Origin of the sequence: Streptomyces sp. cmx-18-6 (assembly GCF_046548915.1) — a bacterium.
Classification (GTDB): Bacteria; Actinomycetota; Actinomycetes; order Streptomycetales; family Streptomycetaceae; genus Streptomyces.
On record NZ_JAEBEP010000004.1, the window covers coordinates 455,008 to 511,719 of the forward strand.

General features: G+C 71.5%; 52 protein-coding genes and 1 tRNA gene (2 of these 53 cut by a window edge). 19 read left to right on the forward strand and 34 right to left on the reverse strand.

Annotated elements, in window-relative coordinates:
• Nucleotides 1-844 carry the 5' portion of an acetyl-CoA C-acetyltransferase gene (locus ACLJPL_RS12705; RefSeq protein WP_411080878.1) on the reverse strand. The gene continues 362 nt to the left of window position 1, outside the view, so only the first 844 of its 1,206 coding nucleotides appear in the window; it begins with the start codon at nt 842-844; its stop codon lies beyond the left edge, outside the window.
• A 145-nt stretch (nt 845-989) separates the two neighbouring features.
• Between ACLJPL_RS12705 and mce the strand changes: the two genes are divergently transcribed.
• The 7 genes from mce (at nt 990) to ACLJPL_RS12740 (ending at nt 10,961) form a co-directional block, all read left to right on the forward strand.
• Nucleotides 990-1,418 (forward strand): methylmalonyl-CoA epimerase, encoded by a 429-nt coding sequence (gene mce / locus ACLJPL_RS12710; protein ID WP_411080879.1) that lies wholly within the window; start codon nt 990-992, stop codon nt 1,416-1,418.
• Nucleotides 1,419-1,662: 244 nt separating this feature from the next.
• Nucleotides 1,663-5,556 carry a polarized growth protein Scy gene (gene scy / locus ACLJPL_RS12715; protein WP_411080880.1) on the forward strand — a complete coding sequence of 1,298 codons (3,894 nt, stop codon included), beginning with the start codon at nt 1,663-1,665 and terminating at the stop codon, nt 5,554-5,556.
• 322 nt (nt 5,557-5,878) lie between these two features.
• Complete coding sequence (locus ACLJPL_RS12720) at nt 5,879-6,817, forward strand: cellulose-binding protein (protein ID WP_094214008.1); 939 nt, start codon at nt 5,879-5,881, stop codon at nt 6,815-6,817.
• A 79-nt stretch (nt 6,818-6,896) separates the two neighbouring features.
• Nucleotides 6,897-7,925, forward strand: a complete 1,029-nt coding sequence (locus ACLJPL_RS12725) for an ABC transporter ATP-binding protein (RefSeq protein ID WP_411080881.1) — start codon at nt 6,897-6,899, stop codon at nt 7,923-7,925.
• A 5-nt stretch (nt 7,926-7,930) separates the two neighbouring features.
• A complete protein-coding gene (locus ACLJPL_RS12730; RefSeq protein WP_411080882.1) occupies nt 7,931-8,710 on the forward strand; it encodes an ABC transporter permease in 780 nt (259 codons plus the stop codon).
• Nucleotides 8,711-8,907: 197 nt separating this feature from the next.
• Nucleotides 8,908-10,104: an ABC transporter ATP-binding protein gene (locus tag ACLJPL_RS12735; RefSeq protein ID WP_411080883.1), complete on the forward strand. Its 1,197-nt coding sequence runs from the start codon at nt 8,908-8,910 to the stop codon at nt 10,102-10,104.
• A complete protein-coding gene (locus ACLJPL_RS12740) occupies nt 10,101-10,961 on the forward strand; it encodes an ABC transporter permease subunit (protein WP_411080884.1) in 861 nt (286 codons plus the stop codon). Before ACLJPL_RS12735 ends, ACLJPL_RS12740 begins: the two co-directional genes overlap by 4 nt.
• Before the next feature lie 43 nt (nt 10,962-11,004).
• Here ACLJPL_RS12740 and ACLJPL_RS12745 read toward each other — a convergent pair whose 3' ends face one another.
• Nucleotides 11,005-11,334 (reverse strand): ATP/GTP-binding protein, encoded by a 330-nt coding sequence (locus ACLJPL_RS12745; RefSeq protein ID WP_411080885.1) that lies wholly within the window; start codon nt 11,332-11,334, stop codon nt 11,005-11,007.
• 258 nt (nt 11,335-11,592) lie between these two features.
• Between ACLJPL_RS12745 and ACLJPL_RS12750 the strand changes: the two genes are divergently transcribed.
• Nucleotides 11,593-12,624, forward strand: coding sequence for an LLM class flavin-dependent oxidoreductase (locus tag ACLJPL_RS12750; RefSeq protein ID WP_411080886.1), 1,032 nt, complete (start codon nt 11,593-11,595; stop codon nt 12,622-12,624).
• Between the two features lie 113 nt (nt 12,625-12,737).
• On the opposite strand, the gene ACLJPL_RS12755 is transcribed toward ACLJPL_RS12750, so the two are convergent.
• Nucleotides 12,738-13,130, reverse strand: a complete 393-nt coding sequence (locus tag ACLJPL_RS12755) for an SCO5389 family protein (protein WP_003966234.1) — start codon at nt 13,128-13,130, stop codon at nt 12,738-12,740.
• A gap of 271 nt (nt 13,131-13,401) precedes the next feature.
• Here ACLJPL_RS12755 and nucS point away from each other — a divergent pair, with 271 nt between their 5' ends.
• Nucleotides 13,402-14,073, forward strand: coding sequence for an endonuclease NucS (nucS, locus tag ACLJPL_RS12760; protein ID WP_411080887.1), 672 nt, complete (start codon nt 13,402-13,404; stop codon nt 14,071-14,073).
• A gap of 119 nt (nt 14,074-14,192) precedes the next feature.
• Here nucS and ACLJPL_RS12765 read toward each other — a convergent pair whose 3' ends face one another.
• The 4 genes from ACLJPL_RS12765 to ACLJPL_RS12780 form a co-directional block, all read right to left on the reverse strand.
• Nucleotides 14,193-16,751 carry an ATP-binding protein gene (locus ACLJPL_RS12765; RefSeq protein WP_411080888.1) on the reverse strand — a complete coding sequence of 853 codons (2,559 nt, stop codon included), beginning with the start codon at nt 16,749-16,751 and terminating at the stop codon, nt 14,193-14,195.
• Between the two features lie 228 nt (nt 16,752-16,979).
• Nucleotides 16,980-17,303 carry an STAS domain-containing protein gene (locus ACLJPL_RS12770; RefSeq protein ID WP_084749372.1) on the reverse strand — a complete coding sequence of 108 codons (324 nt, stop codon included), beginning with the start codon at nt 17,301-17,303 and terminating at the stop codon, nt 16,980-16,982.
• Between the two features lie 267 nt (nt 17,304-17,570).
• A complete protein-coding gene (locus ACLJPL_RS12775; RefSeq protein WP_411080889.1) occupies nt 17,571-18,419 on the reverse strand; it encodes a 3-hydroxyacyl-CoA dehydrogenase family protein in 849 nt (282 codons plus the stop codon).
• 152 nt (nt 18,420-18,571) lie between these two features.
• Nucleotides 18,572-19,213 (reverse strand): TetR/AcrR family transcriptional regulator, encoded by a 642-nt coding sequence (locus ACLJPL_RS12780; RefSeq protein ID WP_411080890.1) that lies wholly within the window; start codon nt 19,211-19,213, stop codon nt 18,572-18,574.
• Between the two features lie 90 nt (nt 19,214-19,303).
• Between ACLJPL_RS12780 and ACLJPL_RS12785 the strand changes: the two genes are divergently transcribed.
• Genes ACLJPL_RS12785 through ACLJPL_RS12795 form a run of 3 tightly spaced genes read left to right on the forward strand, consistent with a single transcriptional unit; the run spans nt 19,304 to nt 21,442 of the window.
• Nucleotides 19,304-20,086, forward strand: coding sequence for an ABC transporter ATP-binding protein (locus ACLJPL_RS12785; RefSeq protein ID WP_411080891.1), 783 nt, complete (start codon nt 19,304-19,306; stop codon nt 20,084-20,086).
• Nucleotides 20,087-20,096: 10 nt separating this feature from the next.
• Complete coding sequence (locus ACLJPL_RS12790) at nt 20,097-20,846, forward strand: ABC transporter permease (protein WP_411080892.1); 750 nt, start codon at nt 20,097-20,099, stop codon at nt 20,844-20,846.
• A 23-nt stretch (nt 20,847-20,869) separates the two neighbouring features.
• Nucleotides 20,870-21,442, forward strand: coding sequence for a cob(I)yrinic acid a,c-diamide adenosyltransferase (locus ACLJPL_RS12795; RefSeq protein WP_411080893.1), 573 nt, complete (start codon nt 20,870-20,872; stop codon nt 21,440-21,442).
• Between the two features lie 28 nt (nt 21,443-21,470).
• Here ACLJPL_RS12795 and ACLJPL_RS12800 read toward each other — a convergent pair whose 3' ends face one another.
• A complete protein-coding gene (locus tag ACLJPL_RS12800) occupies nt 21,471-22,040 on the reverse strand; it encodes a hypothetical protein (protein WP_411080894.1) in 570 nt (189 codons plus the stop codon).
• Nucleotides 22,041-22,191: 151 nt separating this feature from the next.
• On the opposite strand from ACLJPL_RS12800, the gene ACLJPL_RS12805 reads away from it, so the two are divergent.
• The 3 genes from ACLJPL_RS12805 (at nt 22,192) to ACLJPL_RS12815 (ending at nt 26,083) form a co-directional block, all read left to right on the forward strand.
• Nucleotides 22,192-23,394 carry a sensor histidine kinase gene (locus ACLJPL_RS12805; protein ID WP_411080895.1) on the forward strand — a complete coding sequence of 401 codons (1,203 nt, stop codon included), beginning with the start codon at nt 22,192-22,194 and terminating at the stop codon, nt 23,392-23,394.
• Nucleotides 23,391-24,041: a response regulator gene (locus ACLJPL_RS12810; protein WP_411080896.1), complete on the forward strand. Its 651-nt coding sequence runs from the start codon at nt 23,391-23,393 to the stop codon at nt 24,039-24,041. Before ACLJPL_RS12805 ends, ACLJPL_RS12810 begins: the two co-directional genes overlap by 4 nt.
• Before the next feature lie 167 nt (nt 24,042-24,208).
• Nucleotides 24,209-26,083, forward strand: coding sequence for a glycosyl hydrolase family 18 protein (locus ACLJPL_RS12815; protein WP_411080897.1), 1,875 nt, complete (start codon nt 24,209-24,211; stop codon nt 26,081-26,083).
• A gap of 199 nt (nt 26,084-26,282) precedes the next feature.
• Here the strand turns inward: ACLJPL_RS12815 and ACLJPL_RS12820 are convergent, their stop codons facing one another.
• The 25 genes from ACLJPL_RS12820 to ACLJPL_RS12940 all read right to left on the reverse strand — a co-directional run bounded on the left by ACLJPL_RS12820 (nt 26,283) and on the right by ACLJPL_RS12940 (nt 52,785).
• Nucleotides 26,283-26,729: a DUF2550 domain-containing protein gene (locus ACLJPL_RS12820; RefSeq protein ID WP_031122931.1), complete on the reverse strand. Its 447-nt coding sequence runs from the start codon at nt 26,727-26,729 to the stop codon at nt 26,283-26,285.
• 142 nt (nt 26,730-26,871) lie between these two features.
• Nucleotides 26,872-27,246, reverse strand: a complete 375-nt coding sequence (locus ACLJPL_RS12825; RefSeq protein WP_411080898.1) for a F0F1 ATP synthase subunit epsilon — start codon at nt 27,244-27,246, stop codon at nt 26,872-26,874.
• A 109-nt stretch (nt 27,247-27,355) separates the two neighbouring features.
• Complete coding sequence (atpD, locus tag ACLJPL_RS12830; RefSeq protein WP_411080899.1) at nt 27,356-28,798, reverse strand: F0F1 ATP synthase subunit beta; 1,443 nt, start codon at nt 28,796-28,798, stop codon at nt 27,356-27,358.
• The gene (locus ACLJPL_RS12835; protein WP_411080900.1) at nt 28,798-29,715 is read right to left on the reverse strand and encodes a F0F1 ATP synthase subunit gamma; all 918 of its coding nucleotides are present in this window, start codon (nt 29,713-29,715) and stop codon (nt 28,798-28,800) included. Before ACLJPL_RS12835 ends, atpD begins: the two co-directional genes overlap by 1 nt.
• A 3-nt stretch (nt 29,716-29,718) precedes the next feature.
• On the reverse strand, nt 29,719-31,290 hold the full coding sequence (gene atpA, locus ACLJPL_RS12840) for a F0F1 ATP synthase subunit alpha (RefSeq protein WP_411080901.1): 1,572 nt from the start codon (nt 31,288-31,290) through the stop codon (nt 29,719-29,721).
• Between the two features lie 128 nt (nt 31,291-31,418).
• A complete protein-coding gene (locus ACLJPL_RS12845) occupies nt 31,419-32,234 on the reverse strand; it encodes a F0F1 ATP synthase subunit delta (protein WP_411080902.1) in 816 nt (271 codons plus the stop codon).
• Complete coding sequence (locus tag ACLJPL_RS12850; protein ID WP_411080903.1) at nt 32,231-32,767, reverse strand: F0F1 ATP synthase subunit B; 537 nt, start codon at nt 32,765-32,767, stop codon at nt 32,231-32,233. The genes ACLJPL_RS12845 and ACLJPL_RS12850 overlap by 4 nt, the downstream gene beginning before the upstream one ends.
• 37 nt (nt 32,768-32,804) lie before the next feature.
• On the reverse strand, nt 32,805-33,041 hold the full coding sequence (gene atpE, locus ACLJPL_RS12855; RefSeq protein WP_411080904.1) for an ATP synthase F0 subunit C: 237 nt from the start codon (nt 33,039-33,041) through the stop codon (nt 32,805-32,807).
• 95 nt (nt 33,042-33,136) lie between these two features.
• A complete protein-coding gene (atpB, locus tag ACLJPL_RS12860) occupies nt 33,137-33,964 on the reverse strand; it encodes a F0F1 ATP synthase subunit A (RefSeq protein ID WP_411080905.1) in 828 nt (275 codons plus the stop codon).
• A gap of 200 nt (nt 33,965-34,164) precedes the next feature.
• A complete protein-coding gene (locus ACLJPL_RS12865; RefSeq protein ID WP_411080906.1) occupies nt 34,165-34,605 on the reverse strand; it encodes a hypothetical protein in 441 nt (146 codons plus the stop codon).
• Nucleotides 34,606-34,871: 266 nt separating this feature from the next.
• A complete protein-coding gene (locus ACLJPL_RS12870; RefSeq protein ID WP_411080907.1) occupies nt 34,872-36,266 on the reverse strand; it encodes an MraY family glycosyltransferase in 1,395 nt (464 codons plus the stop codon).
• Between the two features lie 84 nt (nt 36,267-36,350).
• Nucleotides 36,351-37,643 (reverse strand): serine hydroxymethyltransferase, encoded by a 1,293-nt coding sequence (glyA, locus tag ACLJPL_RS12875; protein WP_411080908.1) that lies wholly within the window; start codon nt 37,641-37,643, stop codon nt 36,351-36,353.
• 262 nt (nt 37,644-37,905) lie between these two features.
• A complete protein-coding gene (locus tag ACLJPL_RS12880) occupies nt 37,906-38,547 on the reverse strand; it encodes a protein-tyrosine-phosphatase (protein ID WP_084749341.1) in 642 nt (213 codons plus the stop codon).
• Nucleotides 38,544-39,191: an L-threonylcarbamoyladenylate synthase gene (locus ACLJPL_RS12885; protein WP_411080909.1), complete on the reverse strand. Its 648-nt coding sequence runs from the start codon at nt 39,189-39,191 to the stop codon at nt 38,544-38,546. Before ACLJPL_RS12885 ends, ACLJPL_RS12880 begins: the two co-directional genes overlap by 4 nt.
• 46 nt (nt 39,192-39,237) lie before the next feature.
• A complete protein-coding gene (prmC, locus tag ACLJPL_RS12890; protein ID WP_411080910.1) occupies nt 39,238-40,083 on the reverse strand; it encodes a peptide chain release factor N(5)-glutamine methyltransferase in 846 nt (281 codons plus the stop codon).
• A gap of 46 nt (nt 40,084-40,129) precedes the next feature.
• Nucleotides 40,130-41,206 carry a peptide chain release factor 1 gene (gene prfA, locus ACLJPL_RS12895; RefSeq protein WP_334663188.1) on the reverse strand — a complete coding sequence of 359 codons (1,077 nt, stop codon included), beginning with the start codon at nt 41,204-41,206 and terminating at the stop codon, nt 40,130-40,132.
• A 153-nt stretch (nt 41,207-41,359) separates the two neighbouring features.
• Entirely contained in the window at nt 41,360-41,584 is a 225-nt protein-coding gene (gene rpmE / locus ACLJPL_RS12900) for a 50S ribosomal protein L31 (RefSeq protein ID WP_015611364.1), read from the reverse strand.
• Nucleotides 41,585-41,722: 138 nt separating this feature from the next.
• On the reverse strand, nt 41,723-42,826 hold the full coding sequence (locus tag ACLJPL_RS12905) for an LCP family protein (protein ID WP_411080911.1): 1,104 nt from the start codon (nt 42,824-42,826) through the stop codon (nt 41,723-41,725).
• Between the two features lie 327 nt (nt 42,827-43,153).
• A complete protein-coding gene (rho, locus tag ACLJPL_RS12910; RefSeq protein WP_411080912.1) occupies nt 43,154-45,217 on the reverse strand; it encodes a transcription termination factor Rho in 2,064 nt (687 codons plus the stop codon).
• A 389-nt stretch (nt 45,218-45,606) separates the two neighbouring features.
• A complete protein-coding gene (gene thrB / locus ACLJPL_RS12915; RefSeq protein ID WP_055558681.1) occupies nt 45,607-46,524 on the reverse strand; it encodes a homoserine kinase in 918 nt (305 codons plus the stop codon).
• 579 nt (nt 46,525-47,103) lie between these two features.
• Nucleotides 47,104-48,174, reverse strand: coding sequence for a threonine synthase (gene thrC / locus ACLJPL_RS12920; RefSeq protein ID WP_411080913.1), 1,071 nt, complete (start codon nt 48,172-48,174; stop codon nt 47,104-47,106).
• A gap of 6 nt (nt 48,175-48,180) precedes the next feature.
• Nucleotides 48,181-49,482: a homoserine dehydrogenase gene (locus ACLJPL_RS12925; protein ID WP_411080914.1), complete on the reverse strand. Its 1,302-nt coding sequence runs from the start codon at nt 49,480-49,482 to the stop codon at nt 48,181-48,183.
• A 189-nt stretch (nt 49,483-49,671) separates the two neighbouring features.
• Entirely contained in the window at nt 49,672-51,063 is a 1,392-nt protein-coding gene (gene lysA, locus ACLJPL_RS12930) for a diaminopimelate decarboxylase (RefSeq protein WP_411080915.1), read from the reverse strand.
• Between the two features lie 29 nt (nt 51,064-51,092).
• On the reverse strand, nt 51,093-52,226 hold the full coding sequence (nrtL, locus tag ACLJPL_RS12935) for an ArgS-related anticodon-binding protein NrtL (RefSeq protein ID WP_411080916.1): 1,134 nt from the start codon (nt 52,224-52,226) through the stop codon (nt 51,093-51,095).
• A gap of 124 nt (nt 52,227-52,350) precedes the next feature.
• On the reverse strand, nt 52,351-52,785 hold the full coding sequence (locus tag ACLJPL_RS12940; RefSeq protein WP_411080917.1) for a response regulator: 435 nt from the start codon (nt 52,783-52,785) through the stop codon (nt 52,351-52,353).
• Nucleotides 52,786-52,937: 152 nt separating this feature from the next.
• Here ACLJPL_RS12940 and ACLJPL_RS12945 point away from each other — a divergent pair.
• From ACLJPL_RS12945 to ACLJPL_RS12960, 4 genes are all read left to right on the forward strand, one after another.
• A tRNA-Arg gene (locus ACLJPL_RS12945) sits at nt 52,938-53,009 on the forward strand.
• A gap of 272 nt (nt 53,010-53,281) precedes the next feature.
• Nucleotides 53,282-53,593: a hypothetical protein gene (locus ACLJPL_RS12950; RefSeq protein ID WP_411080918.1), complete on the forward strand. Its 312-nt coding sequence runs from the start codon at nt 53,282-53,284 to the stop codon at nt 53,591-53,593.
• A 107-nt stretch (nt 53,594-53,700) separates the two neighbouring features.
• Nucleotides 53,701-54,534: an alpha/beta fold hydrolase gene (locus ACLJPL_RS12955; RefSeq protein WP_411080919.1), complete on the forward strand. Its 834-nt coding sequence runs from the start codon at nt 53,701-53,703 to the stop codon at nt 54,532-54,534.
• A 501-nt stretch (nt 54,535-55,035) separates the two neighbouring features.
• Nucleotides 55,036-56,580: a hypothetical protein gene (locus ACLJPL_RS12960; protein WP_411080920.1), complete on the forward strand. Its 1,545-nt coding sequence runs from the start codon at nt 55,036-55,038 to the stop codon at nt 56,578-56,580.
• Here the strand turns inward: ACLJPL_RS12960 and ACLJPL_RS12965 are convergent.
• A protein-coding gene (locus ACLJPL_RS12965; RefSeq protein ID WP_411080921.1) for a serine/threonine-protein kinase crosses the window boundary here: on the reverse strand, nt 56,549-56,712 show its end. 1,669 nt of this gene lie beyond the right edge of the window; the window shows 164 of its 1,833 coding nt (coding positions 1,670-1,833); its start codon lies beyond the right edge, outside the window; it ends in the stop codon at nt 56,549-56,551. The two genes, ACLJPL_RS12960 and ACLJPL_RS12965, sit on opposite strands and share 32 nt — an antisense overlap.

The window sequence follows — 56,712 nt, forward strand, 5'->3', positions numbered from 1 at the left end:
TCTCGGCGATCCAGTCGAGGCCCAGCTCCTGCGCCCTGGCCTTGCTCATGACGACGACCGCCGCGGCCCCGTCGGAGATCTGCGAGGAGGTGCCGGCGGTGATCGTGCCGTCCTTGGCGAAGGCGGGGCGCAGCTTGCCGAGGGACTCGACGGTGGTCTCGGGGCGGATGCCCTCGTCCTGCGAGAAGACGACCGGCTCGCCCTTGCGCTGCGGGATCTCGACCGGGGTGATCTCGGCCTCGAAGATCCCGTTCTTCTGCGCGGCGGCGGCCCGCTGGTGGGAGAGGGCGCCGATCTCGTCCTGGGCGGTGCGGTCGAGGCCCAGGCGGCTGTTGTGCTTCTCGGTGGACTCGCCCATGGGGATGTTCTCGTACGCGTCGGTGAGACCGTCGTACGCCATCGAGTCCAGCATCTCGATCGCGCCGTACTTGTAGCCCTCGCGGGACTTGGGCAGCAGGTGCGGGGCGTTGGTCATGGACTCCTGGCCGCCCGCGACCACCACGTCGAACTCCCCGGCGCGGATGAGCTGGTCGGCGAGCGCGATGGCGTCGAGCCCGGACAGGCACACCTTGTTGATGGTGAGCGCGGGCACGTTCAGCGGGATGCCGGCCTTGACGGCGGCCTGGCGGGCGGGGATCTGGCCCGCGCCGGCCTGGAGCACCTGGCCCATGATCACGTACTGGACCTGGTCGCCGCCGATGCCGGCCCGGTCCAGGGCCGCCTTGATCGCCGCGCCGCCGAGGTCGGCGGCGGAGAAGCTCTTGAGGGAGCCGAGGAGACGGCCCATGGGCGTCCGGGCGCCCGCGACGATCACTGAGGTGGTGGTACCGGTCGTTGCTGGCATGGGCACGGCCCCTTGGGATCGGATGTGAACGAGGGTTTACCTGAATGTACTGAGCACTCACGCGCCCGTCATCCGGCAGCCGGTGTGACGGCGCGCACGTTGCGTAACCGTGGCGGGAGCGGGGGTGCGAAGCCATGCTGAATCCATGCTGACGCGTATCGACCACATCGGGATCGCCTGCTTCGACCTGGACAAGACGGTGGAGTTCTACCGTGCCACGTACGGATTCGAGGTGTTCCACAGCGAGATCAACGAGGAGCAGGGCGTCCGGGAGGCCATGCTCAAGATCAACGAGACCTCGGACGGCGGGTCTTCGTACCTCCAGCTCCTGGAGCCGACCCGGGAGGACTCCGCCGTGGGCAAGTGGCTGGCGAAGAACGGGGAGGGCGTCCACCACATCGCCTTCGGTACGGAAGACGTCGACGGGGACGCGGCCGACATCCGGGAGAAGGGCGTCCGGGTGCTGTACGACGAGCCCAGGACGGGTTCGATGGGGTCGCGGATCACGTTCCTGCACCCCAAGGACTGCCACGGCGTCCTCACCGAACTGGTCACGAGCCGGGCGGAGCACTGACCCCCGGATACCCGGCCCGGTAGAGTGGGCGGTTCCGGGCCGGGGCCGGGTCGGGGCCGTACCGCGTCCTCGTCGTTTGTCTGTCACCATTCCCCGGGGGACCGCTCGCCCGCGAGCAGCACTCGTGTGTGGAGAGCTGCGCCCAGGGTTGGGGTCTCCCCTGCTCAGTGGGGCATCCTCGGCTCCAACGAAGTTGAGAGCTCGGGGAAGAAGTCAAGAGCTCGGGGAAGGATGGGACCGCGCAGTGCGGGGCTACGAAAGCCAGGAGAGCCACCGAGCTGAAGACGACCATCTCTCGCGGTTCGAAGCCGAGATGGCCCGGCTGAAGACCGACCGGGAGAAGGCCGTCCAGCACGCCGAGGACCTCGGTTACCAGGTCGAGGTCTTGCGCGCCAAGCTGCACGAGGCCCGGCGCAATCTGGCGACCCGTCCCGCCTACGACAGCGCGGACATGGGCTACCAGGCCGAGCAGCTGCTGCGGAACGCCCAGGTGCAGGCCGAGCAGCTGCGCAGCGACGCCGAGCGCGAACTCCGCGAGGCGCGGGCCCAGACGCAGCGCATCCTCCAGGAGCACGCCGAGCACCAGGCGCGCCTCCAGGCGGAGTTGCACAACGAGGCCGTCCAGCGCAGGCAGCAGCTCGACCAGGAGCTGTCCGAGCGCCGGCAGACCGTCGAGTCGCACGTCAACGAGAACGTCGCCTGGGCCGAACAGCTGCGCGCCCGCACCGAGTCGCAGGCCCGCCGCCTGCTCGACGAGTCGCGCGCCGAGGCCGAACAGGCGCTGGCCGCCGCCCGCGCCGAGGCGGCCCGGGCGGCCGAGGAGACCCGGCAGCGCGTCGGCTCGGAGGCCGAAGCGGCCCGGGCCGAGGCCGAGGCGATCCTGCTGCGCGCCCGCAAGGACGCCGAACGCATGCTGGGCGCGGCCTCCGCGCAGGCCCAGGAGGCCACCAGCCACGCCGAGCAGCTGCGCTCCAGCACCACCGCGGAGACCTCCCAGGCCCGCCAGCAGACGGCCGAGCTGAACCGGGCCGCCGAGCAGCGGCTCCAGGAGGCCGAGACCCGGCTCCGCGAATCCCGCCTGGAGTCCGAGAAGGTCCTCTCCGAGGCGAACGACGCGGCCGCCAAGAAGCTGGCCGCCTCCGAGTCGCAGAACGAGCAGCGCACCCGTACGGCCAAGTCGGAGATCGCCCGGCTGGTCGGCGAGGCCACCAAGAGCGCCGAGGCGCTCAAGGAGGAGGCCGAGCAGGCCCTCGTCGACGCCCGCACCGAGGCCGGGCGGCTGGTCGCCGAGGCGGCCGAGAAGGCCCGTACGGCGGCCGCCGAGGACGCGGCGGCCCAGCTCGCCAAGGCGGCCCGCAGCGCCGAGGAGGTGCTCACCAAAGCCTCCGAGGACGCGAAGTCGACGACCCGGGCCGCGAGCGAGGAGGCCGAGCGGATCCGCCGCGAGGCGGAGGCCGAGGCGGACCGGCTGCGCGGCGAGGCCGCCGAGCAGGCCGATGAGCTCAAGGGCGCGGCCAAGGACGACACCAAGGAGTACCGGGCCAAGACGGTCGAGCTCCAGGAGGAGGCCCGCCGGCTGCGCGGCGAGGCCGAGCAGCTGCGCTCCGAGGCGGTCGCCGAGGGCGAGCGCATCCGGGGCGAGGCCCGCCGCGAGGCGGTCCAGCAGCTGGAGGAGGGCGCGCGCACCGCCGAGGAGCTGCTCACCGAGGCGCGCTCCGACGCGGACGAGCTGCGCACCAAGGCGAGCGGCGAGAGCGAGCGCATCCGCGCCGAGGCCGCCGAGCGCGCGGCCACCCTGCGCAAGCAGGCCGAGGAGACGCTGGAGCGGGCCCGCGCCGAGGCCGAGAAGCTGCGGGCCGAGGCCGAGGAGCAGGGCGAGGCCACCACCGCGGAGGCCGAGCGGGCCGCCGCCGAGCTGCGCCAGGAGACCGAGCGCGGGGTCGCCGCCCGGCAGGCGGAGGCCGCCGACGAGCTGGCCCGGCTGCACACCGAGGCCGAGACCCGGCTCGCCGCCGCCGAGGAGGCCCTCGGCGAAGCCCGTACGGAGGCGGAGCGGATCCGCCGCGAGACGAACGAGGAGGCGGAGCGGCAGCGGGCCGAGGCCGCCGAGCGCGTCCGCGCGCTGACCGAGCAGGCGGAGGCGGAGGCCGAGCGGCTGCGTGACGAGGCCGCGGCGGACGCCTCGCAGTCCCGTGCCGAGGGCGAGAACATCGCCGTACGGCTGCGCACGGAGGCGGCGACCGAGGCCGAGCGGCTCAGGTCCGAGGCCAAGGAGAGCGCCGACCGGCTGCGGGCCGAGGCGGCCGCGGCGGCCGAGCGGGTCGCCGCCGAGGCGGCCGAGGCGCTGGACGCCGCCCAGGAGGAGGCCACGCGGCGTCGCCGGGAGGCCGAGGAGATCCTCGGCGCGGCCCGTGCCGAGGCCGGGCAGGAGCGCGAGCGGGCCCGCGAGCAGAGCGAGGAGCTGCTCGCCTCCGCCCGCAAGCGGGTGGACGAGGCGCAGGCCGAGGCCCAGCGGCTGGTCGAGGAGGCGGACGCCCGGGCGGCCGAGCTGGTCGCGGCGGCCGAGCAGACCGCCCAGCAGGTGCGGGACTCCGTCTCCGGGCTCCAGGAGCAGGCCGAGGGGGAGATCGCCGGGCTGCGTTCGGCCGCGGAGCACGCCGCGGAGCGCACCCGTACCGAGGCGCAGGAGGAGGCGGACCGGGTCCGCTCCGACGCGCACGCCGAGCGGGACCGGGCCTCCGAGGACGCGAGCCGTCTGCGGCGGGAGGCGAACGAGGAGACGACCCGGCTCCGGCAGGAGGCCCACGAGGAGACCGAGGCCGCGAAGGCGCTCGCCGAGCGTACGGTCTCCGAGGCGATCGCCGAGTCGGAGCGGCTGCGGGCGGACACCTCGGAGTACAGCCAGCGGGTGCGCACGGAGGCGTCCGACGCCCTCGCGTCGGCGGAGCAGGACGCGTCGAAGGCCCGGGCCGAGGCCCGGCAGGACGCCAACCGGATCCGTTCGGAGGCGGCGGCCCAGTCGGACCGGCTCATGGCCGAGTCGACGACCGAGAGCGAGCGCGTCCGCAACGAGGCCGCCCAGGCGTCCGAGCAGCTCGTCGTGGAGGCCACCACGGAGGCCAACCGGCGTCGCAAGGAGGCCACCGAGCAGGCCGACCGGCTGCTGGCCGAGGCGGGCGAGGAGGCCGAGCGGCTGCGCAACGAGGCGGCCGAGCGGCTGGGCTCCGCGCAGGAGCACGCGGCCCGCACCCACGAGGACGCCGAACGGCTGCGCGCCGAGGCGGAGTCGGCGGCCGAGGAGCTGCGCTCGGGGGCCCGCCAGGAGGCGGACCGGGTGCTGGACGAGGCGCGCGAGGCGGCCGCCAAGCGCCGGGCGGACGCGGCGGAGCAGGCGGACCAGCTCATCAACAAGGCGCGGGAAGAGGCGCTGCGTACGGCCACCGAGGCGGAGACCCAGGCCGACACGATGGTCGGCGCGGCCCGCAAGGAGGCCCAGCGGATCGCCTCGGACGCGACCGTCGAGGGCAACACCCTGGTGGAGCGGGCCCGTACGGACGCCGACGAGCTGCTGGTCGGCGCCCGGCGCGACGCGACCCAGATCCGGGAGCGGGCGCAGGAGCTGCGGGCCCGGCTGGAGAGCGAGATCGAGGAGCTGCACGAGCGGGCCCGCCGGGAGACGTCCGAGCAGATGAAGACGGCCGGCGAGCGCGTCGACAACCTGATGAAGGCGGCGACCGAGCAGCGCGACGAGGCCGAGGCGAAGGCCAAGGAGCTGCTGGCGGGGGCCAATTCGGAGGCGAGCAAGGTCCGGATCGCCGCGGTGAAGCGGGCCGAGTCGCTGCTCAAGGAGGCCGAGGCCAAGAAGGCCGGGCTGATCCGCGAGGCGGAGAAGCTGCGGGCCGACGCGGAGGCCGAGGCCAGGACGACCGTCGACGAGGGACGGCGCGAACTGGACGTTCTGGTGCGCAGGCGCGCGGACATCAATGCGGAGATCTCCCGTGTCCAGGACGTGCTGGAAGCGTTGGAGTCTTTCGAGGCTCCGACCGGTGGCGGAAAACCGGCCGGCGGATCGGCGGGAGGCGGCAAGGCTCCGGCGGCGGCGGGCACGCGATCGGGGGGCAAGTCGTCCGAAAGATAGCCGGCGGCGGCAGAGTCGGCGGCGTCGGGGCGACAGCGCGAGAGGCGGGCGCGTCGGTCGTGGCGTCGAGGACGCGGCGGCCCGCCGGGGAGAGCACCAGACGTACGGGGGGAAAAATCTCAGAACGTCCGGAGGCGGCAGGCGCACGGGGGCGCATGCTTCGTCATGGACATTCAACCCTTCGAGTGGCAAGCACTCCGGGGGTCAGCCACTCAAAAGGGGTGTCATTCTCCAGATCAAACCGGCATCTGCCCGTTGACACGCCGCTATGGCCCCTAGGATTCCCTCTATCACCTCACCGGTCTCATTCGACAGGAACCCCATGAGTGACCCTTCCTCCCCCTTCGGCTTCGAGCACGTGCGACGTGGTTACGACCGCGGTCAGGTGGACGACCGCATTGCCAAGCTGATCGCGGACCGTGACAGTGCCCTGGCCCGAATCACCTCTCTGGAAAAGCGCATCGAGGAGCTGCACCTCGAAACGCAGAACGCCCAAGCCCAGGTGAACGACGCCGAGCCGTCGTACGCCGGGCTCGGCGCCCGTGTCGAGAAGATTCTCCGCCTCGCCGAGGAGGAAGCCAAGGACCTGCGTGAGGAGGCCCGCCGCGCCGCCGAGCAGCACCGCGAGCTGGCCGAGTCGGCCGCCCAGCAGGTGCGCAACGACGCGGAGTCCTTCGCCGCCGAGCGCAAGTCGAAGGCCGAGGACGAGGGCGTCCGCATCGTCGAGAAGGCCCAGGGCGAGGCGAACACGCTGCGCTCCGACGCCCAGAAGGACGCCCAGCAGAAGCGCGAGGAGGCCGACGCCCTCTTCGAGGAGACCCGCGCCAAGGCCGCGCAGGCCGCCGCCGACTTCGAGACGAACCTCGCCAAGCGCCGTGAGCAGTCGGAGCGCGACCTCGCGTCCCGTCAGGCCAAGGCCGAGAAGCGCCTCGCCGAGATCGAGCACCGCGCCGAGCAGCTCCGCCTGGAGGCCGAGAAGCTCCGTACGGACGCCGAGCGCCGCGCCCGCCAGACGGTGGAGACCGCGCAGCGCCAGGCCGAGGACATCGTGGCCGACGCCAACGCCAAGGCCGACCGCATCCGCAGCGAGTCCGAGCGCGAGCTCGCGGCGCTCACCAACCGCCGCGACTCGATCAACGCGCAGCTCACCAACGTCCGCGAGATGCTGGCGACGCTGACCGGCGCCGCCGTGGCCGCGGCCGGCTCCCCGGTGGACGACGAGCCCGCCCAGCGCGGTGTTCCGGCCCAGCAGACCCGCTGACCCCCGGAACGCGTCCGGCCGCGCGCCCGGTTCCGCCTTTGTGGTGGCGCTGGGCGCGCGGCCGTTCTAGCGTGTTCGCATGATCGAGCTCGAGGGACTGACCAAGCTGTACGGGCGCAAAGTCGCCGTCAACCGTCTGACCTGTCAGATCAGACCGGGCATGGTGACCGGCTTTCTGGGCCCGAACGGGGCGGGCAAGTCCACCACCATGCGGATGATGCTCGATCTGGACAACCCCACCAGCGGTACGGTGCGCATCGACGGCAAGCCCTACCACGAGCTCCAGGAGCCGTTGAAGTACATCGGGGCGCTGCTGGACGCCAAGTCGATGAACGGCGGCCGCAGCGCGTACAACAACCTGCTGTGCCTGGCGCAGAGCAACCGCATCCCGCGCGGCCGGGTCGACGAGGTGCTCGACACGGTCGGTCTGGGCGCGGTGGCGAAGAAGAAGTCCAAGGGCTTCTCCCTCGGCATGGGCCAGCGTCTGGGCATCGCGTCCGCGCTGCTGGGCGATCCCCGGATCCTGATGTTCGACGAACCGGTCAACGGCCTGGACCCCGAGGGGATCCACTGGATCCGCAACCTGATGAAGGCGCTCGCCGCCGAGGGCCGGACGATCTTCGTCTCCTCCCACCTGATGAGCGAAATGGCTCTGACCGCCGACCATTTGATCGTGATCGGCCAGGGCAGGCTGCTGGCCGACACCTCGATGGCGGACTTCATCCAGGAGAACTCCCGCAGCTACGCGCGTCTGCGCTCGCCCCAGCAGGAGCGGTTGCGGGACGTGCTGCACCAGGAGGGCTTCACCGCGATCGAGGCGGAGGGCGGGGCCCTGGAGATCGACGGCGCCACCACCGAGGAGCTCGGCGAGCTGGCGGCCCGTCACCAGCTGGTGCTGCACGAACTGAGCGCTCAGCGGGCCTCGCTGGAGGAGGCGTTCATGCAGATGACCGCCGGCTCCGTCGAGTACCACGCCCACTCCGAACCGGGCGGCACACCGCTTCCGCCCCCGCCACCGGCGCCGGGGACGGGCTGGGGCGAGGGCTGGCAGCAGCCGGGCGCCACCGCACCCGGGTCCATCGACGGCACCAACGGCAAGGGGGCGTGACGACGATGGCTTCGGTACCCGCGGTCCTCAACTCCGAGTGGACCAAGATCCGTACGGTCTCCTCCACCACCTGGACGCTCATCTGCGCGTTCGCCGTCACGGTCGCCATGAGCGCGGCCCTGTCCGCCCTGCTGAACGCCACGTACGACGACCTCTCCGAGGCCGAGCGGGTCACCTTCGACCCGACCCTCGTCAGCTTCTCCGGGACGGTCCTGGGCCAGCTCGCCATGGTCGTGTTCGGGGTGCTCGTGGTCGGTACGGAGTACAGCTCCGGCATGATCCGCACCTCGCTGGCGGCCGTGCCGCAGCGCGGGACGCTCCTCTTCAGCAAGATCGCGGTGGCCGGGGCGCTGGCGCTCCTCGTCGGCCTGCTCACGAGCTTCACCTCGTTCTTCATCGGTCAGGCCCTGCTGGGGGACCGGGGCACCGACATCGGCGCGGAGAACGTGCTGCGCGCGGTCATCGGCGGCGGCCTCTACATGGGGCTGATCGCGATCTTCTCCATGGGCGTGGCGGCGATGCTGCGCAGCTCCATGCTGTCGTTGGGCATCCTGATGCCGTTCTTCTTCCTCGTCTCGCAGATCCTGATCTCGGTGCCCTACGCCAAGGACGTCGCCCGGTACTTCCCCGACCAGGCCGGGTCGAAGATCATGCAGGTCGTTCCGGAGGCGATGGGCAGCGACCCCGCGCCGTACGGGCCCTGGGGCGGTCTCGGGATCATGGTCGCCTGGGTGGCGGCGGCGGTGCTCGGCGGTTATCTGGTCCTGAAGAATCGGGACGCCTAGGGTGTGTCCGGCGGATCGGGGCCGGAGGGGCCCTGAGGGATCCCGCGGCCGCCGCCGGTCCGCGTGACGGTTCGCTCGCAGCCTGTGCGGAACTTGGCCGGAACCGTCAATGCCTGGTTATCCTCCTAACTCTTACGGGGGGTGTGCGGCCAGTGGCCCGAGCCCCGAACGACAGAGTGAGTCAATGGGGCTGGAGAATGATCGAGGCAGTCGGCCTGACCAAGCGCTACGGCGCGAAGACGGCCGTGGACGACCTTTCCTTCCAGGTGCGGCCGGGGGCCGTCACCGGTTTCCTCGGTCCCAACGGGTCGGGCAAGTCCACGACCATGCGGATGATCCTCGGCCTGGACCGGCCGACCGCGGGCCGGGTGACGATCGGCGGGCACCCCTACCGGAACCTGCCGAACGCGCCGCGCCAGGTGGGCGCGCTGCTGGACGCCAAGGCCGTGCACGGCGGGCGCACCGCCCGCAACCACCTGCTGTCGCTGGCGCAGCTGGCCGGGATCCCGGCCCGGCGGGTGGACGAGGTGCTGGGGGTCGTCGGGCTCCAGCAGGTCGCGGGGCGGCGCTCCAACGGCTTCTCGCTCGGCATGGGGCAGCGGCTCGGGATCGCCGCGGCGCTGCTCGGCGACCCTGAGGTGCTGCTGTTCGACGAGCCGGTCAACGGCCTGGACCCGGAGGGCATCCACTGGGTCCGCAACCTGATGAAGACGCTGGCGGCCGAGGGGCGCACAGTCTTCGTTTCCAGCCATCTGATGAGCGAGATGGCCCTCACCGCCGATCATCTGATCGTCATCGGTCGCGGCCGGCTGCTCTCGGACATGAGCGTCACCGACTTCATCTCGGCGAACTCCGCCGACTTCGCCCGCGTCCGGGTGCCCGAGAGCGCCCCCGAGCAGCGGGAGAAGCTGACGTCCTCGCTCATCGAGGCGGGCGGCAGCGTCCTGTCCGAGCCGGACGGGGCCCTGCGCGTCACCGGTCTCCCGCTGCCGAGGATCAGCGACCTGGCCCACGGGGCCGACGTACGGCTCTGGGAGCTGTCGCCGCACCGGGCCTCGCTGGAGGAGGCGTACATGCGGATGACGCAGGGCGTCGTGGACTACCGCTCGACGGACGACGCCAAGGCGGGACTCGCAATGGCCCCTCAGGGGGCCTACGGGGGCCCTCAGGGCGGTTACGGGGCCGCGCCCGGCCACCAGGCCGCCCCCGGCCACGACCAGCAGCCCCAGCCGGTTCAGGCCCCTCAGCAGAACTGGTACGCCCCGCCGCCGCCCGGCCAGAACCCGTACGCGGCCCCCGGCCCGGCCGGCGCGCCCGCCGCACCGGCCCCGGCCGCCCCCGAGCCCTCCCCCGCCGCCCCGGCCGGGAAGCAGAACGACGAGGACCCCCGATGACGACGCCGGCCACCCCGCAGGCCCACGAGCAGCCGCGGCCGACTCCCCCGTACAGCCCGCCGGGCACCTTCCGGTCGCCCATCCCGATCCGTCACGCCACGCTCGGCGACGCGATCGCCTCGGAGTGGACGAAGATCCGTTCCGTGCGCTCCACGATGTGGACGCTCGGCGTGATGATCGCCCTGATGGCGGCGATCGGGCTGCTGACCGCGCTGCTGATCTCCACCACCGACTCCGAAGGCGAACTGCGGGGCGAGCCGATCGTGGCGCTCGGCTTCTTCGGGGTGCTGCTGGGCTCGATCTGTGTGATCACCCTCGGCGTGCTGACCATCGGCTCCGAGTACAGCACCGGCATGATCCGTACGACGCTGACGGCCTGCCCGAGCCGGGCGCGGGTGCTGACGGCGAAGGCGATCGTCTTCTTCCTGCTGACCTTCGTCATCACCACGGTGACCGCCACGGTGGTCGCCCTGCTCCAGACGTTGATCCTGAGCGGCGGGGACTCCGGTTCCGAGTGGTTCCGCGGCACCGTGGGGGTCGGGCTCTACGTCTCGACCCTCGGCCTGGTGTCGCTGGCGGTCGGCGCGATCATCCGGCACTCGGCGGGCGCGATCACGGTCATGATCGGCGTGGTGCTGCTGCCGCTGGTCCTCGCGCTGTTCATGTTCTCCGACAGCATGCGCAGCACGCAGCGCTTCCTCCTCGAGTACTCGATCCCCAACCAGCTCGGCGCGCTGTACGGCTCGACGGTCACCGAGTCCGGCCCCTCCGGCTGGGAGCCGCTGCTGCTGATGCTGGGCGTCGCGGCCGTGGCCATGGGCGGGGCCTATCTGGCGCTGGAGCGGCGCGACGTCTGAGCCGGCCGCGTCGCGTCCCCGGACGCCGCGTGCGGGGCCGCGCTCAGTGGCGCGGCGCGTTCCTGGACCGCTGCACCCGTGTGGTGCGGCGGTCCTTCGCGTTCCAGCACGCCTTGTGCCAGTGCCTGCGGTCCTCGATCCCGCCGAACTCGGGCCAGGCGACGAGGTGCGGGACGCCGGAGGGGATCTCCTGGTCGCAGCCGGGGCAGCGGTACCGCTTGCCCTGGGCGCTCGCGCCGCTCACCGGGCGCACCGACCACTCCTCGCCCTGCCAGCTCTCGGCAGCCCCTCCCCCGCCGTACCGTCCGATCGCCGTGCCGGGATGTTCGTCGGGACGGTCGCCGCCTCGGGGGCGGTTGCGGCGCGGGGACACAGGACACCTCACGGGGGCGGTTCGGGCACGGTGGGTCAAGGGCCTATCCGGCCCTGATCCGCCGGACACGCCCCAAGCCTAGAGCCTGCCGCGGGGGGCAGGCGGCGGGTACGGAGCACGACGGGACCCGGTGCGATGGGGCACAGGAGTGAGTTAGCGGAAAATCGCAACAACTTCGCCCCGGACCGTGCCTTTGGCACGTGTCAGACGTTGTTGCCAGTGGGGGAGAACGCGTCGGCCGCGAGGAGGCAACACGCGATGCGCATCGGAACGTTCGTTCTGGCAGCCCAGTTCCCGGGACAGGGAGCGGGCGAGGCACTGCACCGGGCCGTCCGGTCCGCCGAGGCGGCGGAGGAGGCCGGGCTCGACTCGGTCTGGCTGGCCGAGCACCACTTCGTGCCGTACGGGGTGTGCCCGTCCGCCACCACCCTGGCCGCGCTGCTCCTGGGCCGCACGCGCCGGATCCGGGTCGGCACGGCGGTCAGCGTCCTGCCCAGCCACCACCCCGTCGCCCTCGGCGAGCAGGCCGCGCTGCTCCATCTGACCAGCGGCGGCCGGTTCTCGCTCGGGGTGGGCCGGGGCGGGCCCTGGGTGGACCTGGAGGTCTTCGGCGGCGGACTCGAGGCGTACGAGAACGGCTTCCCCGAGGCGCTGGAGCTGCTGCTCGACTGGCTGCGGGAGCCCCGGGTCACCGGGCGCGGCGAGCGGTTCGGCTTCCGCGAGGTGGCGGTGGTGCCGCGCGCGGACGAGTCGCTGGAGGGGCCGACGGAAGGGCCCGAGGTGATCGTCGCGTGTACCTCGCCGAAGAGCGTGCGGCTGGCGGGGCGCCGGGCGTTGCCGATGCTGCTGGGCATGCACTGCGGGGACGAGGACAAGGCGGAGATGGTCGCCCTGTGGCGTACGGCGGCCCGGGAGGCCGGTCATCCGCCGGAGGTGGTCGAGGGGGCCGCACATGTGTCCGCGGGGGTGGCCCAGATCGCGGACGCGCCCGGCGACGCGATGGAGACGCTGGTGAAGACGATGCCCGGGTGGCTGCGCCAGGGTCTGGACGCCCATGTCACGGTCGACGACCGGCGTCGCGTGATGCGGGACCCCGTCGCGTACACGGAACTGCTGTGCGCCCTGCACCCGGTGGGCCCGCCGCAATGGGCCGCCGATCGGCTCGCGGCCACCGCCGAGCGGACCGGCATCACCCGGTTCGCGCTGCTGGTGGAGGGGTCGGGCGACCTCGCGGCGACCGAGGAGAACGTGCGGCGGCTCGGCGCGGACGTACTGCCGCTGCTCGTCTGACCCGCTTCCGCGCATGCGGCGTCGACCTCGCCCGGTGTGTGGTGCGGTGGTGCGGGAGCTGCCGCCCCGGAGCCAGTTGCACCTCCCGCGGCCCGAAGCGGCAGCAGAGGCGTTCAGCAGTCCCGTAGTTCGGGCGACTGGTTGAGCAACTGGCCCCTCACCGAAGTGAACTTGGCCAGTCGGTCGTCGACCGAGGCGTCCAGCGGGAACACCGCGACGCGGTGGCAGTTCTGGAAGGCGATGCGCACGCCGAAGTGCCGCTGGAGCGCACCGCGTATCGCATCGCTCGCGAGCGCGCGCAGCAGCTGACCACGTGCCTGCTCGTCCGGCGGCGGCGTCTGGTTGTCGGCGAACTGGCCGCCGTCGACCTTCAGTTGAGCCACCAGCGAGCTGATCATCTCCCATGCGAAAGGCAGGGAGGTCCGGACGCAGTCGACGAAGTCGGCTTCGTCGACCTCGCCTCGCTCGGCCTGTTCCAACAGCGCCGGTGAGACGTCGAGCGACATGGGTTCTCCTCTCGCGACCCCGGACGGTGACCGGAGTCTTACGGGCAGGGAAGAAGGGCGACGACGCAGCGTGCACGGGCGGCGACCTCCTGCTTCCACGTTAAGGGCGCGGTGAGGGCCGCAACAGGGGATTGGGAACACAACCGGCCACTAACGAAGGGGCGCAAAGAGGGGCAAGCCCGCTCGGCCGCTTCGGGAAGAGGGCACAGTGACGGGTGGGATCGGAGGGGAAATCGCGTCGGGCCCCGGTCGTCGAGTAGCGTTGCCGACCATGCGTCTCGTCATCGCCCGTTGCTCCGTCGACTACGCGGGCCGGCTCACAGCCCACCTGCCCTCCGCCCCCCGTCTGATCCTGGTGAAGGCGGACGGCAGCGTCTCGATCCACGCCGACGACCGGGCGTACAAACCGCTCAACTGGATGTCCCCGCCGTGCACCCTGAAGGAGGGCGCCGAGGGGGAGACGGGCGTCTGGACCGTGGTGAACAAGGCGGGCGAAAAACTGATCATCACGATGGAGGAAATCCTCCACGATTCCTCCTACGAGCTCGGCGTCGACCCGGGGCTCATCAAGGACGGCGTGGAAGCGCACCTTCAGGAGCTGCTCGCCGACCGCATCGAGATCCTCGGCGAGGGGCACACCCTGATCCGCCGTGAGTACCCCACCGCGATCGGCCCGGTGGACATCCTCTGCCGGGACGCGGACGGGCACACGGTGGCCGTGGAGCTGAAGCGGCGCGGCGACATCGACGGGGTGGAGCAGCTGACCCGCTATCTGGAGCTGCTCAACCGCGACCCGCACCTCGCGCCGGTCAGGGGCGTCTTCGCGGCCCAGGAGATCAAGCCGCAGGCCCGGGTGCTGGCGACGGACCGGGGCATCGGCTGTGTGGTGCTCGACTACAACGCGATGCGCGGCATCGAGGACGACAAGCTGCGGCTGTTCTGACCCGCCACCTCTGAACGACCGAAGCCGGGCGCCCCCTTCGCGGGGCGCCCGGCTTCTTCCGTCGCGCCCGGCCGTCCGCTCGCGACGGCCGGCTTCCGTGCGTCAGGCTGTCGCTTCGGTCAGGCCGTCGCTTCGGTCGGGCCGCCGCCGGCCGGTGCGCCGGCACTGGCCGGTGCGCTGGCACTGGCCGGTGCGCCGGCACTGGTCGGTGCGCCGGCGCTGGCCGACTCGGCCGGGCCGCTGGCGGAGGAGGAGTTGTCCGGCGGGACCGGGGGCTCCTCGGTCGGCGGGTCGGTCGGCGGAGTGGTCGGCGTCTCGGTGGGCGGCGTCGGCGGCGGTGTGCTGGGCGGGGACGTCGGCGGCTTGGTCGGCGAGGTCGGCTTCCCGCTCGGGGACGGCCCGTTCGAGGTGGGGCCGGTCGGCGGCGTCGTGCTGGACGGCTCCTGGGTGCCCGGCGAGCTCCCGTCCGGCGACGAGGGGGCCGGGGAGGGCGAGCCGGAGGTGCTGGGCGTCGCGGGTCCCGAAGGCCCGGGGGGCGTCGTGGGCGCCTCGCCGCCGGGCGTCCCGTCGCCCGGTGCGGGGCCGTCGTCGGGTTCGTCGTCGGGCACGGCGTCGTCGGCCGGGTCCTCGGTGGCCGACTGCTCGGTGGTGACGTTGCGCCGGTCCGGCGCGTCGTCGCCGTCCGCGGTGAGGCCGAGGGTCACCACGGTGCCGAGCACCGCGATCAGCAGCGCTCCCGCTCCGGCGGCGGCCAGGTTGCGCCGCGCGCCGCCCAGGACCGCGCGCCCCTTGCCCGGCGCGAGGGCGGGCAGCGAGGAGATCAGGGTGGGGTTCTGCTCGGGGCCCTGCCGGACGAACAGCGGCGGCGCCGGCACCCCGCCCGGCGGCGTACCGGGGAAGTCCTGGTGCACGGCGGGGACGTCGTCGCCCGCCTGGGAGCGGACCGGGGCCGCGAGGCCGCCCGAGCGGTCCGTCACCAGGGCGAGGGCGCGGCGGCCGGCGACGGCTCCCGGCTTGTCGGCGAGCGCGCCGCGCATGGAGATGGAGGTCTCCAGCTCCGTACGGGCTCGCTCAACGTTGCCGTCGCAGAGCGCGAGGATGCCCAACTCATGGTGGAAGTACGCCTCTTCGGCGACCTCCCCGGCGATCCTGGCGGCCTCCTGGCCCGCCCTGAGCGCCTTCTCCCAGGCTCCCCAGCTCAGCCCGGCGGCGAAGGCCGGAGCGGCGCTGCGGGCCAGCAGGACGGCGGCGCTGGCCTGCCCCGCCTCGCCGTCCGGGATCAGCCGGCCCATGACGGCGACGATCGCGTCGGCCTCGGCGACGGCCCGCTGCGGGGTGACGGAGGGGTGGGCGGCCCACCAGGCGTAGTGCTGGGCGGCGGTACGGGCGTGGGCCGCGGCGTCGTCCGCGTAGCCGCCCGCCTCCAGCTGGGCGAGGACGCCCGCCGCGAGCCGGTAGCGGGGGCCGGCCGGGGAGAGCAGCCCGCAGCCCGCGAGTTCGCCGAGGGCGGCGTCCGCGTGGGTGTCGCCCACGAGTGCCGGCAGATGGGCCTGGTGCGGCGTCTCGCCGCCGAGCGCGACGGTGAAGCGCAGGGTCTCGCGGGCGGCCTCGCTGAGCCGGGAGGCGAGCAGCACGGCGGGCGCGGCCCCCTCGCCGAGGCTCGGCAGCGGCACGTCCAGGGTCTCGGGGGTGGGCGCTTCGGGCGTCGGGGGCGCGTCGCCCGGGCGTGGCTCGAAGTAGTCGTACTCGTCGAAGGCTTCGGGGTCGGTGTTCAGCCGGTCGCGCTGCCGCAGCAGCGATCCGGCCTGTACGAAGCGCAGCGGCAGGCCCTCGGACTCGAACCAGAGGTCGCCCGCCCAGTTCCGCTCGTCCTCGGTGAGGGGGCGCTCGACGACCTTGGCCAGCAGGTCCAGCGACGCGGCGCGGCCGAGGCCGGCGAGGAGGACCTCATCCAGTCGGGCGTCGACGCCGGGGGCGGTGAGATCGGGCGCGGCGCCGAGCAGGAAGGCGCACTCGGGGGTGGCCTCCAGCAGTTCGTCGAGGGCGCTCCCGCCGATCTCCAGGTCGTCGATGACGACGACGGCCCCGATGGAGCGGACGAGGGCGAGCAGTTCCTCGGGGCTCGGGCGGTGCAGCGGGGCGCGGAAGACCGCGTCGAAGAGACCGTACAGCAGGTCGGCGGCGCTGCGGCGGTGGCCGCTGAGGCGTACGACGCCGTCCGGGGCCAGGTCCGCGCAGTCGGCGGCGACGGCGTCGAGCAGCGCGGTGCGGCCGGAGCCGGCCTGGCCGGTGAGGCGGACGCTGCGGCCCCGGGCCAGCAGGCCCGCCAGCCGCTCGCGCTCCTCCTGGCGCTCCAGCAGCGGGAGCTGGGGTGCGGGCGGGCCCGCCGGGACGGGGGGTGCTCCGGCGCGCTCGTGTTCGGCGCGCTCGGCGGGGGTGCGGCGGACGGGGGGTTCGGGCTCCGCGCCCGGCGGACACGCCTCGACCTCGCTGCCGTCGACGGGGTTGACCGTGAGGAGGAGGTCTCCGGCCGTGACCTGGACGACGCGGACCTGTTGCGGTGTCTGCTGGCCGAAGTCGGCGCTGCCGGACTCGCGGGAGGGCCGGCGCCGGCCGTCGTCGCCCGGGCTGTCGGGGCCCTGCCCATACTCTTCCGGCCCCTGGTGTGTCGGGTCCATCGCTAAGTCCCCCAGACGCGTCGTGCGCGGTTGCCCCTCCCGGCCTCACACGCGCCGTCGTCGCTTCCGGTCCGGTGTCTGCCCTTGGGTGGGTGTCGTTGTCGGCAGACGGCCGAACCCTAGACCTTCGCACAGTATCCACGCACCGGCGGGGTGGCGTGCCGTCCAGGACGTCACATTCCGGTGAGGATTGCGCGCCTTCTGCGGCCCCTTGCGATCTGTCCGGGCTCAGACGCGCGGCAGCGAGTCGGCGGCGATCCCGCCCTCGATCGCCAGGATGCGGTGCAGCCGGGTGGCCACCAGGAGGCGCTGCATCTGCGGCGGCACGCCGCGCAGCACCAGACGGCGTCCGGCCCGGCCGGCCCGCCGGTGGGCCCCCATGATGACGCCGAGCCCGGTGGCGTCCCAGGAATTCAGCTCGGTCAGGTCCAGCACGAGATCGCCGACTCCGTCGTCGACGGCCGAGTGGAGGACCGTACGGGCGTCCGCCGCGCTTCGGACGTCGAGGCGGCCCCCGACGACCAGCTCGGCGTGGTCGCCCCTGATATGCATATGCGCTCCCCTGCTGTTGCTCCGTAGCGAGGTCCGTCGGTCTGTACTTCTTCTGTTTCTGCTTCTTCTGCTTCTTCTGCTTCTTCTACAACTGACTGCCGCAGCGACGGGGAAGTTGCCGTCTGTAAGCGAACCGATACCGAATTCACTCGGTGGAGTGACAGCGGATCACGGGAAGCCGGTCGTCGCCGGGTAGGATGCCCGGCTCCCCCGGTCTCCCCCGGCCCTGACGGACGGCAGTTCAGCGGGCCGGGGGCCGGGAAACGGTCAGTAGGTGTAGAAGCCCTGCCCGCTCTTGCGGCCGATGTCACCTGCGTCGACCATCCGGCGCATCAGCTCCGGGGCGGCGAACTTCTCGTCCTGGGACTCGGTGTAGATGTTGCCGGTGGCGTGGAGCAGGATGTCGACGCCGGTCAGGTCGGCCGTGGCGAGCGGGCCCATGGCGTGGCCGAAGCCCAGCTTGCAGGCGGTGTCGATGTCCTCGGCCGTGGCGACGCCCGACTCGTACAGCTTCGCGGCCTCGACGACGAGGGCGGAGATGAGCCGGGTGGTGACGAAGCCCGCCACGTCGCGATTGACGACGATGCAGGTCTTGCCGACCGACTCGGCGAACTCCCGTGCGGTGGCGAGGGTTTCGTCGCTGGTCTTGTAGCCGCGCACCAGCTCGCAGAGCTGCATCATCGGGACCGGCGAGAAGAAGTGGACGCCGACGACGCGCTCCGGACGCTCCGTCACGGCCGCGATCTTGGTGATCGGGATGGCGGAGGTGTTGGAGGCGAGCACGGTGTTCTCGCCGACGACCTTGTCCAGGGCGCGGAAGATCTCGTGCTTGACCTCGAGCTTCTCGAAGACCGCCTCCACGACGACGTCCACGTCCGCGACGGCGTCGAGGTCGGTGGTCGTGGTGATGCGGGCGAGCGCGGCCTCGGCGTCGGACGCCTCCAGCTTGCCCTTGGAGACGAACCGGTCGTATGAAGCCTTGATGCCGTCGAGGCCCCGGGCGAGCGCCGCGTCGGTGACATCCCGCAGCACGACGCCCCAGCCCGCCTGGGCGGAGACCTGCGCGATCCCGGATCCCATGAGTCCGGCCCCGATGACGGCGAGCTTCCTGGCCACGTTCGCACCCCTTGTTCTCTGTCCGCCTTCTGCGGCGTCTGTTCACGGCGGTTCACATTGCTCTCCGGCGGAGATTAGTACCCGCCGGGGGCGCTGGGGCGGTGAAGAGATACGCGTCACGTCTCGAATGACGGACATCACACCGGGACGCGTCATGCGGCTCCGCGCCGCGCGTAGTTGACGACCTGGTCGCCGAGCAGGTCCTCGATCTCGTCGAGGACGACGAGGGCGTCGCGGGCGACGTCGACGGCCTTGCGGCGCTTCACCATCTCCTGGCCGATGTAGCCGACGAGGGTGTGCTCGATCCAGGCGATCTGGCCGCCGACGAGGAGGGGCAGCGGGTCGTCCTCGGCCGCGCCGGTCTCCTCGCGCAGGGTCTGCACGACCGCCTGGAGCACTTCCTGCTGGAGGTACCAGAGGCGGGCCTTGAGGGTGGGGGCCTCCTCGATGACCCGCATGAAGTCGGCGTAGCCGTCCATCAGCCCGAACTCCGGGGAGACGGCGACGACGGCGGCGCGCACCTCGCGCAGGACCGCCTCCGCGGCGGACTCCCCCTTGTCGCGGGCGCGGATGTAGCGGGCGACGCGCTGGGTGACGCCCTTCATCCGGTCGAGGAAGAGGTCCTCCTTGGCCGGGAAGTAGTTGTAGACGGTGTTCACGGAGACGTCGGCGAGCTCGGCGATCTCGGCGACGGTCACCGTGCCGAATCCGTGCTTGAGGAACAGTCCGGTCGCCAGGTCCGAGATGTGCTGCCTGGCCTGGCGCTTCTTGCGTTCCCTGAGTCCCTCAGCCATGCCCTCATCGTAGAGCGCGTGCGGTGATCATGAGGTCACAGCATTTTTGGGGTCATTGCAATTTTGGAGTGACTCTGTTTTCGTACTCCCATGACCGTCATCAGCACGGCCGGGCTCGCCCGGACCTTCGCGACCCCGAACGGCCCGGTGGAAGCCGTCCGTTCCGTCGACCTGACCATCCGCGCCGGAGAGATCGTCGGCCTCCTCGGCCCCAACGGCGCGGGCAAGACCACCACCCTGCGCATGCTGACCACCCTGCTCACCCCGACCGGCGGCGCGGCCACCGTGGCCGGACACGATCTGCTGGCCGACCCCGCCGGGGTCCGCGCGGCCTGCGGGTATGTCGCCCAGTCCGGCGGCGTCGACCCGTATCTGACGGTCCGCGAGGAGCTCGTCACCCAGGGCCGCCTCTACCGGCTGGGCCGCGCCGAGGCCGCCGGGCGCGCGAAGGAGCTGGCCGCCGCGCTCGGGCTCGGCGGACTGCTCGACCGGAAGGCGGTGAGCCTGTCCGGGGGTCAACGGCGGCGGCTCGACATCGCGATGGGCCTCACCCACCGCCCGGCCGTCCTCTTCCTGGACGAGCCCACGACCGGGCTCGACCCCGGCAGCCGGGCCGACCTGTGGGACCTGGTGCGGGGCCTGCGCGACGAGGACGGCACCACCGTCGTCCTGACCACGCACTACCTGGACGAGGCCGACGCGCTGGCGGACCGGCTGATCCTCATCGACGGCGGCGAGGTGGTCGCGGAGGGGACCCCGGCGGAGCTCAAGAGCCGGTACGCCGGCTCCCCCGACGCCACCCTCCAGGATGCGTTCCTCGCCGTCACCGGCCGCCCCGTCGCCCCCGCCGACACCGCCCCCGTAGCCGTTTAGGACCCCTCCCGTGCTCTTCCACGACACCGCGATCGTCTTCGGGCGGTACGCCCGGCAGACCCTGCGCTCCCGTTTCCAGGTCCTCTTCGGCCTGCTGATGCCCCTGCTCTATCTCGTCTTCTTCGGCCCGCTGCTCAAGGACCTGCCGCTCGGCCCGTCCGCCGACTCCTGGCAGATCCTGGTGCCCGGACTGCTCCTCCAACTCAGCCTCTTCGGCGCGTCCTTCGCCGGTTTCGCGATCATCATCGAGAAGTCGACGGGCGTGGTGGAACGGATGCGGGTCACCCCGGTCAGCCGGCTGGCCCTGCTGCTGGGCCGTGTCCTGCGCGACGCCCTGCTGTTCACGTTCCAGGCCGTCCTGCTGGTGCTCGCCGCGCTGCTCATGGGCTTGCGCGCACCGCTGGCCGGCATCCTCATCGGCTTCGCGTTCACCGCCCTGCTGTCGCTCTCGCTGGCCTCGCTCTCGTACGCCCTGGCCATGCGGGTCGCCACCCCGCAGGAGTTCGGCCCGGTGATCAACGCGGTGACGATGCCCGCCATGCTGCTCTCCGGCCTGATGCTCCCCATCACCCTGGGCCCCGGCTGGCTGGACGTGGCCTCCCACCTCACCCCGTTCCGCTATCTGGTGGACGCGGTACGGGACGCGTACACCGGCTCGTACGCCACCGCGCACATGCTGTACGGAGTCCTGGTGGCCGTGGGCTTCGCCCTGCTGGCCGTGACGGTGGGCACACGGGTCTTCCGGCGGGCCGGAGCGTGAACCGGGGGGCCTACGCTGGCCCCATGGTCAATCTGACGCGCATCTACACCCGGACCGGCGACCAGGGCACCACCGCCCTCGGCGACATGAGCCGCACCGCCAAGACCGATCTGCGGATCGCGGCGTACGCGGACGCCAACGAGGCCAACGCCGTGATCGGGACCGCCATCGCGCTCGGGCAGCTGCCCGAGGACGTGGTGAAGGTCCTCGTACGCGTGCAGAACGACCTCTTCGACGTCGGGGCCGATCTGTCCACCCCCGTGGTGGAGGACCCGAAGTACCCGCCGCTGCGGGTCGAGCAGTCCTACGTCGACAAGCTGGAGGCGGACTGCGACCGCTTCCTGGAGGAGCTGGAGAAGCTGCGCAGCTTCATCCTCCCCGGGGGTACGCCGGGGGCCGCCCTGCTCCACCAGGCGTGCACGGTGGTCCGGCGCGCCGAGCGGTCCACCTGGGCGGCGTTGGAGGTGCACGGCGAGGTGATGAACACCCTGACCGCCACCTACCTCAACCGCCTCTCCGACCTCCTGTTCATCCTGGCGCGGAGCGCGAACAAGGAGGTCGGAGACGTGCTGTGGGTGCCGGGCGGCGAGCGCTGAGGTCGGCCCGGCGGGAGCCGGACACGCCCTAGCGGTCGGCCGGTTCCCGGTCCGTCACGGCGCCCTTAGGGGCCTGCTTCGGGAACACCGTGTAGCTCCCGGCGATGATCAGGTTGATGCCGATCACCAGGCCCATCGTCTGCTGCCAGCCCTGGAGCGAGGTGATCTCCCCGCCCGGGCCGACGTACCAGATCGCCGCCTGGAGCAGGCCGAGGGCGACCACCGCGGCGATGATCCAGCGGGCGGCCGTGCGCCACTCGTGGAGGGCGCGGGCCGTGCCGTACTTCGGCGGCCGCACCGGCGGCGGGCCGCCGAACCAGCGGTGGGCGACCCGGGCGTCCACCCACTTGATGGTGTGGTGGCCGAGGCCCACGGTGAAGCCGATGTAGACGGCGGCCAGGCCGTGCTTCCAGTCCGGCTCGGCCCCGTTCCTCAGATCGATCACGGTCACCGCCAGCAGCACCACCTCCAGCAGCGGCTCACACAGCAGCACGGCCGCGCCGAGCTTCGGTTTCCTCGCGACGTAACGCAGTGCGAGCCCCGCGGCCAGCAGCACCCAGAAGGCGACCTCGCAGAGCACGACGAGTATGGCGATCACCGTTGTTCTCCTCCCGTTCTCCTTCAGCCTCCCGTCCGCGGCGCGGTCAGTCGTCGTCGGCAGTGACGAAACGGGACTGCATCCTTCGATGTAGTCGCGCATCGGCCTGCGAAGGGAGGCCCCGCGTCGGCACTGCGTGTTGGATGGAGAGGTGTTCACCGCGATCCGCCTCCCCCACCGCCATGACGTGATCTTCGCGGCCGTGGGGCTGCTCGGCGGCCTCCTCCTGTGGCTGCTCGGCCTGCACACCCAGCGCGGCCACCCCTTCTCCGCGCCCTGGGCCACCCTCGTACCGCTGACCGTGACGGCCTCGATGCTGCTGCTGCGCCGCAGCGCGCCGCGGACCGCGCTGCTCGTCGGCACGCTCGCGCTGGTGACGGACCAGTTCACCCGGGGCAATCTGGCGACGGTCGTGATGTTCACGGACCTCGTGTACGCCGCCGTGCTGTACGGGAGTCCGGCCGCCGCCCGCCGGATCCCGGTGGCCTCCGTGCTGATCACCGTCGCGGTCACGGTCGGCTTCCTGGCGTGGTTCCGCCGGCCGGAGGCGCTGCTGATCGGAGTCGTGGCGGGGCTGATCTCCATCGCCCCCGCGATCACCGGCGTCAGCGTGCGCAACCACCGCACCGCCGCCGAGGCCGCCCGGCTGGCCGCCGAACAGACCGCGCGGCTCGCCGAGATGGACCGGGTCCAGGCGGTGATCGCGGAACGGACCCGGATGGCGCGGGAGTTGCACGACATGGTGGCCAACCACCTCTCCGCCGTGGCGATCCACTCCACCGCCGCCCTGTCCATCGACGACCCGGAGACCTCCCGCAACGCCCTCAAGGTGATCCGGGAGAACAGCGTCGAGGGCCTGGCCGAGATGCGCCGGCTGATCGGGCTGCTGCGCCGGCGCGGCGAGGACGAGGCCCCGGCCGCCGCACCGACGCTCGCGTCCCTGGACGCCCTGATCGAGCAGGCGAACGGCAACGGCGCGTCCAGCGGGCTGACCTGCGTGCTGGAGGACTCCCGGGCGGCGGACCCGCGCGCGCTGCCGACGCCGGTCGAGCTGGCCGCGTACCGGATCGTGCAGGAATCCCTGACCAACGCCCTCAAGCACGCCGCGCCGGGCCCGGTGACGGTGCGGCTCGGCCGGATCGGGGAGCTGCTGACGGTCGAGGTGACCAGCGCCTTCGGGAGCCGTCCGGGGCCCACCGCGCCGGGCTCGGGCGCCGGGCTGGTGGGGATGCGGGAGCGGGTGGCGCTGCTCGGCGGGACGTTCGGCGCGGGGGCCGAGACGGACGGCGGGGGAACCAGGATCTGGCGGGTGCGGGCCGAACTGCCCGTGGAGGAAGAGGCGGTACGGGAATGACGATCCGGGTGCTCATCGCGGAGGACCAGGCGGCCGTGCGCGCGGGGCTGGTGCTGATCCTGTCCAGCGCGCCGGACATCGAGGTGGTCGGGGAGGCCGGGGACGGCGAGGCGGCGGTGCGCCTGGCGCGTGGACTCCGGCCGGATCTGGTCCTGATGGATGTGCAGATGCCCCGGCTGGACGGGGTGTCGGCGACGCGTCAGGTGGTGGCCGAGGAGCTGGCGGACGTCCTGATCCTCACCACGTTCGACCTGGACGAGTACGTGTTCGGGGCGCTGCGGGCCGGAGCCTCGGGCTTCCTGCTGAAGAACGCCGACGCCCGCGAACTGCTGGATGCGGTACGGACGGTGGCGCGCGGCGAGGGGTTGATCGCCCCGGCCGTGACGCGCCGGCTGATCGCGGAGTTCGCCGGAGCCGCTCCCGTACGCGCCGGGGCGACGGCCGACCCCTCGGTGCTGGACGCGCTCACCCGGCGCGAGCGGGAGGTGCTGGGGTGTCTGGGCGAGGGGTTGTCGAACGCGGAGATCGCGCTGCGGCTGGCGATGGCCGAGGCGACGGTGAAGACGCACGTCAGCAGAGTGCTGGCCAAGCTGGAGCTGCGGAGCCGGGTTCAGGCGGCGGTGCTCGCACGGGAGTTGGGCGTCTGATCACGGCCTCCGATCTTTGGTCCAGACCTCTTGACGATTGGTCCAGACCTTCCTAATGTCACCGAACACACACTGCGGTGAGTACGAGAGCACGCGTACTCAGGGCGGCGCAGGGTTTGCAGTCCACGAATCACCCCCGTTTGCTGGACCTCACCCGAGGAGCACCGTTGAGCACCGATTCCCCCCGACGCCGTTCCCGATTCAGATGGATCCCCACCCGGAGCGGCAGATCCAAGGTCGTCGCGGGCCTCACCGCACTCGTCGTCCCGCTGGCCGCGATGGTGGGTCTGGCCTCCCCCGCGTCGGCCGCCGCGTCGGCCACCGCCACGTACACCAAGAAGTCCGACTGGGGCAGCGGCTTCGAGGGCCAGTGGACGGTGAAGAACACCGGCACCACGTCGCTCTCCTCCTGGACCATCGAGTGGGACTTCCCCACCGGGACCCGGGTCAACTCCGCCTGGGACGCGACCGTCACCAGCTCCGGCAACCGCTGGACCGCCAAGAACCTCGGCTGGAACGGGACCATAGCCCCCGGCGCCAGCCTCAGCTTCGGCTTCAACGGCTCCGGCCCGGGCTCCCCCTCCGGCTGCAAGCTGAACGGCGCCTCCTGTGACGGCTCCACCGTCCCCGGCGACAACCCGCCCTCGGCCCCCGGCACCCCCACCACCAGCGACGTCGCCAACACCTCGGTGAAGCTCAGCTGGAGCGCGGCCACCGACGACAAGGGCGTCAAGAACTACGACGTCCTGCGCAACGGCGCCAAGGTCGCCACGGTCACCGGCACCACGTACACCGACACCGGCCTGACCGCCGGCACGGACTACGCGTACGCCGTCCAGGCCCGCGACACCATCGACCAGCTCGGCCCGGTCTCCGGCTCGGTCTCGGTCCGCACCACCGGCGGTGGCGGCGGCGAGCAGCCCGGCGGCGACAAGATCAACCTGGGCTACTTCACCAACTGGGGCGTCTACGGGCGCAACTACCACGTCAAGAACCTGGTGACGTCCGGCTCCGCCGCGAAGATCACGCACATCAACTACGCCTTCGGCAACGTGCAGAACGGCAAGTGCACCATCGGCGACTCCTACGCCGACTACGACAAGGCGTACACCGCCGACCAGTCCGTCGACGGCGTCGCCGACACCTGGGACCAGCCGCTGCGCGGCAACTTCAACCAGCTGCGCAAGCTGAAGGCCAAGTACCCGCACATCAAGATCCTCTGGTCCTTCGGCGGCTGGACCTGGTCCGGTGGCTTCCCCCAGGCCGCCCAGAACCCCGCCGCCTTCGCCCAGTCCTGCTACGACCTGGTCGAGGACCCCCGCTGGGCCGATGTCTTCGACGGCATCGACCTCGACTGGGAGTACCCCAACGCCTGTGGTCTGACCTGTGACACCAGCGGTCCGGGCGCACTGAAGAAGATCGCCGACGCCACCCGGGCGAAGTTCGGCGCGAACAACCTGGTCACCGCCGCCATCACCGCGGACGGCTCGGAGGGCGGCAAGATCGACGCCGCCGACTACGCGGGCGCCGCCCAGTCCTTCGACTGGTACAACGTGATGACGTACGACTTCTTCGGCTCGTGGGCGACCAAGGGCCCGACGGCCCCGCACTCCCCGCTGACCTCGTACCCCGGCATCCCGCAGCAGGGCTTCAACTCCGCCGACGCCATCGCCAAGCTGAAGGCGAAGGGCGTCCCGGCCAAGAAGCTGCTCCTGGGCATCGGCTTCTACGGCCGCGGCTGGACCGGCGTCACCCAGTCCGCCCCCGGCGGCACGGCGACCGGCGCGGCCCCGGGCACGTACGAGGCGGGCAACGAGGACTACAAGGTCCTCAAGAACATCTGCCCCGCCACCGGCACCATCGCCGGCACGGCCTACGCCCACTGCGGCACCAACTGGTGGAGCTACGACACCCCGGCCACCATCGGCACGAAGATGACCTGGGCGAAGAACCAGGGCCTGGGAGGCGCGTTCTTCTGGGAGTTCAGCGGTGACACCACCAACGGTGAGCTGGTGACCGCGATCAACGGCGGTCTCAAGTAGCGCCACCGGCGGTGATCCCCACGCCGTAACTGAAAGCACCACCCCCGGAAAGCGCCGGGGAGACGGGTCCGCCCCCCGTCTCCCCGGCTTTTCGCTGTGTACGCACGTGCCCCGGGGGGGGCGGTCGTACGTCGGTCACGCCACGTCGACCCTCCCCCAGACTCCGTCCGGGGGGACCCCCTCCCAGCGGGGCTGCTACTTATGCGACATTGACCCGCTGGCCGGGCGGCGCCGCCTCCAGCCAGGCGAGGAAGCCGGTCAGGGCGTCCTCGCTCATCGCCAGCTCCAGGCGGGTCCCCCGGTGGAGACAGCCGAGCACGACGGAGTCGGACAGGAGCGCGAGCTCCTCCTCGCCCTCCGGGAGCCGGCGGGCGATCACCTCGATCGCAGAACGCTCCAGGCCCCGGCGGGGGCGAGGAGCGTAGGAGAAGACACGGAACCAGTCGACGCGGTCGCCGCTGTAGCGGGCGACCCCGTAGACCCAGCCTTTGCCGGAGGGGTCCGGCTCTTCGGAGACGTCCCAGCGGAGGCTGCAGTCGAAGGTGCCTCCGGACCGCTGGATCAGCCGCCGGCGCAGACCGAAGACGAACAACCCCACCAGGACCAGTACGACGACCGATGCGCCCACCCACAACGCGAGGACCATCTCCACCGACCTCCTCGCATCGTCGAGTAACCGAAAACGAACCGAATCGAACTGAATTGCACCTGCATCGCCTCAGCCGCGACACGGCTGGATTTCTCCAGCGCGGGCCGCGGCTGAGTAAAAACATCTGTCCGTGGGGGTGCTAGCGCACCGCCACCGCGCGGAGACGGATCTCGGCGCGCCGCTCGGCGGCGGCGTCCGCGTCCGACTTCGCGCGCTCCAGCGCACGCTCGGCGCGCTGGACGTCGATCTCGTCCGCCAGCTCGACGATCTCGGCCAGCAGCGACAGCTTGTTGTCCGCGAACGAGATGAAACCACCGTGCACAGCGGCGATGACGGTACCGCCCTCGCTTGTGCGGATCGTCACCGGGCCCGACTCCAGCACACCGAGAAGCGGCTGGTGACCGGGCATGATGCCGATTTCGCCGGACGTGGTACGCGCGACGACCAGGGTGGCCTCGCCGGACCAGACACTGCGGTCCGCGGCGACCAGCTCGACATGCAGCTCAGCAGCCAAGGAGACTCCTCGGGTCACCACCCGGCCGCCCGGCCGGGTGTCGGTTCAATTCTACGGGGCGTGATGAGGGGGGTGGGACCACACCCACCCCCCTCGGCGAGCCGGAGGCTCAGGAGACGCCGAGCTCCTTGGCCTTCGCCTTGAGGTCGTCCAGGCCACCGCACATGAAGAACGCCTGCTCGGGGAAGTGGTCGTACTCCCCGTCGCAGATCGCGTTGAACGCGGCGATCGACTCGTCGAGCGGCACGTCCGAACCGTCCAGGCCGGTGAACTGCTTGGCGGCGTGGGTGTTCTGCGACAGGAAGCGCTCGACGCGACGGGCACGGTGGACGACGAGCTTGTCCTCCTCGCCCAGCTCGTCGATGCCGAGGATCGCGATGATGTCCTGGAGGTCCTTGTACTTCTGCAGGATCCCCTTGACGCGGCTGGCCGCGGCGTAGTGCTCCTGCGTGATGTAACGCGGGTCCAGGATGCGGGACGTGGAGTCCAGCGGGTCCACGGCCGGGTAGATGCCCTTCTCGGAGATCGGACGGGAGAGCACCGTCGTCGCGTCGAGGTGGGCGAACGTGGTGGCCGGGGCCGGGTCGGTCAGGTCGTCCGCGGGGACGTAGATCGCCTGCATCGAGGTGATCGAGTGACCACGCGTCGAGGTGATGCGCTCCTGGAGCACACCCATCTCGTCGGCCAGGGTCGGCTGGTAACCCACCGCGGACGGCATGCGGCCGAGCAGCGTGGAGACCTCGGAACCGGCCTGCGTGAAGCGGAAGATGTTGTCGATGAAGAGCAGCACGTCCTGCTTCTGCACATCGCGGAAGTACTCCGCCATGGTCAGGGCGGACAGCGCGACCCGCAGACGGGTGCCCGGCGGCTCGTCCATCTGGCCGAAGACCAGCGCGGTCTTCTCCAGGACGCCCGACTCGGTCATCTCGTCGATGAGGTCGTTGCCCTCACGGGTGCGCTCGCCGACACCGGCGAACACCGACACACCGTCGTGCAGCTTCGCCACACGCATGATCATTTCCTGGATGAGGACCGTCTTGCCGACGCCCGCACCACCGAACAGACCGATCTTGCCGCCCTTGACGTACGGGGTCAGCAGGTCGACGACCTTCAGGCCGGTCTCGAACATCTCGGTCTTGGACTCGAGCTGGTCGAAGGCCGGGGCCTTGCGGTGGATCGGCCAGCGCTCGGTGATCTGCGCCTCGGCCTCCGGCTCGTTCAGGATCTGGCCGAGGGTGTTGAACACCTTGCCCTTGGTGATGTCACCGACCGGGACGGTGATGCCCGTGCCCGTGTCGGTCACCGGGGCCTGGCGGACCAGGCCGTCGGTGGGCTGCATCGAGATCGCGCGGACCACGCCGTCACCCAGGTGCTGGGCGACTTCGAGGGTCAGCGTCTTGCGGGCGCCGGCCTCGGCCGGGTCGTCCACCTCGACGTGAAGGGCGTTGTAGATCTCCGGCATCGCGTCGACGGGGAACTCCACGTCGACGACCGGGCCGATGACCCGGGCGACGCGGCCCGTGGCAGCGGCCGTCTCAACAGCGGTGGTCATTACTTGTCACTCCCCGCGGTCGCGTCGGCCAGAGCACTGGCACCGCCGACGATCTCGCTGATTTCCTGGGTGATTTCGGCCTGTCGGGCCGCGTTGGCAAGCCGGGAGAGGCTCTTGATGAGATCCCCGGCGTTGTCGGTGGCCGACTTCATCGCACGACGGCGGGCAGCGTGCTCGGAAGCGGCAGCCTGGAGCAGTGCGTTGTAGATACGGCTCTCGACGTAGCGCGGCAGAAGGGCGTCGAGGACGTCCTCAGCCGACGGCTCGAACTCGAACAGCGGAAGGATCTCGCCCTTGCGAGTGCTCTCCTCCGTGACCTCGTCGAGCGAAAGCGGCAGCATCCGGTCGTCGACCGCGTTCTGCGTCATCATCGACACGAATTCCGTGAAGACGATGTGCAGCTCGTCGACGCCGCCCTCGGTCGTGTCCTTCTGGATGGCCTCGATCAACGGGGCGGCGACGCGCTTGGCATCGGCGTACGCCGGGTTGTCGGTGAAGCCCGTCCAGAATTCCTCGACCTTGCGCTCGCGGAAGCCGTAGTACGCGACACCCTTGCGGCCGACGATGAAGGTGTCGACCTCCTTGCCCTCGCCGGCGAGGCGCTCCCGCAGCCGCTCCGCCGCCTTGATGGCGTTGGAGGAGTAGCCGCCGGCCAGACCGCGGTCGCTCGTGACGAGCAGAACCGCGGCGCGGGTCGGGGCCTGGGGCTCGGTGGTGAGCGGGTGCTCGGCGTTGGAGCCGGTGGCCACCGCGGTCACCGCACGGGTGAGCTCGGTCGCGTACGGCTTCGACGCCGCCACCCTGCGCTGCGCCTTGACGATGCGCGAGGCGGCGATCATCTCCATCGCCTTGGTGATCTTCTTGGTCGCGGTGACGGCTTGGATGCGGCGCTTGTAAACGCGAAGCTGAGCGCCCATCGATCAGCCCTCGCCCAGGAGCTTGCCGTCCGAGGTCTCGAACTGCTGCTTGAAGGCGGCGATCGCGTCGGCGATCGACTGCAGCGTGTCGTCGGACATCTTGCCGCCCTCGGCGATGCTGGTCAGGAGGTCCTTGCGCTCGCGGCGCAGGTACTCCAGCAGCTCACCCTCGAAGCGACGGATGTCCTCGACCGGGACGTCGTCCATCTTGCCCGTGGTGCCGGCCCAGACCGAGACGACCTGCTCCTCCATCGGGAACGGGGCGTACTGCGGCTGCTTCAGCAGCTCGACCATGCGCTTGCCGCGCTCCAGCGACGCCTTCGAGGCCGCGTCCAGGTCGGAACCGAAGGCGGCGAACGCCTCCAGCTCGCGGTACTGGGCGAGGTCCACGCGGAGCCGGCCGGAGACCTGCTTCATGGCCTTGTGCTGGGCGGAGCCACCGACTCGGGAGACCGAGATGCCGACGTTGAGCGCCGGACGCTGACCCGCGTTGAACAGGTCGGACTCCAGGAAGCACTGGCCGTCGGTGATGGAGATGACGTTGGTCGGGATGAACGCCGACACGTCGTTCGCCTTGGTCTCGACGATCGGGAGGCCCGTCATCGAACCGGCGCCCATCTCGTCGGAGAGCTTGGCGCAGCGCTCCAGCAGACGCGAGTGCAGGTAGAAGACGTCACCCGGGTATGCCTCACGGCCCGGCGGGCGGCGCAGCAGCAGGGACACGGCGCGGTAGGCGTCGGCCTGCTTCGAGAGGTCGTCGAAGATGATCAGGACGTGCTTGCCCTGGTACATCCAGTGCTGGCCGATGGCCGAACCGGTGTACGGCGCCAGGTACTTGAAGCCGGCCGGGTCGGACGCCGGGGCGGCGACGATGGTCGTGTACTCCAGCGCGCCGGCCTCTTCGAGCGCACCACGCACGGAGGCGATGGTGGAGCCCTTCTGACCGATGGCGACGTAGATGCAGCGCACCTGCTTGTTCACGTCGCCCGAGCGCCAGTTGTCGCGCTGGTTGATGATCGTGTCGACGGCCAGAGCGGTCTTACCCGTCTGACGGTCGCCGATGATCAGCTGACGCTGGCCGCGGCCGATCGGCACCATGGCGTCGACGGCCTTGTAGCCGGTCTGCATCGGCTCGTGCACCGACTTGCGGACCATGACGCCAGGGGCCTGCAGCTCGAGGGCGCGGCGGCTGTCGGTCTCGATCTCGCCGAGACCGTCGATCGGGGTGCCGAGCGGGTCGACGACGCGGCCGAGGTAACCCTCGCCGACGCCTACGGAGAGCACCTCACCGGTGCGCTGCACCGGCTGGCCCTCCTCGATGCCGCTGAACTCGCCGAGAACGATCGCACCGATCTCGCGCTCCTCGAGGTTGAGGGCGAGACCGAGGGTTCCGTCCTCGAACTTCAGCAGCTCGTTCGCCATGGCGGAGGGCAGGCCCTCCACCTTCGCGATGCCGTCGCCGGCAACGCTGACCGTACCGACCTCCTCGCGCGAGGCCGCGTCCGGCTGGTACGACTGGACAAAGTTCTCCAGTGCGTCCCGGATCTCCTCCGGCCGGATCGTGAGCTCCGCCATCTGGGTTCCCTGCTCTCCTTGTTGGGCCCGAAGTTTCTTAAGGGGGTCTGGGGGCCGACCCCCAGGAATCTTCTGCAATTTCTGCACGGCCCAACCGGGCCGCTGGTCTTGCTTGTTCTTGCTCTGTGTCAGCCGGCCATGCGACGGGTCGCCTCTTCGAGGCGCTCCGCGACGGTGCCGTTGATGATCTCGTCACCGACGCGCACCGAGATCCCGCCGAGGACCGCGGGGTCCACGTCCAGGTTCAGGTGCATCTCGCGGCCGTACAGCTTCGCCAGGGCGGCGCCCAGGCGCTGCTTCTGCCGGTCGCTGAGCGGCACCGCCGAGGTGACGACGGCGACCGCGCGGTCGCGGCGCTCCGCGGCGAGCTTGGACAGGGACTCGAGTCCCGCTTCCAGGCTACGTCCACGAGGCTGCGTCACCAGGCGGACGATGATCCGCTCGGTGACCGGCTGCGCCTTGCCGCCGAGCAGGCTGCGGAGCAGCTCGCCCTTGGCCGAGGCCGTGGCCGTACGGCTGGTGAGCGCGGAACGCAGCTCCGTGTCGGAGCCGACGATCCGGCCGAACCGGAAGAGCTCGTCCTCGACGTCGTCGAGGGCGCCGGTGCGCTGGGCCATGGTGAGGTCCGCGGTGTTCGCCAGCTCCTCGACCGAGTCCACCAGGTCGCGCGACTGCGACCAGCGGGACCGGACCAGCCCGGAGACCAGGTCGACGGCTTCGCCGCTGACCTGACCGGTGAGCAGGCGCGCGGCCAGCTCGGCCTTGCTCTGGCCGCTCTGGGCCGGGTCGGTGAGGACCCGGCGCAGAGATACCTCGCGGTGGAGCAGCGCGGTGACCGATGCCAGGTCGTCGGCGAGGGCCGCCGCGTCGACCGACGTGTTGTCGGTCAGCGCGTCGAGCCGCTCGCGTGCGGCGGCCAGTGCTTCGCGGCTCGCGCCGTTCATCGGGCCGCCTCGGCCTTCGCCTCGAGCTCGTCGAGGAAACGGTCGACGGTGCCGCTCTGCCGGGCGTGGTCCTGGAGGGACTCGCCGACGAGCTTGCCGGCCAGGTCGGTGGCGAGCTTGCCCACGTCCTGACGCAGCGCGGAGGCCGCGGCCTTGCGGTCGGCCTCGATCTGGGTGTGGCCGGCGGCGATGATCTCTTCGCGCTGCCGCTGACCTTCCGCCTTCATCTCCTGGATGATGACGGCACCCTGCTCCTGCGCCTCCTGGCGCAGGCGAGCGGCCTCGTGGCGGGCCTCGGCGAGCTGAGCCTTGTACTGCTCAAGAACGCTGTTGGCCTCGGTCTGAGCCTCTTCGGCCTTCGCGATGCCGCCCTCGATCGCCTCGCGGCGCTCGTCCAGGGTCTTGTTGATCACCGGAAGAAGCTTCTTCGAGAAGACGAAGAAGACGATGCCGAAGCAGATCAAGCCGATGACGACCTCGGGCCACACCGGGAACAGAGGCTTCTGCGCTTCCTCGGCTGCCAGGTAGATCATGGTGGACCTTTCCGTCGAATCGAGCTAGAGCCGTACGTCAGCTGAGGATGAACGGGACGACGAAGCCGATGAGGGCCAGGGCCTCGACGACGGCGAAGCCGAGCAGCATGTTCTGACGGATGAGGCCGGCGGCCTCGGGCTGGCGGGCGATGGCCTGCACGCCGTTACCGAAGATGATGCCGATGCCGATACCGGGGCCGATCGCGGCGAGGCCGTAACCGATGGTGCCGACGTTGCCCTCTACGGCCGCGAGGGTCTCGAAAGCAGCAGACATGTCTGTGGTTCCTTCTCTTGGTGGGACCGGTGGAAATGGTCTTCGCACCGGGCGTCTGGGGGTCTGAGGGTGGTAGCCGGAGGGCTATCGGGTCCTCAGTGGGCTTCTTCGAGCGCCTGGGAGAGGTACGTGGCGGTCAGCACCGTGAACACGTATGCCTGAAGGGCCTGGATGAACATCTCGAACACGGTGAGCACCAGCGTCATGAGGAACGACGCGGAGGCGTAGACCGTGCCCAGGACGGTGCCGAGCATGTACCAGGTGGCGATCGTGAAGATCAGGATCAGGATGTGGCCCGCGAACATGTTCGCGAAGAGTCGGACCGCCAGCGTGAACGGCCGCACGAAGATGTTCGAGAGGAACTCGATCGGCGTCAGCAGCACGTAGACGGGCTTCGGCAGACCGCTCGGGACGCAGAGGTTGCGGATGCCTCCGACGAATCCGTTCGTCCTGAACGTCACCGTCATGTACGTCACCCAGACCACCAGGGCGAGGCCCACGGGGTACGCGATGATCGAGCTGACCGGGAACTGGGCGATCGGGATGATGGCCCAGAGGTTCAGGATCCACACGAAGAAGAACAGCGAGACCAGCAGCGGGACGAAGGGCTCGCCCTTCTTGCCGATGACCTCACGGGCGATACCGCGGTGGACGAAGTCGTACAGCGCCTCGGCGACCATCTGCAGCTTGCCGGGCACGACCTTGGACTTGGCGAAGCCGGCCCAGAAGAAGGCCAGGATCGCGAAGGTTCCGATGATCGCGAGCAGCATGGGCTTGTTGAACTCGACAGGCCCGATGGTGAAGAGCGGCTCGAACATGAACGACCACACGCTGGGAGCCTGGAATCCGCATCCCTGGAACAAGTGGCAGTCAGTCTCGAAAGCGAGCGTCTGGGCGTCAGTCACCAAGAGCTCCTTCTGCATGGCGCATGGATGCGGCTACCTCGTTGTGTCGGAGCGGCGGGTGGCCGCAGGTCGGCACCGGACTGGTTCTTACGGTGAGGAGGCGGCGGCCGGGCCCGAAGCCTCGCGATGAATCAAGCGACCGCCCTGTTGCCCGCGCTCGCACTACCGCAACCGAGACCGGACGATAGCAGCACGTCGAACACGGCTTTATCCCGGCCCTACTGGTCACGAGCTCCCCCAGCCCCGCCCGGACGGTTCGCGGTGTCCGCGTCGGGATCGACGTACAGGGTCTTGCTCCTGGCATGCCGCACGGTCTGCACGGTGATCCACGTGATCACCGCGGCGACCAGGGAGAGAGCGAAGACCTTGAGGTCGAAGAGGGTGGTGTTCCTGATGCTCAGGATGAAGACGAGCAGGAGCACGAGCTGAGCCGAGTAAATCATCAGCCCCATGCCCTGAAGAAGGTGAGGCATGGCCTTGGCGGCCCACTGGAGCGCGATCATTCCGAACGCCATGAAGACGACCACGACCACGCAGCCCACCGCGGCGCCGATCGCCCCCTTGCCGCCGGCGAGCAGCCCGCCGACGAGCGTGGCGATGGCGCCCACGGCGACGGTGGGGGTGGCGATGCGCAGTAGTTCGCGCATGTCGGACTGCATGGCGGCAGCTCCACTGGTCTTGGGGAGGAATGGGGCGTCGTCATGGACGAGCGTAGGCCCGGTCCGCGGGGCGGAAATTCGGGCCAATGGACCGTCTCACTAGGGTCCTTCGGCTCCGTCACCGGGTCTCGTGAACGGTATCACAAACTATTTGATGAGGTCTTTACCTGGAAAGTGTGCCAACTGTCACACATGAGAGTTACCCCGCGCGTGTGTGCACGACAAGGCGGTGCAATGTCTGGTAATGCACCGCAGGATCCGAATCGTCAGCGTGAGGAGTCGATCGAGCGGCGATCGGAGAAACGCGAACGAGCGCCGATCGCGGTCGCTCCGTTGACGCCGGAGACGCCGACCGCCACGGGGACCTGTTCGGAGTCCTCCTGGCCCATCTGCGGCTCCCCGGGCCCTTGTTGGACACCCGGGGCCCCGGACTCCGGCGTGCGGCCGTACGCGGAGGAGGACGCCGAGGCGTCGGCCGGGTCCTCGCGGCGGTAGCGGGGCGGCACGAAGCGGTTGGCCCAGTGCGGGGCGCGCGGGGTGAAGCGCGGCATCAGCAGCAGGACCAGGCCCACCGTGCTCGCCGCCATGATGACGAAGACGATCCACATCGAGGCCGAGTGCACCGAGTAGCCGACCGCTCCGAAGGCGATGAGGGCCGACCAGAAGTACATGATCAGCACGGCCCGGCTGTGCGAGTGGCCGATCTCCAGCAGGCGGTGGTGCAGATGGCCCCGGTCGGCGGCGAACGGCGACTGACCGTTCCAGGTGCGCCGGACGATGGCGAGGACCAGGTCGGCGGCCGGGATCGCGATGATCGTCAGCGGCAGCAGCAGGGGGATGAAGACCGGCAGCATCGCGTGGGTGGCCTCGCGCTCACCGCCCTCGAACAGCTTCATCGCGTCCGGGTCGACCTGGCCCGTGATCGAGATCGCGCCCGCCGCCAGCACCAGGCCGATGAGCATCGAGCCCGAGTCGCCCATGAAGATCCGCGCCGGATGCATGTTGTGCGGCAGGAAGCCGAGGCACATGCCCATCAGGATCGCCGCGAACAGCGTCGCGGGGGCCGCCGCCTCGATCCCGTACCCGATCCAGAGGCGGTAGGCGTACAGGAAGAACGCCGCAGAAGCGATGCACACCATGCCCGCCGCCAGCCCGTCCAGGCCGTCGACGAAGTTGACCGCGTTGATCGTGATGACGACCAGCGCCACCGTGAGGAGCGTGCCCTGCCACTGGGTGAGGGCGACCGTGCCGACGCCGGGGATCGGCAGCCACAGGATCGTCAGACCCTGGATGACCATGACGGCGGCGGCGATCATCTGGGCGCCCAGCTTGATCAGGGCGTCCAGCTCGAACTTGTCGTCGAGGACGCCGATCAGCCAGATCAGGGCGGCGCCGGAGAGCAACGCCCTTGGTTCGTTGGAGAGTTCGAAGACACTCTTCAGGTTGCGGAGGTGGTCGGCGACGATCAGTCCCGCACACAGTCCGCCGAACATGGCGATCCCACCGAGCCGCGGAGTCGGCTCCCGGTGGACGTCGCGCGCACGGATCGCGGGCATCGCCCCGACCGCGATGGCGAACTTACGCACCGGTCCGGTCAGCAGATAAGTCACTGCGGCCGTGACACAGAGCGTCAGCAGGTAATCACGCACGGGCTGCCCCACAGAATTCGCCGGCCATCTCAGCCCCACACCCTAGTCTCATGAACAAGGACTCCACGGTACGGGTGATGGTTGCACAGGCTTCGGCTACCCCGGGTACGGAGGATTCCGCATCGCCAGCCCACGGACCTCCGCCGCGATCGGACCCACGTCGCCCGACTCCCGCACGGCCGCGCCGAACAGGGCCGCGATCCTGGCCATGTCCCCCTCGTCCATGCCCTGCGTGGTGACGGCCGCGCTACCCAGCCGGATGCCCCGGGCGTCCCCGTACGGCAGCGCGCAGGTGTCCAGGACCATGCCGGCGGCGGCCAGCCGCATCCGGGCGGTGCGGCCGTCGACGCCGAGCGGGGCCGGGTCCGCGACGACGATGTGGGTGTCGGTGCCGCCCGTGGTCACCTCGAACCCCTCGGCCTCCAGACCGGCGGCCAGCACCCGGGCGTGGGCGACGACCTGGTGGGCGTACAGCGTGTACGCCGGTGTCTCCGCCTCCCCGAACGCGACCGCCTTCGCCGCCACCGTGTGCATCTGCGCCCCGCCCTGCGTGAACGGGAACACCGCCCGGTCGATCCGCTCCGTCAGATCCGCGCCGCACAGGATCATCCCGCCGCGCGGTCCGCGCAGCACCTTGTGCGTGGTGGCGCAGACGACGTCGGCGTACGGCACCGGGCTCGGCGCCGCTCCCCCGGCGATCAGGCCCATCGGGTGGGCGGCGTCGACGATCAGGTACGCGCCCGCCTCGTCGGCGATCTCCCGGAACAGCGCGTAGTCGGGGTGGCGGGGATAGGAGATCGAGCCGCAGACGATCGCCTTGGGGCGGCGGGCGCGGGCCAGGGCGCGCAGCCGGGTGTAGTCGATGAGCCCGCTGTCCGGGTCCACCCCGTACCCGACGAAGTCGAACCAGCGGCCGGAGAAGTTGCCGGGTGATCCGTGGGTGAGGTGGCCCCCGTAGGGGAGTCCCATCGCGAGCACCGTGTCGCCGGGGCGCAGCAGCGCGGCGTAGGCGGCGAGGACGGCGGACGAACCGGAGTGCGGCTGTACGTTGGCGTGTTCGGCGCCGAAGAGTGCGGTGGCCCGGCGTACGGCGATGCGTTCGGCGGCGTCCGCGTGCTCGCAGCCGCCGTGGTGGCGGGCGCCCGGGTAGCCCTCGGCGTACTTGTTGGCGAGCGGGGAGCCGAGGGCGGCCAGGACGGCGGGCGAGGTGAAGTTCTCGGCGGCGATCAGCTGGAGGGTGGTGGCCTGCCGGCCCCTCTCCGCGAGCAGCACCCCGGCGACCTCCGGGTCCTGGCGGAGCAGCGCGCCGAAGTCCTGGGGCGGGGCGTCGGGCGCGGTCGGCGCGGGCGCGGCTGCGGGATGGGGTGCGGCGGGAGAGGTGACCGGCATGGGAGGGCTCCGGGCCTGGAGGCGGGTGCGCCGGCGAGGGTGTGCCGGTGTCAGCTCCAATGTAGGCCGGGGCGGGGCGCTCTGCCCGCTGTCGGACGGTCCCGTACGCCGGTCGGCGCACCGGGGGCGCGGGGTGCGCCGGCGCTCGGTGCGGAGCGCGTACGGCTGTCGGGCGCGGGGCGTGTACGCCGGTCGGCGTCCGGCTCGTACGCCGGTCGGGGGGCGCGAAGCGGCCTCGTCGGCGCCGGCCCTCGTGCGCCCGTCAGTGCGGGGCGCGTACGCCGGTGAGCGCCGTGACCACCGGGTCGAGCGCCTGGTTGATCTCGTCGCCGATGGAGCGGAAGAAGGTGATGGGCGCGCCGTAGGGGTCGTAGACCTCGTCCGCCTCGGCGGTCGGGGCCAGCAGCCAGCCGCGCAGCGCGGCGGCGGCGCGGACCAGGGCGCGGGCGCGCTCGACGACGCCCTCGTCGAGCGGGTCGGGCAGGGTGGCCGGGTCTATGGCCCGCACCAGCCGGGTGAACTCCTTGAGCGTGAAGGTCCGCAGGCCCGCGGAGTGGCCCATGGAGATGACCTGGGCGCGGTGGTCGCGGGTGGCGGTGAGGACCAGGTCGGCGCGGATCACGTGCTCGTCCAGGAGCTCGCGGCCGACGAAACCGCTGGCGTCCGCCCCGAAGTCCGCGAGGACGACCTCGGCGTTGGCCTCCATGGGCGCGCCCTCATGGCCCCAGGTGCCCGCGCTCTCCACGATCAGGCCGCCGCTGAGCGGGTCCCCCAGGCGGTCCACCAGGGCATGGCGGGTCAGCCGCTCGGTGATCGGCGAGCGGCAGACGTTGCCGGTGCTGACGTGGAGGATGCGGAAGGTGTCCGTCCGCCCCGCTATGCCACGCCCCTCGGGGGCGGTCAATTGGCCACCTCGAGGTCGGGGACCACCTTGCGCAGCTCCTCCACGGAGAGCGCGCCGGCCCGCAGGAGGACCGGGGTGGCGCCGGTGACGTCGACGATCGAGGACGGCACGATGCCGGGTGTCGGGCCGCCGTCGAGGTAGACGGAGACGGAGTCGCCCAGCATGCCCTGCGCGGCGTCGCAGTCCTCCGGCGAGGGGTGTCCGGTGAGGTTGGCGCTGGAGACGGCCATCGGGCCGACCTCGGTCAGCAGCTCGATGGCGACAGGATGCAGCGGCATCCGGATGGCGACGGTGCCCCGGGTGTCCCCCAGGTCCCACTGGAGCGAGGGCTGGTGCCTGGCGACCAGGGTGAGGGCGCCGGGCCAGAAGGCGTCGACCAGCTCCCACGCCTGCTCGGAGAAGTCGGTGACCAGGCCGTGCAGGGTGTTCGGGGAGCCGATGAGGACGGGGGTGGGCATGTTGCGGCCCCGGCCCTTGGCGTCCAGCAGGTCGGCGACGCCCTCCGAGCTGAAGGCGTCCGCACCGATCCCGTACACGGTGTCGGTGGGCAGCACGACCAGTTCGCCGCGGCGGACGGCGGACGCGGCCTCACGCAGGCCGGTGGTCCGGTCGGTCGCGTCGTTGCAGTCGTATCGCCGTGCCATCAGCCGGCCTCCTCAAGCGGGTACGGGTACGGGGTGCGGGGGCCGGTCACGGCATGGCCTTGCGGGCGGTGGCGAACCGGGGGCGCTTGTTGAGGTCGGGGTGGTCGGCCGCGTCGGCCCAGCCCCGCTCCTCGGTGAAGATCCACGGCACCTGGCCGCCCTGGGTGTCGGCGTGCTCGATGACGACGAGGCCGCCGGGGCGCAGCAGCCGGTGGGCGGTGCGCTCGATGCCGCGGATGGTGTCGAGGCCGTCCTCGCCGGAGAAGAGGGCCATCTCCGGGTCGTGGTCGCGGGCCTCGGGGGCGACGTACTCCCATTCGGTGAGCGGGATGTACGGCGGGTTGGAGATCACCAGGTCGACCTGGCCGTCGAGCTCGGGGAGGGCGCTCAGGGCGTCTCCGCGGTGGACGGTGACCCTGGACCCCTCGGCGTTCTTCCGGGTCCACCTGAGGGCGTCCTCGGAGAGCTCCACGGCGTGCACGCGGGAGCGCGGGACCTCCTGGGCCATGGCGAGCGCGATGGCGCCCGAGCCGGTGCACAGGTCGACGACGACGGGCTCGACGACGTCCATCGCGCGGACGGCGTCTATCGCCCAGCCGACCACGGACTCGGTCTCCGGGCGGGGCACGAAGACACCGGGTCCGACCTGGAGCTCCAGATAGCGGAAGAAGGCGCGGCCGGTGATGTGCTGGAGCGGTTCGCGGGCCTCGCGGCGGGCGATCGTCTCCCAGTACCGGGCGTCGAAGTCGGTGTCGGGCACCTGGTGCAGCTCGCCCCGCTTCACCCCGTGGACATAGGCCGCGAGTTCCTCGGCGTCGAATCGCGGCGAGGGGACACCGGCGTCGGCCAGCCGCTGGGTGGCCTGGGCCACCTCGGCGAGCAGCAGGTTCATCGCGGTTCTCCGTACGGTTCACGGGTGTGCGGGGCGGGCGGGGTGCTTACGCGTTGGCGAGCTTGGCGGCGGAGTCGGCGTCGACGCACGCCTGGATGACGGCGTCGAGCTCTCCGTCGAGCACCTGGTCCAAGTTGTACGCCTTGAAGCCGACGCGGTGGTCCGAGATGCGGTTTTCCGGGAAGTTGTACGTCCGGATCTTCTCGGAGCGGTCGACCGTGCGGACCTGGCTGCGGCGCACGTCGGAGGCTTCCTGCTCGGCGGCCTCCTGGGCGGCGGCCAGCAGCCGGGAGCGCAGGATGCGCATGGCCTGCTCCTTGTTCTGAAGCTGGCTCTTCTCGTTCTGGCAGGAGGCGACGACGCCGGTCGGCAGGTGCGTGATCCGGACGGCGGAGTCGGTCGTGTTGACGGACTGCCCGCCGGGGCCGGAGGAGCGGTAGACGTCGATGCGGAGATCGTTGGCGTGGATCTCGACCTCGACCTCCTCGGCCTCGGGGGTGACGAGCACGCCCGCGGCGGAGGTGTGGATGCGGCCCTGGGACTCGGTGGAGGGCACGCGCTGCACGCGGTGCACGCCGCCCTCGTACTTCATCCGGGCCCAGACGCCCTGCCCGGGTTCGGTGGCCCCGTTGCCGCCCTTGGTCTTGACGGCGACCTGGACGTCCTTGTAGCCGCCGAGCTCGGACTCGGTGGAGTCGATGATCTCGGTCTTCCAGCCGATGCGCTCGGCGTAGCGCAGGTACATGCGCAGCAGATCACCGGCGAACAGGGCGGACTCGTCGCCGCCCGCACCCGCCTTGATCTCCAGGAGCACGTCCTTGTCGTCGCTGGGGTCGCGCGGGACGAGGAGCAGGCGGAGCTTCTCGGTGAGCTCTTCGCGCTCCTTCTCCAGCTCCTTGACCTCGGCGGCGAAGTCGGGGTCGTCCGCCGCGTACTCGCGGGCGGTCTCGATGTCCTCGCCGGTCTGCTTCCAGGCCCGGTACGTGGAGACGATCGGGGTCAGCTCCGCGTAGCGCTTGTTCAGCTTGCGCGCGTTGGCCTGGTCGGCGTGGACCGACGGGTCGGCGAGCTTCTTCTCAAGACCGGCGTGTTCGCCGATCAGTTCCTCGACCGCCTCGAACATTCGGGGGCTCCTGGTTGGTTACGTCTGCGGGCCTGCTGGAGGGCGTACTGCCCGGTGGGGCGTCCGGAGGGGCTCCCCCGCGCACCCGACCGGAAAAAACGCCGGTTCCGACGCCCCCGGGAAGAGGGCGCCGAGAACCGGCGCAGTGGCTCGCTACTTGCTGGCGGAGCCGGCAGCCTTGCCGAAGCGGGCCTCGAAGCGGGCCACGCGGCCGCCGGTGTCGAGGATCTTCTGCTTGCCCGTGTAGAACGGGTGGCACTCGGAGCAGACGTCGGCGCGGATGGCGCCGGAGTCGATGGTGCTCCGGGTGGTGAACGACGCACCGCAGGTGCAGCTGACCTGCGTCTCGACGTACTCGGGGTGGATGTCGCGCTTCAAGGTGTCTCCTAGTTTCGGGAGGGCGCCGGGTCGTCCGCGCGGATTGCGCGGCCGTGAACCGGGGCCGACGTACCAGTCTGCCAGGACGGGCCGTATCTCCCAAAACCGGGGGCGGGCCGCAGGTATTCCCCGCGGTCCTCAGCGCACCACCTGTCCGGCCTCGCCCTTGTCGCCGGCCGACTTCTCGGTGGCGGAGGCGGGGATCGGCCGGTCCTGCTTCAGCGCCGCCCACACCTGCCGGCCGGCCTCCTCCTGCGGGAGGACCCGGTTCGGGTCGGCCGGGTCGTACTCGACGGGCAGCGTCACCATGTGCACGTTCTTCGCGCCCAGCCCCTTGAGGCCGTTCGCGAACCCGGTGAGCTTCTTGACCGAGCCGAGCCCGGAGTCGGTGGTGACGGCCTTGGTGGCGGCGTCCGCGAGCCCGAACAGCTTCTTCGGGCTGGAGAACACCCCGACGCTCTTCGCCTGCTCCATCAGCGCCTTGATGAACGCCTGCTGGAGCTGGATGCGCCCGAGGTCGCTGCCGTCGCCGACGCTCTTGCGGGTGCGGACGAGCCCGAGGGACTCCTCGCCGTCCAGGGTGTGGGTGCCCGGCTCCAGGTCGAGATGGCTCTTGGAGTCGTTGATCGCGGTCTTCGTGGTGATCTCGACGCCGCCGAGCTCGTCGATGAGCTTCTTGAAGCCGGTGAAGTCGACTTCCAGATAGTGGTCCATGCGGATGCCGGACATCGATTCGACGGTCTTGACCGCACAGGCCGGTCCGCCGACCTCGTACGCGGTGTTGAACATCGCCCGGTGCTCGGCGCCGACCGGCTCGCCCGTGGTGTCACTCGTACAGGCGGGGCGTTCTATCAGGGTGTCGCGCGGTATGGAGACGACGCTCGCGGACTTGTGGCCCTTGTCGACGTGCACGACCATCGCCGTGTCCGAGCGGGCCGCGCCCTCGTCGACGCCGTACTGCCCGTTGTCGCCGGAGCGCGAGTCGGAGCCCAGCACCAGGATGTCCTGCGAGCCGTCGTCCACGTCGTCGGGGCGGTCGCCGCCGAGCTTGGCGTCGATGTCGACGCTGGAGAGGTTGCCGTCGAGCGTGACGTACGCGTATCCGAGCCCGGCTCCGCCGACGACCACCACGCCCGCCGCCGTCCAGGCCGCGACGGCCTTCGCGCGGTGGCGGCGGGAGGGCTTCCTCCGGCGGCTGCCGGTGCCGCGTATCCGCCCCGGGGTTCTCTTCTGCTCGCTCACGCGTCTCCCTCGTACGGCGCTGTGCTGCTCCTCGCCGCCGGCCGTGACGGTTCCGGGACGGTTTGTCATCTCTTGATCAGACGTCGAAGCAGCAAGAAGGGTTGCACAGGGGCCTGTGGGGCCCCGGTGGGCGACGGGGGCGGTCGTGGGCCGGCGGACGGCCCACGATCCGGCGTTCACCTGCGGTTTCGCGCCGGGACGGCGACCGCCCGGGCGGTCGCCGGGCGCTGAGGCGTGTGGCAAAGGTCTCGGGGCCGGGGCGGGGAACGCTGAGGGCCCCCAGCACCGTGGTGCTGGGGGCCCTCAGCGTCAACTGCCGTACGTACGTCAGTCGTTGCCGTTTCCGCTGCCCGGCGTCGTCTTCTGGATCTGGAGCAGGAACTCCGCGTTGGACTGGGTCTTCTTCATCCGGTCCAGGAGGAGCTCGATCGCCTGCTGCTGGTCGAGCGCGTGCAGCACCCGGCGCAGCTTCCAGACGACCGCCAGCTCGTCGGTGCCGAGCAGGATCTCTTCCTTGCGGGTGGAGGACGCGTCGACGTCCACCGCCGGGAAGATGCGCTTGTCCGAGAGCTTCCGGTCGAGCTTGAGCTCCATGTTGCCGGTGCCCTTGAACTCCTCGAAGATCACCTCGTCCATGCGCGAGCCGGTCTCGACGAGCGCGGTGGCCAGGATGGTCAGCGAGCCGCCGTCCTCGATGTTGCGCGCCGCGCCGAAGAAGCGCTTCGGCGGGTACAGCGCGGTCGAGTCGACACCACCGGAGAGGATGCGGCCGGAGGCCGGCGCCGCGAGGTTGTACGCGCGGCCCAGACGGGTGATCGAGTCGAGCAGGACGACCACGTCGTGACCCAGCTCCACGAGGCGCTTGGCGCGCTCGATGGCCAGCTCGGCGACGGTGGTGTGGTCCTCGGCGGGGCGGTCGAAGGTCGAGGAGATGACCTCGCCCTTCACCGACCGCTGCATGTCGGTGACCTCTTCCGGACGCTCGTCGACCAGGACGACCATGAGGTGGCACTCGGGGCTGTTGACCGTGATCGCGTTGGCGATGGCCTGGAGGATCATGGTCTTGCCGGTCTTCGGCGGGGCCACGATCAGCCCGCGCTGGCCCTTGCCGATCGGGGCCACCAGGTCGATGATCCGCGTCGTCAGGATGTTGGAGTCGGTCTCCAGACGGAGCCGGTCCTGCGGGTACAGCGGGGTCAGCTTCTGGAACTCGGGGCGGCCCCGGCCGGACTCGGGGGCCATGCCGTTGACCGAGTCGAGGCGGACCAGCGCGTTGAACTTCTCGCGCCGCTCGCCGTCCTTGGGCTGGCGCACCGCACCGGTGACGTGGTCGCCCTTGCGCAGGCCGTTCTTACGGACCTGGGCGAGCGAGACGTACACGTCGTTGGGGCCCGGCAGGTAGCCGGAGGTCCGGATGAACGCGTAGTTGTCGAGGATGTCCAGGATGCCCGCGACGGGGATCAGGACGTCGTCGTCGGCCACCTGCACGTCGCTCGCGAAGTCGTCGCGCCCGCGACGGCCGCGGCGGTCGCGGTAGCGGCCACGACGGCCGCGGCGGCCGCCCGCCTCGTCGTCGAAGTCGTCCTGCGGACCGTTGTCACGGTTCTGCTGGCCCTGGCCGCCCTGGCCCTGGTTCTGTCCCTGGCCCTGGCGCTGCGGGCGCTGCTGCTGTCCGCCGCCGCCCTGCTGGCCCTGGTCGTCGCCCTTGCCCCGGCGGTCGCGCTGGCGCTCGCGGCGCTCCCCGCGCTCGCCCCGGTCCCCGCGCTCGCGGTCGCCGCGGCCCTGGCGGTCGCCGCGACGGCCCTCGGCGCTGTCGGCGGCGGCCTCGGCCTTGGCGTCGCCCTTGGGCTCGCCCCGGTCCTCGGACTTCTGCTCGGCCTGCGGCTCCGCCTTGGCCTCGGTCTTCGCCTCGGCCTTGGTGTCGGGGCTGCCCGCCTGCGCGGTGGCGCGGCGGCGACGGCGCTCGCCCGTGGGCTGGTCGTCGCTGGCCGGCTGACCGGGGATGTCGATCTGCTGCTGGGCCGCGGCCTTGTCGTCGGCGGCCGCCTCGTCCCCGGTGCGCGCCTTCGAGGTGGCACGCCGCTTGGGCTTGCTCTCCGTCTCGGCGGCGGGGGCCTCGGCGGCCTTGGAGGAGGTCTTGGGGGCGGCGGATCCGCCGCCGGCCTGCGCCTCCTTGATGACCTCGATCAGCTGGCTCTTGCGCATCCGCGCGGTACCCCTGATGCCGAGGCCGGACGCGACCTGCTGCAGCTCGGCCAGGACCATGCCCTCGAGGCCGGTGCCGGAGCGGCGGCGCCGTGCGGTGGTGCCAGTGGCAGCACCTTCGGCGGGCGCGGCGCTGTCGACGTTCTTGTCGGCAGTCACGCCCATCAGATCGGTGGTGTCGCTCACGAAGGGTCCTTCCCTGGAGCGGACGTCGGCCTTCTGGCTCGGCGACCGGTTGTGCTGTCCGACTGCGGTCTGTTGATCTTGCTGGATCGCGGACCTTGCCGGGGCGGTGGTCCGCCGGGTACGGCGGAGAGATGAACGTGCGGGGTCCGGCGCGAGATCCCCCTGCTCGGCCCACTCCTGGACGAGCGAGGGGTGTCGTGCCGGTTCCGGAGCGTGCTCGAAACTGCTCAGGCAGGCTGCTCAGGCAGTTGGGGAGGCTCCCGGAAGAATGGTGGTCCCGGAGGGGGACACGAAGCAACGCGCCTCAAAGACGTCGGTTGCAGACTTGAGGTTAACACTACCGGCTCCAACAAACATTCCCCCTCTCGGCCACCGGTAATCACCTGCGATTACGCGGCCAGTGGCAGCACGGTCGCGCCCGCGGCGTCGAGGGCCAGCCGGTTCGCGGCCCAGCCCTCCCCCGCCAGCCGGGCGACCTTGTCGGCGGACCCCTCCTCCGCCAGCGCGAGCACCGTGGGGCCCGCGCCGGAGATGACAGCGGGCACGCCGTCGGCGCGCAGCCGGTGCACCAGCTCGACGCTCTCGGGCATCGCGGGGCCCCGGTACTCCTGGTGGATGCGGTCCTCGGTGGCGGCGAGCAGCAGCTCGGGCCGCCGGGTCAGCGCCTCGACCAGCAGGGCGGCGCGCCCCGCGTTGAGGGCCGCGTCGACGTGCGGGACGGTGCGCGGGAGCAGGCCGCGCGCCGTCTCGGTGAGCACGGGCCGGCCGGGCACGAAGACCACCGGAACGACGGACCGCGCGGGGTCCATCCGGATCGCCCGGGCCGCTCCGCCGTCCATCCACGCGAGGGTGAACCCGCCGAGCAGACAGGCCGCGACGTTGTCGGGGTGCCCCTCGATCTCGGTGGCCAGCTCCAGGAGGGCCTCGTCGTCGAGACGGGCGTCGCCGCCGGTCGTCACGGCGCGGGCGGCGACGATTCCGGCGCAGATGGCGGCGGAGGAGGAGCCGAGGCCGCGGCCGTGCGGGATGCGGTTGGCGCAGACGATCTCCAGCCCGCGGGGCTGGCCGCCGAGCAGGTCGAACGCGGTGCGCAGGGAGCGTACGAGGAGGTGGCTCTCGTCGCGGGGCAGCGTCTCGCCGCCCTCGCCCGCGATGTCGATGTGGAGCCCGGAGTCGGCGACGCGGACGACGACATCGTCGTACAGCCCCAGCGAGAGGCCCAGGGCGTCGAAGCCCGGGCCCAGATTGGCGCTGGTGGCGGGGACGCGCACCCTGACGGCGGCGGCTCGGAACGCGGGACCGGCCATCGGTTGGACGACTCCTTGCAAGGCGGCGGGGATTGCGGTGCGGTGGGGCTCTGCGGGGGCGGTGCGGTGCGGCGGGGGTGGGGTACGGCGGTGGGGAGTGCGCCCCGGGCGGTGCGGGGACCCGGTGGCCGACGCGCCACCCCCTACGGCTACCGCGGCGCGGCACACCGTCGGGCGGAGGTCGGGCGGATGGGGTACAGCTTATCGAAGGAAGGTTCCCGCGCGACATAGGGCGCACAGGAGGCGCACGATGCGTGTCGCCCGCCTCCTCTGCGCTCTCCGCCCCGATAAGAGGGCGGTTGAGCTGGGTTGTCACGGTTGACCGGCCGTCCTGGCGGGGCTGTCGACGCCCGGCCCGGACGCAGTGCAGGACCGGGCTCCGGACGCCTGGCCCGGACGAAGCCAGGACCGAGCTGTCGGCACCCGGCCCGGACGGCCGGTCGACCGACCGGGCTGCCGGCACCTGACCCGGACGTAGTCAGGGCCCGGCTGCCGGCACCCGGCCCGGACGGGGTCCCGCCCGGGTCGCCCGGGTCCCGCGCGGGTCGCCGGACGGTCGCCGTGCGGGCCCCGGACGGGTCAGGCCAGTCCGAGCTTCTGTGCTGCCGTGGCCGCGTCGACCGGGACCGTGACCGGCTGCGGGGCGCCCGCGACGGCCCAGTCGGGGTCCTTGAGGCCGTTGCCGGTGACCGTGCAGACGATGCGCTGGCCGGGGTCGACCTTGCCCTCCTCGGCGGCCTTGAGCAGACCGGCGACGGAGGCGGCCGACGCGGGCTCCACGAAGACGCCCTCCTGGGAGGCCAACAGCCGGTAGGCGGACAGGATCTGCCGGTCCGTCACCTCGTCGATGAATCCGCCCGATTCGTCCCGCGCGGCCAGGGCGTAGTTCCAGGAGGCCGGGTTGCCGATGCGGATCGCGGTGGCGATGGTGGACGGGTCCTTGACGATCTCGCCGCGCACGATGGGCGCGGAACCGGACGCCTGGAAGCCCCACATGCGCGGCGCGTGGGTGGAGACGCCGTCGCCTGCGTACTCGGTGTACCCCTTCCAGTACGCGGTGATGTTGCCCGCGTTGCCGACCGGCAGGACGTGGATGTCGGGGGCGTCGCCGAGCGCGTCGACGATCTCGAACGCGGCGGTCTTCTGGCCCTCGATACGGACCGGGTTGACCGAATTGACCAGCGCCACCGGGTAGTTGTCCGAGAGCGAGCGGGCCAGGGTGAGGCAGTCGTCGAAGTTTCCGTCGACCTGGAGGATCTTGGCGCCGTGCACGAGCGCCTGGCCCATCTTGCCGAGCGCGATCTTGCCCTGCGGTACGAGGACGGCGCAGACCATCCCCGCCCGCACCGCGTACGCCGCGGCGGAGGCCGAGGTGTTGCCGGTGGAGGCGCAGATGACGGCCTTCGCGCCCTCCTCCTTGGCCCGGGTGATGGCCATGGTCATGCCGCGGTCCTTGAACGAACCGGTGGGGTTGGCGCCCTCGACCTTGAGGTGCACCTCGCAGCCCGTGCGCTCGGAGAGGACCTGCGCCGGAACGAGCGGCGTACCGCCCTCACGAAGGGTGACGACCGGCGTCGTAGCGGTGACCGGAAGCCGGTCCCGGTACTCCTCGATGATGCCGCGCCACTGGTGGGTGCCCTTGCTGGTCATGGGTCCTTACTCCCCTTCAACACGCATGATGCTGGCGACACCGCGCACGGTGTCGAGCTTGCGCAGCGCTTCGACGGTCCCGGAGAGGGCAGCGTCGGGCGCGCGGTGGGTGACGACGACGAGCGATGCCTCGCCGCCTCCATCTGGACGTCCTTGCTGGCGCACCGTGTCGATCGATACGCCCTGCTCGGCGAAGACCGTTGCCACCTGGGCGAGTACGCCCGGCTTGTCGGCCACGTCGAGGCTGATGTGGTAGCGCGTGACGACCTCGCCCATGGGGCTGACCGGCAGGCGCGTGTAGGCGGACTCACCGGGTCCGGTGGCCTCGCCCAGTTTGTTGCGGCAGACCGCGACGAGGTCGCCGAGGACCGCCGACGCGGTCGGGGAGCCGCCGGCGCCGGGGCCGTAGAACATCAGCTGCCCGGCGGCATCGGCCTCGATGAACACCGCGTTGTACGCCTCGCGGACGGAGGCCAGCGGGTGGCTGAGCGGGATCATCGCGGGGTGGACGCGGGCGGTGACCGAGGCCCCGTCCGCGGCGCGCTCGCAGATGGCGAGGAGCTTGACCGTGCAGCCCATGCGGCGGGCGGAGGCGATGTCGGCGGCGGTGACCTCGGTGATGCCCTCGCGGTGGACGTCGCCGATCCTCACGCGGGTGTGGAAGGCGATGCCGGCGAGGATCGCGGCCTTGGCGGCGGCGTCGAAGCCCTCGACGTCGGCGGTCGGGTCGGCCTCGGCGTACCCGAGGGCGGTGGCCTCGTCGAGCGCCTCGGAGTAGCCGGCGCCGCTGGTGTCCATCTTGTCGAGGATGAAGTTGGTCGTGCCGTTGACGATGCCGAGCACCCGGTTGACCTTGTCGCCGGCGAGCGACTCACGCAGCGGGCGGACCAGCGGGATGGCCCCGGCGACGGCGGCCTCGTAGTACAGGTCGCGGCCGTACTTCTCGGCGGCGGCGTGCAGGGCCGCGCCGTCCTCGGCGAGCAGCGCCTTGTTGGCGGAGACGACGCTCGCGCCGTGCTCGAAGGCGGTGGTGATGAGCGTGCGGGCCGGCTCGATGCCCCCGATGACCTCGACGACGACGTCGATGTCGCCGCGCCGCACGAGCGCGGTCGCGTCGGTGGTGATCAGTGCGGGGTCGATGCCCTCACGCACCTTCGAGGGGCGGCGGACGGCGACGCCGGCGAGCTCGACGGGTGCGCCGATGCGCGCCGCGAGGTCGTCGGCGTGCGTCGTCATGATGCGCGCCACCTCTGAGCCGACCACTCCGCAGCCCAGCAGCGCCACCTTCAGCGGACGCGTACGCATCATCCGACCTCGTTTCTCATACCTGGACCCTCCGGCGGTCGGGGGGCGGCGTCGCGGTGCCGGGCACGCGCGTCTGACACCGCTCCTTCTCCCACCCTCCCATCGCCGGAGGGCCATGTTCATGTGTGGACCAGTCTCACTCACCGGACGGGGGTTTCTGACCCTCGTCCGGATCCTGAGACGACTATTTCATCAGCCGACATCGAGACGCAGGAGATCTTCCTCCGTCTCGCGCCGGACGATGACGCGTGCCTCGCCTTCCCGGACGGCGACGACCGGGGGGCGCAGGGCGTGGTTGTAGTTGCTCGCCATCGAGCGGCAGTACGCGCCGGTTGCGGGGACGGCGATCAGGTCGCCGGGCCCCAGGTCCGCGGGCAGGAACGCGTCCTTGACCACGATGTCCCCGCTCTCGCAGTGCTTGCCGACGACCCGGACGAGCATCGGTTCCGCCTCCGAGGTGCGCGAGACGAGCGCCACGCTGTACTCGGCGTCGTACAGCGCGGTACGAATATTGTCCGACATCCCGCCGTCGACGCTGACATAGGTGCGCAGCCCTTCGAGGGGCTTGATGGTGCCGACCTCGTACAGCGTGAACGCGGTGGGTCCGACGATGGCCCGCCCGGGCTCGACGGAGATGCGGGGCGTGCGCAACTTCGCGGACTCGCACTCGCGGGTGACGATGTCGCTGAGCGCCTTGGCGATCTCGTGCGGCTCGCGGGGGTCGTCGTCGGAGGTGTACGCGATGCCGAGGCCGCCGCCGAGGTCGATCTCGGGGAGCTCGACGCCGTGCTCGTCGCGGATCTCGGCGAGCAGCTGCACCACGCGCCGGGCGGAGACCTCGAAGCCGGCCATGTCGAAGATCTGCGATCCGATGTGCGAGTGGATGCCGATGAGTTCGAGCCCGTCGAGGCTCAGGGCGCGCCGCACGGCTTCGGCGGCCTGCCCGTCCGCCAGCGCGATGCCGAACTTCTGGTCCTCGTGCGCGGTGGCGATGAACTCGTGGGTGTGCGCCTCGACGCCGACCGTGACGCGGATCTGGACGCGCTGGCGGACGCCGCGGCGCTGGGCGGTGTGGGCGACGCGGACGATCTCCTGGAAGGAGTCGAGCACGATCCGCCCGACGCCGGCCTCGACGGCCCGCTCGATCTCGGCGACGGTCTTGTTGTTGCCGTGGAAGGCGATGCGCTCGGCGGGCATGCCCGCGTCCAGGGCGGTGGTCAGCTCGCCGCCTGAGCAGACGTCGAGGTTCAGCCCTTCCTCCTTCAGCCAGCGCACGACGGCGCGGGAGAGGAATGCCTTTCCGGCGTAGAAGACGTCGGCGTCCGGCCCGAAGGCGTCGGCCCAGGCCCGGCAGCGGGCGCGGAAGTCGCTCTCGTCGAGGAAGTACGCCGGGGTGCCGAACTCCTCGGCGAGCCGGGCGACGCCGATCCCGCCGACGGTGAGGGCGCCGTCCGCGTCACGGGTGACGGTACGGGACCAGACCTTCTCGTCCAGGGCGTTCAGATCGGCGGCGGGGGCGGAGTAGTGCCCCTCGGTCAGGACGTCGGCGTGACGGGGACCGGCGGGGTGTGCGGAGCGGCTCATGGTGGGGCTCTCTCGGATTCGTCAGGTTCTCAGAGGTGTTCGGGCGCGCTGATACCGAGCAGGGACAGGCCGCCTGCCAGCACCGTCCCGGCGGCCTCGGCGAGGGCCAGCCGGGAGCGGTGGGCGGCCGAGGGTTTCTCGTCGCCCGAGGGCAGCGGCGGGCAGCAGTCGTGGAAGTCGAGGAAGGCGTGCGCGACGGCTTCCAACTGCCGGGCGACCCGGTCGGGCGCGCGGTGACGGGCTGCGGCCAGGAGGACGCCGGGGTGGTCGGCGAGGAGATCGAGGAGGGGGCGGGCGGCGTCCTCGTACGGAGCCGCCCCAGGAGCGGAGGCGAACCCGAGGGCGGCGGCGTTCCGGGTGAGCGCGCGGGCCCTGGCGTGGGCGTACCGGACGCGGAAGAGCGGGTTGGCCTCCCCCTGGACGAGCAGCTCGTCCCCGAGGGGCGCGCGGTCGTGCCCGGCGGGCCGCAGCAGCCCCCAGCGGGCGGCGTCCGCCCCGAGCCGCTCCAGCAGTCCGGCGGCGGTGGTCCCGGCAGGCACGGGGCGGGGGGTCCGGCGCGCGTCCACGGTGACGCCGGGCCCGACTGCGGGTCCGGCTCCGACGCCGGGTCCGACTCCGTCTCCGGGTCCGACTCCGACGTTGGGTCCGACTCCGACTCCGAGACGGGTCCACTCCGGGTCGTCGCCCGGCTGCTCGCAGCCGATCCGGACCTGGGCGCCCTGGGCGGCGAGGAGCCGGCGTACGGCGTCGGCGGTGACGGCCGCGCGCACTTCGGGGGCGTGGTGGAGGTGGTGGACCTCGTCCCGGAGGGCGTCCCCGTGTCCGTACGCGAGGCCCTGTTCCCGTACGGCGTCGAGGAGGGCCAGGTCGTTGTCGGCCGGGGCGTCCAGGGTGAAGCTGAGGAACCCGGGCCCGGTGATCTCGACCCGTCCGATGCCGGGCTCGACGGCGACCCGCTCCCGCAGGATGCGCGCGACCTCCAGGGCCGGCAGCTCGGCGGGCCCGGCGAGCTGGAGGGCGACCGCACAGGCGTAGTCGCCGCTGCCTCCGGGCCGGGTCCTCTCCACCCGCACGCGCGCGGGCACGGGCGCGCGCAGCGCGTTCTCGTCGACCGCGCGGCGCACGGCGTGCAGCACGGTCCGGGAGAGGTCGGCGGGGGTCACGGGACAAGCGTATGGGAGGAGGAGGGGCACTCCGCGACCCGGTTTCGCCATCCGGTCGGCGGGGGGCGGCCCGAGCCCGGGTCAAGCCGGTCGGCGAGGGGCGGTACCCATCCTCCGCGACCGGTCAGCCGGTGGCGGTCCCCGCGCGTCCGACGCCGCTCCAGCCGTCCACCGAGGGCCGCTCCCCGCCGGTCGCCAGCCGGCGCACCATCCGCACCAGCTCGCTCGGCTCGAACGGCTTCGCCAGGAACGCGTCGACCCCGGCGGAGACCCCCGCGTCCACCTCGTACGGCGTGCAGGCGCTGATGACGGCGATGGGCACATGGCCCGTGCGGGGCTCGGCGCGCAGCAGGGACGCGGTCTCCAGGCCGTCGAGCCGGGGCATCACGACATCGAGGGTGATCACGTCGGGGCGGACGCGGTGGACCAGGTCCAGGCACTCGACGCCATCGGCCGCGGTCACGACCTCGAAGCCCTCCAGCTCGAGATTGACCTTGATCAGCTGCCGGATGACCTTGTTGTCGTCGACAACAAGCACACGGCCGTACGCGCCTGACACCCTTCCAGAGTAGGTCGGCCCCGCTGACCGCGTCCGGCTTTTGCGCACTTCCGCCCCGGACGGGGGACGGGCTGACGCGGCGGAATACCTGTTCACGGACACCCGGTGGGAGCTGGTAGTGTTTCACCCGTCGCAGAGCAGCACCGCGATACGCCCCCGTAGCTCAGGGGATAGAGCATCGGCCTCCGGAGCCGGGTGCGCAGGTTCGAATCCTGCCGGGGGCACTTTCCGGAAAGAGGGTCTGACCCGCTGAGAAGCGGGTCAGACCCTTTCTCGTACCTGCCGGACGCAGACGGTCCCCTGACCGCGTGACTTTCCTTACGGCGCCGGCCGGCCATCCCCCTCGCGGGCCGGGCGCGCTGAAGCCGGCGGGCGGAGGGATGATGGTCGTAACCGAAGAGCCTCGGTGTGAAGCCGCGCAGGCCGGGACAGACGAGGTGACCCCGCCGCCCTGAGACGGCGTGACGTCTGACGACATGAACGAAGCGTGATCGTCATGAGCATTCCCCAGGGGAGCGCTCCCCAGTGGCAGCCCCAGCCACCGCCGCGACACCCGCGCAAGAAGCGCCGTATCTTCCTATGGGTGTTCCTGGGCGTCCAACTGCTCTTCCTGATCTGGCTGATCAGCGGGATCGCTTCCGGCGCGGGCACCCCTGAGGACTGCGGAACGCTCGACAAGCAGACCTGCAACGATGCCGAGAGCGCGGGCACCGCGATCGGTGTGGGGCTGGTCATCGTCCTCTGGGCCGTCGTGGATGTCATCCTGGGCATCACCTACGCGGTCTTCCGGCTCGCGAGGCGGCCATAGCCGTCCTGGCAAAATTGCCTGCCGACGCTCGGAGCAACGCTGCTGACGCGGCGTCAGTCAAACCGGCAGCCGGTTTGGCCACCCGTATACGGAAGGGGATCAAAGACGTGACCGACTGGCCGTTGCGCGAGAGCTTTTCCAGCACATCCGGCACGGTCCGCTGGGACCGGCTGGGGCCCGAGGGCGGGGAGCCCGTCGTTCTGCTGCACGGGACGCCGTTCTCCTCCTTCGTCTGGCGGGATGCGGCCCGGGCCCTGGCGCAGCAGTACCAGGTGTTCGTCTGGGACATGCCGGGCTACGGCGCCTCGGAGAAGCACCGGGGGCAGGACGTCTCCCTGGACGCGCAGGGCCGGGTCTTCACGCAGTTGCTGGACCACTGGGGGCTCACGGACCCGGTCGTGGTCGCCCATGACTTCGGGGGCGCCGTCGCGCTGCGGGCCCATCTGCTGCACGGGGCCGCCTACCGCGCTCTGGCCCTGGTCGACCCCGTCGCCCTGGCTCCCTGGGGTTCGCCGTTCTTCCGGCTGGTGGGGCGCAACAGCGAGGTCTTCGAACAGTTGCCGCCCGCCCTGCACCGTGCGCTCGTCCGGGAGTACGTCGGGTCGGCGAGCTTCCCCGGGCTGCGGTCCGATGTGGCCGACCGGCTGGTCGCCCCCTGGTCGGACGAGGAGGGGCAGGCCGCCTTCTACCGGCAGATCGCCCAGGCCGATCAGCGCTACACCGACGAGGTGCAGGGGCTGTATCCCCGGATCGGGCTCCCGGTCGCCGTGTGCTGGGGTGCGGAGGACACCTGGATCCCGGTGGCCAAGGCCCATGAGCTGGCCTCCCTCATTCCCGGCGCCGCCCTCACCGTGATCCCGGACGCGGGGCACCTCGTGCCGCTGGACGCCCCGGCCACCCTGACCGCCTCGCTCCTGGCCTTCCTCCGCGACCTGCCCTGACGCACCGGTGCCCACCGGGCCGGGGCCGCTCGGTGTCGGTGACGCTCGGTGCCGGGGCCGCTCGGTGTCGGTGCTCGGTCGCGGGGCACGGTGGTGGGGCTCAGCGACCGTGAAAGCCGTGGTTCCGACCGGGCGTGAAACGTGACGGATCCGGGCAGAGTGACGGGGACTTATGAGGGTCGACGGCGGGGGGCCGCTATGGAGTCCGGTGACCACGGGACGGCGGGACGGGGAGCGGGCGGGCACAGTGCGGGCGGGCACAGTGGCGGGGAGGGTGGCGGGGCCGGTCCCGTGACCGGAGCCGCGTCCGGAACCGGTGGCGCCGTTCCGCAGCCGCCCGCCGGGCCGCCGCCCGGGTTCGGGCCGCCGTCCCCTTCCGGTCCGTCCGGCTTCGGGCCTCCCCCGCCTTCGGACCCGCCGGGTTCCGGGGCTCCTCCTGGGTTCGGGCCGCCGCCGCCCTCCGGTCCGCCGGCCGCCGGGCCGCCGCCGGCCGGTGCGGGGGTGCGGGCCGTGGCCGCCGGGCTGCTCAATCTGACCGGGCTCGGGCTGGGGTACGCCCTGCTGGGGCGGTGGGGCCGGGCCGCCGGGTGCTGGGCGGCGACCGGGTTGCTGCTGCTCGTCGCGCTGCCCGCCGATCCGGACGGGGTCCCGGCGGGGGTGCTCGTCGGGTATCTCGTGGTGCTGACGCTCGCCGCCGTCGACGGGGCCCGGATCGCCCGGCGTTCGGCGCTCGGCGGTTCGTGGCGGCCGGTGCTGGCCGCCGCGCTGGGAGTGGTGCTGCTGGCCGTTCCGGCGGGCGGGGCCGTGGTGTACGGCTCGGCGCGGGACGAGGCCAGGGAGCAGGTGCTGCTGGACCGGCTGGAGTCCGGGGACCAGCAGGTCACGGCCGCGTCGAAGGTGCCGTTCACCCTGGCGCGCAGCCAGTACGAGGGGGCGCTCGGGGTGTACCGCGCGCTCGACGAGGACCATCCCGGATCGCGGGCCGCGAAGCTCGTTCCGGACCGCCTGAAGGCGTACTACGACGCGGTCTCGGCTCCGTACGCCGAGAAGCGGCACTGCGAGGCCGTCGAGCCGTTGACCTACCTGCGGACCCTGCCGGGCTCCGTGGAGGGGAAGCTGCTGGGCGAGCTGGCCTCGTGGCCCGACGAACCGCTCGCCAAGTCGCTGTACGAGTGCGGTGTGTCGCACCTGGAGGGGTCCGGCGGGGGCGGCGGTACGGAGCTGGGCGAGCTGTTGCGTACGTTCCCCGAGTCCGCGCCGGCGAAGCGGGTGGGCCCGGAGATCAGCAGGCGGATCAAGGACCAGGTCGCGGCGTTGAAGCGGGACGAGCCGTGCGCGGCCACCGGGGAGTTGCGCTCTCTCGGCACCACGGTCTCCGCCCTGCCCGCCGCGAACGTCTCGGGCCTGCGCGCCGACGCCGACCGGGGTGTGCGGGACGGGGTGTACGCCTGCGGGGTCGACCAGTTCAAGGAGGGGAAGTTCACCGAGGCGCGCAAGTCCCTGTCCGACTTCGCCCGTCAGTACAAGGGCGACGGGCGGGTGCGGCAGGCCCGGAACATAGCCATCGCCGCGGAGATCGCCGACGACCGGCCGGCGGCGGGCAAGCGGCTGCCTCCCTCCGGGTCTCCCGGCGGGGCCCGGATGCCGCTCGTCATCAGCAACGACGCGCCGAACTCGGTCGAGGTCCTCTACACCGGGCCGGTCACCGGTTCCGTCACGCTGAAGCCGTGCGGCGACTGCAAGCGCTACAGCGCGTCGAGCGGACCCCGGCTCGCCTGCCGGGCGAGCGGCAAGAACTACCCCAAGGCGCGGCTCCGACTCCCGGCGGGCGACTACCACTTCCTCTACAAGCACGGCACGGGCGCGTCGGCCCGGGTGGACAGCTACGCGGCGGGGTCGAAGGTCCAGCCCGGGTACACGTACACCAGCTGCACCTATGTCATCGAGCGCAGCTCTCTGGGACTCGACCTGCCCACCCTGCCCGACTACATCAAGCCGGCTTCCGCTCCGCCGGTCAGTCCGTCGCGCGCGGGTTCTTCTCGATGACCCGGCCGTCCAGGTGCGCGGTGAGGTGGGCGCCGCCGTACTTGTCGGAGACGTAGACGCGCAGCACCGGGCGGTTGCCGTGGAAGGGCGACGACGGGTCCACGATCACGTAACTGAACTCCGGATCGGGGA

What these genes read in the sequence shown, in the direction of transcription:
- mce (WP_411080879.1), top strand. Translation starts at nt 990, where the DNA reads ATGCTGACGCGTATCGACCACATCGGGATCGCCTGCTTCGACCTGGAC.
- ACLJPL_RS12720 (WP_094214008.1), top strand. Translation starts at nt 5,879, where the DNA reads ATGAGTGACCCTTCCTCCCCCTTCGGCTTCGAGCACGTGCGACGTGGT.
- ACLJPL_RS12725 (WP_411080881.1), top strand. Translation starts at nt 6,897, where the DNA reads ATGATCGAGCTCGAGGGACTGACCAAGCTGTACGGGCGCAAAGTCGCC.
- ACLJPL_RS12730 (WP_411080882.1), top strand. Translation starts at nt 7,931, where the DNA reads ATGGCTTCGGTACCCGCGGTCCTCAACTCCGAGTGGACCAAGATCCGT.
- ACLJPL_RS12735 (WP_411080883.1), top strand. Translation starts at nt 8,908, where the DNA reads ATGATCGAGGCAGTCGGCCTGACCAAGCGCTACGGCGCGAAGACGGCC.
- ACLJPL_RS12740 (WP_411080884.1), top strand. Translation starts at nt 10,101, where the DNA reads ATGACGACGCCGGCCACCCCGCAGGCCCACGAGCAGCCGCGGCCGACT.
- ACLJPL_RS12750 (WP_411080886.1), top strand. Translation starts at nt 11,593, where the DNA reads ATGCGCATCGGAACGTTCGTTCTGGCAGCCCAGTTCCCGGGACAGGGA.
- ACLJPL_RS12755 (WP_003966234.1), bottom strand. Translation starts at nt 13,130, where the DNA reads ATGTCGCTCGACGTCTCACCGGCGCTGTTGGAACAGGCCGAGCGAGGC.
- nucS (WP_411080887.1), top strand. Translation starts at nt 13,402, where the DNA reads ATGCGTCTCGTCATCGCCCGTTGCTCCGTCGACTACGCGGGCCGGCTC.
- ACLJPL_RS12765 (WP_411080888.1), bottom strand. Translation starts at nt 16,751, where the DNA reads ATGGACCCGACACACCAGGGGCCGGAAGAGTATGGGCAGGGCCCCGAC.
- ACLJPL_RS12770 (WP_084749372.1), bottom strand. Translation starts at nt 17,303, where the DNA reads ATGCATATCAGGGGCGACCACGCCGAGCTGGTCGTCGGGGGCCGCCTC.
- ACLJPL_RS12780 (WP_411080890.1), bottom strand. Translation starts at nt 19,213, where the DNA reads ATGGCTGAGGGACTCAGGGAACGCAAGAAGCGCCAGGCCAGGCAGCAC.
- ACLJPL_RS12785 (WP_411080891.1), top strand. Translation starts at nt 19,304, where the DNA reads ATGACCGTCATCAGCACGGCCGGGCTCGCCCGGACCTTCGCGACCCCG.
- ACLJPL_RS12795 (WP_411080893.1), top strand. Translation starts at nt 20,870, where the DNA reads ATGGTCAATCTGACGCGCATCTACACCCGGACCGGCGACCAGGGCACC.
- ACLJPL_RS12810 (WP_411080896.1), top strand. Translation starts at nt 23,391, where the DNA reads ATGACGATCCGGGTGCTCATCGCGGAGGACCAGGCGGCCGTGCGCGCG.
- ACLJPL_RS12820 (WP_031122931.1), bottom strand. Translation starts at nt 26,729, where the DNA reads ATGGTCCTCGCGTTGTGGGTGGGCGCATCGGTCGTCGTACTGGTCCTG.
- atpD (WP_411080899.1), bottom strand. Translation starts at nt 28,798, where the DNA reads ATGACCACCGCTGTTGAGACGGCCGCTGCCACGGGCCGCGTCGCCCGG.
- ACLJPL_RS12835 (WP_411080900.1), bottom strand. Translation starts at nt 29,715, where the DNA reads ATGGGCGCTCAGCTTCGCGTTTACAAGCGCCGCATCCAAGCCGTCACC.
- atpA (WP_411080901.1), bottom strand. Translation starts at nt 31,290, where the DNA reads ATGGCGGAGCTCACGATCCGGCCGGAGGAGATCCGGGACGCACTGGAG.
- ACLJPL_RS12845 (WP_411080902.1), bottom strand. Translation starts at nt 32,234, where the DNA reads ATGAACGGCGCGAGCCGCGAAGCACTGGCCGCCGCACGCGAGCGGCTC.
- ACLJPL_RS12850 (WP_411080903.1), bottom strand. Translation starts at nt 32,767, where the DNA reads ATGATCTACCTGGCAGCCGAGGAAGCGCAGAAGCCTCTGTTCCCGGTG.
- atpE (WP_411080904.1), bottom strand. Translation starts at nt 33,041, where the DNA reads ATGTCTGCTGCTTTCGAGACCCTCGCGGCCGTAGAGGGCAACGTCGGC.
- atpB (WP_411080905.1), bottom strand. Translation starts at nt 33,964, where the DNA reads ATGCAGAAGGAGCTCTTGGTGACTGACGCCCAGACGCTCGCTTTCGAG.
- ACLJPL_RS12865 (WP_411080906.1), bottom strand. Translation starts at nt 34,605, where the DNA reads ATGCAGTCCGACATGCGCGAACTACTGCGCATCGCCACCCCCACCGTC.
- glyA (WP_411080908.1), bottom strand. Translation starts at nt 37,643, where the DNA reads ATGCCGGTCACCTCTCCCGCCGCACCCCATCCCGCAGCCGCGCCCGCG.
- ACLJPL_RS12885 (WP_411080909.1), bottom strand. Translation starts at nt 39,191, where the DNA reads ATGGCACGGCGATACGACTGCAACGACGCGACCGACCGGACCACCGGC.
- prmC (WP_411080910.1), bottom strand. Translation starts at nt 40,083, where the DNA reads ATGAACCTGCTGCTCGCCGAGGTGGCCCAGGCCACCCAGCGGCTGGCC.
- prfA (WP_334663188.1), bottom strand. Translation starts at nt 41,206, where the DNA reads ATGTTCGAGGCGGTCGAGGAACTGATCGGCGAACACGCCGGTCTTGAG.
- thrB (WP_055558681.1), bottom strand. Translation starts at nt 46,524, where the DNA reads ATGGCCGGTCCCGCGTTCCGAGCCGCCGCCGTCAGGGTGCGCGTCCCC.
- thrC (WP_411080913.1), bottom strand. Translation starts at nt 48,174, where the DNA reads ATGACCAGCAAGGGCACCCACCAGTGGCGCGGCATCATCGAGGAGTAC.
- ACLJPL_RS12925 (WP_411080914.1), bottom strand. Translation starts at nt 49,482, where the DNA reads ATGATGCGTACGCGTCCGCTGAAGGTGGCGCTGCTGGGCTGCGGAGTG.
- lysA (WP_411080915.1), bottom strand. Translation starts at nt 51,063, where the DNA reads ATGAGCCGCTCCGCACACCCCGCCGGTCCCCGTCACGCCGACGTCCTG.
- ACLJPL_RS12950 (WP_411080918.1), top strand. Translation starts at nt 53,282, where the DNA reads ATGAGCATTCCCCAGGGGAGCGCTCCCCAGTGGCAGCCCCAGCCACCG.